This window comes from Actinomadura kijaniata, assembly GCF_014138665.1.
Classification (GTDB): domain Bacteria; phylum Actinomycetota; class Actinomycetes; order Streptosporangiales; family Streptosporangiaceae; genus Spirillospora; species Spirillospora kijaniata.
Window position 1 is genome coordinate 56,265 of record NZ_JACJIA010000003.1, and the last position, 54,790, is coordinate 111,054.

Here is a 54,790-nt window from a genome sequence, read left to right on the forward strand (position 1 = left end):
TCAGGTGGCGCAGGGTCCCGGTCAGCTCCAGCAGATGGTCCAGCCGGTCGGGCCGGTGGTCCAGGCGCAGGCCGACCGACGCGGCCGTGGCGCGGCGGCGGACCATCAGCAGCGCCGCCAGGCCCGCCGAGTCGCACAGCCCGAGGCCGGCGCAGTCCAGCTCCAGGACGGCCAGGCCCGCCTCGTCCTCCAGCGGCGGCAGGACCGTCGCGAGGAACCGGCCGGACGTCAGGTAGTCCAGGTCGCCGTCCAGCCGGACGCGCAGCGTGCGCGGGTCGCGGCGGGTGAGGGTCAGGTTCAGCGGCGGGGGCGGGGCCTCGCTCACGCGCGCCCGCCCGGCAGGTCCGCGGTGACCGGGCTCCGCCCGAGGGACCGGTCCAGGGCGCGGTGCGCGCCGGTCAGCAGGGTGTGGGCGCGCGGGAAGTCCCCGAGCTGGTCGGCGAGCAGTTCCAGGCCCGGCAGCAGGCCGCGGGCCGGGACGCCGCGCGCGGTCAGGATCCCGGCGGTCCAGGTCAGGAACACGTCGAACAGGCCGGGGTCGTCCAGGTACAGCGCGGTGCCCAGGAACTCCACGATGTGGGCGACGTCCTCGGCCGTGTGCCGCAGCTGCTGGTCGGTGTAGCCGGCCATGGCCGGGAGGCGTGCGGGCAGTCCGGTCATCACGGCCCGCACCAGCAGCGCCGCCGACCGGGTGACGTGCGTGTACTCCTGGTCGGCCAGGTGCGGCAGGTCGTCGATGGCCTGGCGCGCCGGGCGCGGGGCGGGCGGCGGGTCGGTGGCGAGCAGGGCGGCGGCGGCCCGGGCGTCGGGGGCCCAGGCGTCGGCGCCCAGGCGGCGCGCGTACCGGCCGTCGGACCCGAACGCGGCCCCGCCCACCAGCACGGGGGTACCGGTGGCCTGGCAGGCGGTGATGGCGGTGTGCGCGGCCGGCAGGCGGGTGGCGACCGACGAGGACAGCGCGACCACGTCGGGTCCGCCGCGGTGCAGGTGCGCGACCAGGTGCGGGGTGGGGACGTGCGCGCCCAGGTAGTCGACCTTCCAGCCGCGCAGGCGCAGCACCTCGGCCAGCAGCCGGGCGGGCATCCCGTGCCACTCGCCGTCGATGCAGGCGACCACGGCGTGCCCGGCGTGCCCGGTCGGGCGGGCGCGGAGGTCCGGGTGGTGGGCGAGCGCGCCGATGACGCGCTCGTTGACGGCGGTGGCGGTGTGCTCCTGGGCGACGCCGATCCGGTTGGCGGCCCACTCGCGGCCGACCCGTTCCTGGACCGGCGCGACGACCTCCAGCAGCAGCGTCTCGGCGTCCAGCCCGGCCCGCACCGCGTCCAGCGCGACGTCGGCGGCGGCGTACTCGTCGCCCGCCACCGCGGCGTGCCACAGCGGCCCGGTCCAGGATGCCGGGTCGGCGCCCGCCCCGGTGCCGCTCGTCGCGCCCGTCATGTGGTGAACCTTCCCGGCCCGTGCCCGTCGACGGCGCTCAGGTGGTGGCGCCGGGGAGCGGTGATGGCGATCACGGCCATGTCGTCGTGGGGTCCGTCGCCGCCCCACCGGGAGGCCAGCATGTGGACGCGTTCGGCCAGCGCCTCGGGCGGCATCCCGGCGCACCGGGCGAGCTCCTCGCGCAGGCGGTCGTGGCCGAACTGCTCGTCGCCCAGCGGGCCGCCGGTGGACTCGGTGATGCCGTCGGTGTAGAGCAGGCAGGTGTCGCCGGGCTCCAGCACCGCGGTCCGGGTGGTGGCGACGACCTCGTCCAGCACGCCGATCAGCGAGCCGCGCGTCTCGACGGTCTCCACCCGCCCGTCGCCGCGCACGATGTACGGCGGGACGTGCCCGGCGCTGGTGAGCCGGATCTCCAACCGCGGGCCGACGGGGCGTACCGACGCCAGGACCAGGGTGACGAACCGGGTGGAGTCGTCGCGCAGCATCACCCGGTTGAGCATGCCCAGCATGCGCTGGTGGTCTCCGGCCATCGGCAGCAGCGCCTGGAGGGCGTGCCGGACCTTGCCGGTGAGCACGGCGGCCTCCAGGCCCTTGCCGCACACGTCGCCCAGCACCACCAGCGGCTCGGCGTCGGGGTCGCCGTCGGCGGCCGGGTACAGGTCGTAGAAGTCACCGCCGACGCGTTCGGTCACGCCGGAGGGCTGGTAGCGGGCGGCCAGCTCCGCCCCGTCCAGATGGTGGGCGCGGGGCGGCAGCAGCTCGCGCATCAGCGTGTCGGTGATGGCGGCCTGCTCGGCGTACAGGCGCGCCGACGACATCGCCGCCCCGGCGCGCGCCGCGAACAGCCGGGCGAACACCTCCTCGTCCTCGCCGAAGGTCTCGCGGCCGCCGCCGCGCAGCAGGATCAGCGCCCCGGCCGGGACGCCGTGGCCGGGCAGCGCCGTCACCACCATGGCGCCCGGTTCGCCCAGGTCCTCGCGGTGCGCCCAGGCGGGCGCGCCGCCGGGGTCGATCCAGCGGGACGGAACGGGCGGGAAGCCCTGCAGCGCCTCGGCCAGGCCGGGCATCTCGGCCGGGTCCAGGGCGAGGGTCTCGCGGCGGGGAAGGCCGTCGGGGCCGCAGTAGGCGACCGGGTGGCCCCGGTCCGAGCGCGGCAGGACCAGCAGCGCGGCGTCGGCCAGGTGCCGCGCGGCCAGGCGCACGGTCACCTCCATGCAGCGTTGCAGGTTCAGCGAGGACAGCAGCTCGTTGGACGCCTCGACCAGGAACGCGGTCCGCTCCCGTTCCCGCGACAGCGTCCGGGTCAGCCGCTCGTGCTCGGTGACGTCGAGAAGCCACCACACCGCGCCGCCGTCGTCCCGCCGCTCGGCGTGGGCGTCCACGGTCCGGTCGCCCAGCGGGCCCCGTACCGGCGCGGGGGCCGTGGCCGGGGCGGGCGGGGCGGCGACGAACGCCGCGTGGGCGCGGGCCAGCCAGCCGGGGACCGCGTCGACGAGCGGGGTCCCGTCGACGGCGCCCAGCAGGGCGTGCGCCGCGTCGTTGAGCCGGGTGACCAGGTCCGATGGATCGACCGTCATCGCCGCGTAGGGCGCCCGCTGCCAGGTCGGCACGGACATCTGATCCTGCGGGCCTTCCGGCCCCTGTGTCACCGTCATCTCTGTGGCCCCTGGCGCGGAACCTCCCCCTCACGTCTTTCCGATACGAGTTCCTCGACCGTAACAGCACCGAACAGTTGTCGCCAGGCAACCAAGGCTACGCCTGTGATCCTTCGCTCGTCTAACGAAGGAAGAACGGGCAGGCGGGCAGGGTTGGAAAGGTTCATGACCGTTCCCTTCTCCGTGCTCGACCTCGCGCCCGTCGCCAGCGGGTCCACCTCCGCGCAGGCGCTCCGCAACACCCTCGACCTGGCCCGGCACACCGAGCGGCTCGGCTACCACCGCTACTGGCTGGCCGAGCACCACACGATGCCGGGCATCGCCTCGGCCGCGACGTCCGTGCTGATCGGGCAGGTCGCGGCGGTCACCGAGCGGATGCGGATCGGATCGGGCGGGATCATGCTGCCCAACCACGCGCCGATGGTGGTCGCCGAGCAGTTCGGGACGCTGGAGGCCCTGTACCCGGGGCGGATCGACCTGGGACTGGGCCGCGCGCCGGGCACCGACCAGAGGACGGCGCTGGCGCTGCGCCGCTCCCCCGAGGCCCTGTCGGTGGACGACTTCCCCGAGCAGGTCCACGAGCTGCGCGGCTACTTCGAGCCGCACAGCGACGTCACCCCGGCGGCGGGCAACCGGCCGCCGGTGTGGCTGCTGGGGTCCAGCGGCTACAGCGCGCGGCTGGCGGGGCTGCTGGGACTGCCGTTCGCGTTCGCGCACCACTTCAGCGCCGAGAACACGCTTCCGGCGCTGGAGGTGTACCGCGAGTCGTTCCGGCCCTCGGCCGACCTGGACAGGCCCTACGCGATGATCGCCGTGTCGGTGACGGCGGCCGACGAGGACGACCGGGCGCGTGAGCTGGCGCAGCCGCAGGCGCTGTCGTTCCTGCGGCTGCGCCAGGGGCGGCCGGGCCCGCTGCCGACGCCGGAGGAGGCCGCGAACCACCCGTACACGCCGCTGGAGCGCGACATCATCGAGTCGCGGATCGCCGCGCAGGTGGTGGGCGGCCCGGAGGCGGTGCGGCAGCAGATGGACCTGCTGGTCAAGCGCACGGCGGCCGACGAGGTCATGGTGACCACGATGGTCTTCGACCACGCCGACCGCCTCCGCTCCTACGAGATCCTCGCCGGCCTCTACGGCCTGGGCCGCACCTCGTAGCCGAACGGGATCGTGCCCGGATCCGGCAGGACCGTGCCGCCGTCCACCGTCAGCACCGCGCCGTTGACGTAGGAGGCGTGCGGGCCGAGCAGCCACAGCACGGCGGCGGCGGCCTCCTCCGGCGTTCCGGGGCGGCCCTGCGGGACGAGCTGGGTGACCTCGGCGTACGCCTCGTCGACGTCCAGGTCGAGGGGGTCGCCGAACGCGCGCATCTCCGCGTCGGCCATCTCGGTGCGGATCCAGCCGGGGCACACGACGTTGGCGCGCACGCCCTGCCCGCCGTAGTCGACGGCGATGCTGCGGGTGAGCGTCGTCAGGCCCGCCTTGGAGGCGGCGTAGGCCGCCGCGCCGGCCGAGGCGCGCAGCGCGGCGATCGAGGAGACCGCCACGAACGCGCCCCGCGCCGCGACCAGGTGCGGCAGCGCGGCCCTGGCCAGGTGGAACACCGAGGTCAGATTGGTGTCCAGGCTGGCCTGCCAGTCCTGCGCGGTCAGGTCGAGGACGGCCCCGGGCCGCATGGTCCCGGCGTTGGCGACCACGCCGTCCAGCCGCCCGTGGGCGTCCACGACCTCGGTGACCAGGGCGGCCACCGCCTCCGGCGAGGTCACGTCGGCGACGCGGGCGTCGGCCCCGGACGCGGCGGCGACCCGCTCCAGGGCGTCCCGGCGGCGGCCGCAGATCACGGCGCGGGCCCCGGCGGCGCGGGCGCCGTGCGCGACGGCCGCGCCGATCCCGCTGCCGCCGCCGGTGATCAGGTAGACGCGTTCCTCCATGTCAGGGCTCCTCCGTGGGGTCTCGCCAAGGTGGGCGGCGGGCAGGCGTCCGGGCGAGGCGCGCGGCGGCCGCCACCAAGCGGTGGAACTCGCCGCCCATAAGTTCCTCACTCGCGGGGGTCAGAGGGTGGAGTGGACGACGCGGCCGTCGAAGACGGTGAGGGCGACCGGGACGTCGGGCAGGTCGTGCGGGTCGAGTTCGGTGAGGGTGCCGTCGAGGACGGTGACGTCGGCGGCCTTGCCGGGTTCGAGGGAGCCCTTCCACTCCTCGGCGAAGTCCTGCCAGGCGGCGTGGACGGTGTAGGCGCGGACGGCGTCGGCGAGCCCGACGCGTTCCTCGGGGCCGTAGGGGCGGCCGCTGGCCTTGCCCTCGCGCAGGATCATCGCGGCGACGCCCTGCCGCCAGTTGGGGTGGGTGACGGGGGCGTCGGAGCTGCTGGTGACCGGGATCCCGGCGTCCAGGGCGGACCGGACGGGCCACTGGTAGGCGGCGCGCTCCGGGCCGAGCAGCTCGGCCATGGCGTCGGCGATCGTCCACTTGATCGCGGGGTTCATGTTCGCGCCGAAGCCGTGCGCGGCGAGCTTCTCCAGGCTCTGCGGGCCGACGAGGTCGGCGTGGATGACGTAGTGGCGGGGGTCGTCGCGGGGGTGCTCGGCCTGCGCCGCCTCGAACGCGTCCACCACCGCGTCGATCGCGCGGTCGCCGGTGACGTGCACGCCGAGCTGGTGCCCGGCCTCGTGGGCGAGGCGGACCATCTCGGTCAGCTCGCGGACGCGCAGCGCGTCGGCCTCGCCGTGCACGCACAGGCGGCCGAAGCCGCCGCCGGGGTACTCCTCGCGGACCCAGGCGGTCCTGTTGGGCGGGATGCCGTCGGCGAACAGCTTCACGCCGAGGACGTTGAGGACGCGCGGGTCGACGTCGTCGGGGATCTCCGCCTCGGCGAGGCCCCTGGCGATGTCGGCGGCCGAGCCGCTCATGCCGGTGAGCAGCAGCAGGACGCTGACGCGGGCCTCAAGCCGACCGGCGCGGGCCAGGTCGGCGTAGACGTCCAGGGTGAGTCGGCCGGACGCGCCGCCGAACAGGTCGGTCCCGCCGGGGCCGAGGCCGGGTTCGGTGTAGCTGGTGATGCCCTCCCGGTGGAGGGCGGCGACGGCGTTGCGGACGCCCCGCTCGATCTCGTCGCGGGTGTGGGCGGGCAGGTGGCGTTGCAGGAGCCCCTGCGCGCCCTCGGCGAGCAGGCCGCTCGGGGCGCCGGTGCCGTCGGTGTGGATCACGCCGCCCTCGGGGACGGGGGTGCCGGCGGTGATCCCGGCGAGTTCCAGGCCCCTGGTGTTGGTCAACGTCAGGTGGCCGGTGAAGTCCTGGAGGTAGACGGGGTGACCGGGGGCGACGGCGTCCAGGTCGTGGCGGGTGGGCGCGCGGCCGTCGGTGAGGTAGGCGGCGTCCCAGCCGTTGCCGCGGATCCACCGGCCCGCGGGGGTGCGGCCGGCGGCCTCCCGGACGGCGGCCAGGATGTCGGCGATGGACCGGACGGCGGGGTGGCCGAGGTCGAGCGCGAGCGGCGGCCGGGACAGGCCGAACGCGCAGCCGTGCAGGTGGGAGTCGTTGATGCCGGGCAGCGCGGTGCGCCCGCGCAGGTCGATCACCTCGGTGCGCGGTCCGGCCAGGGCGGCGATCTCGTCGGTGGTCCCGACGGCGGTGACGGCGCCGCCGGTGAGCGCCACGGCGCGGGCGGTGGTGAAGGCGGGATCGGCGGTGAGGATCTCACCGTTGAGCAGGACCAGGTCCGGGGAAACGGTCATGTCCGCACCACTCCTGGGAATTTTGGGCCCAAACGTCGTTGCCCAGAGAACGTACGGAACCAAACGAGATCAGGTCAACCACTGATCCGTAACGGAGCGGCCCGATGCGCCGCCGAACCCATGACCGGAAAAGGCGGCGAAGGGTCGCCGACGGCCCTGGCGGGCGGCCGGCGACCCTTCGCCGCCTGACTCCTGCGGCGCGGGGGCTAGGCGGCGAACGCCTCCTCAAGGATGGTCAGGCCCTCGTCGAGGAGATGCTCGGGGATCACCAGCGGGGGCAGGAAGCGCAGCACGTTGCCGTAGGTGCCCGCGGTGAGGACCAGCAGGCCCGCGGCGTGGCAGCGGCGCGCGATCTCGGCGGTGAGCGCCGGGTCGGGCTCCTTGGTGCCGGGCCTGACCAGCTCGATCGCGATCATCGCGCCGCGCCCGCGCACGTCCCCGACGGCCGGGTGCCTCTCGGCCATCGCCCGCAGCCGGGGCAGCATGATCTCGCCGATGCGGCGGGCCCGGCCGGTCAGGTCGTCCCGCTCGATCTCCTCCAGCACCGCGAGGGCGGCCTCGCAGGCGAGGGGGTTGCCGCCGTAGGTGCCGCCGAGGCCGCCGCCGTGCACCCGGTCCATGATCTCGGCGCGGCCGGTGACGCCCGCCAGCGGCAGGCCGCCCGCGATGCCCTTGGCCGTGGTCACGATGTCGGGGACGACCCCCTCGTGCTCGCAGGCGAACAGGTCCCCGGTGCGCGCGAAGCCGGTCTGCACCTCGTCGGCGATGAAGACGATCCCGTTCGCCTCGCAGAACTCCGCGATCGCGGGCAGGAACCCGGGCGCGGGCTCGATGAAGCCGCCCTCGCCCGCGATCGGCTCGATCACGACGGCGGCGACGTTGTCCGCCCCGATCTGCTTGGTGATCTGGTCGACGGCCTGCGCCGCCGCCTCGGGCCCGGCGTTCTCCGGCCCGGTCGGCCAGCGGAACGGATAGGCCAGCGGCATCCGGTAGACCTCGGGCGCGTAGGGGCCGAACCCCTGCTTGTAGGGCATGTTCTTGGCGGTCAGCGTCATCGTCAGCAGGGTGCGGCCGTGGTAGCCGTGGTCGAAGACGACGACCGCCTGCCGCCCGGTGGCGTACCGGGCGATCTTGACGGCGTTCTCGACGGCCTCGGCGCCGCTGTTGACCAGGAACGAGCGCTTCTCGTGGTCGCCGGGGGTGAGCCGGTTCAGCGCCTCGCACACCGCGACGTAGGACTCGTACGGGGTGACCATGAAACAGGTGTGGGTGAAGCGCCCGGCCTGGTCGCGCACGCGCTCGACGACGCGGGGGTTGGCGTTGCCGACGTTGGTGACGGCGATGCCGGACCCGAAGTCGATCAGCGAGTTGCCGTCGGCGTCCACGACCACGCCGCCCCCGGCGTCGGTGACGTACACCGGCAGCACGCTGCCCACCCCGGGCGGCACGGCCGCCGCGCGCCGGGCCTGGAGCTCCCGGGAGCGGGGGCCGGGGATCTCGGTGACGACGCGGCGCTCCTGGGGAAGGCGCGCGGCGTTCCCGGAGGTGGGGACATCGGTGATGGGGACGCTGGTCATGGCGCGAAGGTAAGCTCGCGACCCACCGCTGTGCACCGTACGGAACGGCGAATCCCCGCCGTTCACCCTTCCACCGTGGACATCGAAAGCGAGACCGCCGTGCCGCCTGCCCTCGCCACCGTGACCGGGTTGCCGTCGCTCGGGCTGCGGGCGCTGACCGACGTGCCGGACGCGCGGGTGCGGTGGGTGGCGGTGAGCGAGCTGGAGGATCCGACGCCGTTCCTGGAGGGCGGGGAGCTGGTCCTGACCACGGGGATGCGGCTGACCTCCGGCAACGCCGCCGCCTACGTGGCGCGGCTGGTGGCGCGGGGGGTGGTCGGCCTCGGCTTCGGCGTCGGGCTGACGCACGGGACGGTCCCGGCGGGCCTGCTGGAGGCGGCCCGCGCGCAGGGGCTGCCGCTGCTGGAGGTGCCGCGCGCGACGCCGTTCATCGCGGTGGGCAAGGCGGTGTCGCGGATGCTGGCGGCCGAGCGGTACGAGGATGTGACCAGGGCGTTCCAGGCGCAGCGGGAGCTGACCCGCGCGGCGTCGAAGGGGCCGGGGCCGCTGGTCGCCCGCCTGGCCCGGGAGCTCGGCGGCTGGGCGCTGCTGCTGTCCCCCTCCGGCGAGGTGCGCCACGCCGAGCCCGCCCCGGCCCGCGACCGCGCCGCCGCCCTGCTGCCGGAGCTGGAACGCCTGCGCAAGGCGCCGTCCAGCGCCGCGTTCTCCGGCCCGCACGACCACGTCACCGTGCAGAGCATCGGGGTGAGCGGCCGTCCGGCGGGCTTCCTCGCGGTCGGGACGCCCGACCCGCTCCCCCACCCGGCCCACACGATCGTCGGCGCGGCGGTGGCGCTGCTGACCCTCCAGTCGGAGACCCCGCGCACCGACCGGGACCTGCGCGCGACGCTGGCCGCGCTGCTCCTCGGCCTCCCGCACGGCCCGGCGCTGCCGCCCGCGCCGCTCCGGGTGCTGGCGTGCGCGGGCGGGACGGCGGTGCTGGACGCGCTGCACGCCGACCCGGCCGGGACCCGCTGCCTGGCGGTCCCGCTGGCGGACGCCTGCGCGGTGATCACGCCCGAGCCCCTGGCCGACCACGTCGCCGCCCTGGCCGCCGACCACGGCCCGGTGGGCGTCAGCCCGCCCGCCGAACGCGCGGAGCCCGGCGGGCTGCGCGCGGCGCTCGGGCGGGCCGAACGGGCGCTGGCGGCGGCGCGGCGGGGCCGGGGCGTCGTCCGGTACGAGGACCTGCCCGGCCAGGGGGTGCTGGGGCTCCTGGACCCCGGCCTGGCGCGGGCGTTCGCGGACACGCTGCTGGCCCCGCTCCGGGCCGAGGGCCTGGTGCCGTCGCTGCGCGCGTACATCACGGCCAACGGGCAGGGCGAGGCGGCGGCCCGCGCGCTGGGGATCCACCGCCACACCCTGCGGACCCGCGTGCGCCGGGCCGCCGAGCTCCTGGGCCGCGACCTGGAGGACCCGGCCGTCCGCGCGGAACTGTGGATCGCCCTGGCCGTCACCGCCGGCGACGACGCGGCGGACTGATCAGCGGTCGATGTTGGTCAGGTAGTTCCGGTCGCCCTGGGGCCCGGCCACGGCGTCGCGGGGGATGCGCGCTTCGAGCTCCTCGAAGACGGCGGCGGGCAGGTCCAGGTCGGCGGCCGCGGCGTTGGCCCTGGCTTTGGCGGCGCGGCGGGTGCCGGGGATGGGGAACGCGCCCTTGCGCAGCAGCCACGCCAGGGCGAGCTGGGCGGCGGTGACGTCCTGCCCGGCGGCGAGGGTGGCGAGGGTGTCGGCGAGGGTGACGTTGCGGGTCAGGTTGTCGCCCTGGAAGCGCGGGTTGCCGCGCCGCCAGTCGCCGCCGCCCATGTCCTCGCGCGAGCGGACGGCGCCGCCGAGCAGGCCGCGGCCGAGGGGGCTGTAGGCGACGAAACCGACGCCGAGTTCCGCGCAGGCGGCCAGGACGCCGTCCTCGGGGTCGCGTGTGAGCAGGGAGTACTCGCTCTGCACGGCCGTGATCGGGTGCACGGCGTGGGCGCGGCGGAGGGTGGCCGCCGACACCTCCGACAGGCCGATGTGGCCGATCTTCCCCGCGGCGACCTGCTCGGCGAGCGCGCCGACGGTGTCCTCGACGGGGGTAGTCGGGTCGAGGCGGTGCAGGTAGTACAGGTCGACGTGGTCGGTGCCGAGACGGGTCAGGCTCGCCTCCAGGGCGCGCCGGACGTACCCGGGGCGGCCCAGGCCGCGGACGAGGCGGCCCTCCTCGTCGTGGTCGCCGCCGAACTTGGTGGCCAGGACGATCCCGTCGCGGCGCGGCCCCAGCACGCGGCCGACGAGGCGTTCGCTGGCGCCGGGCCCGTAGATGTCGGCGGTGTCGACGAACGTGACGCCGGCGTCCACGGCCGCGCGCAGGGCCTCGGCGGCCTCGTCCTCGGCGACGTCGGCGTAGATGCCGGTGGCGAGGGTCATCGCGCCGAATCCGATGACCGAGACTTCCGGGCCCCGCCGGCCCAGGGTGCGGTAGCGCACGCCGGAAACACCTCTTCTCATGATCGGGAGCGCTTCCAGCCTCGGGGACGCGGGGAAGGGCTGCCAGTGCCCGCCGGAGGCTGGTAACGGCGGTACTAGTAGGCACACTGGAGGGCATGCGAGAGATGGCCGACTTCCTCCGGTCGCGGCGCGACCGGCTCCGGCCCGAGGCCGTGGGGCTGCCCGCGTACGGGCGGCGGCGCGTGCCGGGGCTGCGGCGCGCCGAGGTCGCGCAGCTCGCGGGGATCAGTCCCGACTACTACATGCGGCTCGAACAGGGCCACCCTGTCCGGCCGTCGCCCTCGGTGCTGGACGCGCTGGCGCGGGCGCTGCGGCTGGACGCCGACGAGCGCGACCACCTCTACCGCCTGGCGCGCGCCGAGCCCGCGCCCCTGCGGCGCCGCGCGGACGAGGAGGTGGTGCCGGGCGTGCACCGGCTGCTGGAGCGGTTGGACACCGTCCCGGCGTACGTGCTCAACGGCCGTCTCGACGTGCTGGCCTGGAACGCGATGGCGGCGGCGCTGGTCACCGACTTCGCCGCGATGCCCCGCCGCAACCTGGTCTGGTACGCCTTCTGCGACCCGCGGGCACGCTCGTTCTACGTCGACTGGGAGACGATGGCGCGGCAGGGCGTCGCGCACCTGCGCGCCGCCACCGGCCGCGACCCCGGCGACCCGGCCACCCGGGAGCTGATCGAGGAGCTGACCGGGCGGAGCGAGGAGTTCCGCACGTGGTGGACGTGGCAGGACGTCAAGGGACCCGGCGCGGGACGCAAGGAGTTCCGGCATCCGGAGGTGGGCAGGCTGACGCTGGACTATGTCGCCATGCTGCTGCCGGGCACCCTCGACCAGCAGCTGGTCACCTACACCGCCCCGGCCGGAACCCCCTCCCAGGCCGCCCTGGACCGGCTCGCGGTCCTCGCGGCCGGACGTTCCGAAGCCCCCTGACGGAACGGGGCGGCGCCTCGTAGCCCGAGAACGCGACCGTCCAGGCGACTGGCCGCGGCTTCCTTCCGGCAGATCGGGTCCAGGGCGTCGTGTCGGCACGGGGTCTTTCACCATCGGTGCTGACCCGGACCAGGCCGGTGAGCGCCACGGCCGACCGTCTTCCGTGCATCAATCCCGGAAGGTCCCGCCCAGCCGAGTCATGCGCCCCTACAGGGTGGAGGGGCCGTGGTCGGCGACCACACGTGCCAGGGCGTGGACCGCGTCGGACCCGGTGTCGTTGCGCCAGATGAGCGCCCAATGAGCCAGCGGCGCGTCCTCGATGGGCACATACGTGATGTCGGGTCTGGCGAAGTAGCGCGCGGTCTGGGCGTGTACGGGCGTCACCATCTGGCCGGAGGCCACCGCCGCGATCACTTCGAGGATCTCGCCGGCCTTGGGGCCCGTCCTGATCGGCTTGCCGCTCGGCGTGTGGGTGGGGATGAGCGCCTCGCTCCAGTACCTGGGCATCGGGGTGTCGACGACGACCTGGTCGGCGAGGTCCTCGTAGGAGACCAGCGCCCTGCCCGCGAACGGATGGTCGGCGGGGACCATCAGGACGATGGACTCGGTGAAGAGCACCGGTCCGACCGTCAGGTCGGACTCCCTGACGGGCAGCCAGAGGACCGCGACATCGACGTCACCGTCGCGCAGCGGCCCGAACGGGTCGCCAAAGGTCACGCTGCGGATCTGGAGTTCGACGTCGGGGTTCCGCTCGGCGAACGCCTCCAGGAGGGGCTTGAGGTCGCGGGCGTTGCCGCCACCGATCATGCCGATCCGCAGGATCTCGGTCTTCGCCCGGGCGGCGAGCGCGGCCCGCGCCATGCTCTCCTTCAGCCCCCGGTAGTGCGGCGCGAGGTCGTCTTTGAGCTGGTGGCCGACCGGCGTCAGCCGGACGGTCCTGCTGGTGCGCTCGAACAGCGCGGCGCCGACGGCGCGCTCCTGCTTCTTGATCGCCTGACTGACCCGCGCGACCGACAGGTGGAGCCGGTCGGCGGTGCGGCCGAAGTGCAGCTCCTCGGCCAGGGTCAGGAAGATCTCGATCTCGCGCAGGTCCAACGCCCACTCCACCATCAATCGCCAGTAAACGGATCGTTGCGGCATATGCCGTTGTTCCACCTCGGGCGCAAGGGCACGCTTGACGACATCGCCGAATTCCTCGCCGTAATGATCCTAAAGGAGCACGAACGATATGAACGTCGTCTCCACCAGCGTGGCGGTGCCGGTGGCGGACCTGGCCGCCTCGCGGCGGTTCCTCACCACCCACCTCGGCTTCCGGGAGGAGCTGGTGACCGACGGGCTCGTCTGGCTCACCCGTGACGACGGGGCCGCCGACATCATGCTGCGGCAGCGCCTGCCCGCCGAGCCACCGCACCTCCCGACGGTCGTGACCTTCACCGTCACCGGCGTCCTCGCCGAGCACGCCCGGCTGCGCCGGGAGGGCGCGGCCATGGCCGCACCGCTGCGGCGGTCGCCGTGGGGCGAGTGGTCGCTGCGGATCGTCGACCCCAACGGCCTGGAGATCGAACTCGTGGAGTGGGTCGCGCCCGCGGGCGCCTGACCTCCCATCCCCGGCGACCGTCCCCCGCACCGCCACGCCCACCGCCGACTACTCACCGTGCCCAAGAGGTCACCTGCAATCACCGTGTTCACCGACGCGAACGCGCGGCGCAGGGCCATGGCCGTCCGGCGCGCCGTTCATCGGCGCCATCCACTGATAACCCGAGGAGACATCATCATGACCGACACCCTGACGTGGGACTCGACCGGCAACTGGGAGGCCGGGGGCGCGTGGGGCGTCCGCGACTCCGCCGGACGCGGCTTCGACCGCGATCGCTGGCAGGCCCGGCTGGACGAGCTGCGCGCGACGCACAAGGTCCCCGGCGTGACGTTGGCGATCTGGGCCGACGGGCGGCTGCACGAGATGGCCAGCGGTCTGCTGCACCTGGGGACCGGCGTCGAGGCCACCCCGGACTCGGTCTTCCAACTGGGGTCCGTCGCCAAGCTCTACACCGCGACCCTGGTCATGAAGCTGGCCGAGGACGGCAGGCTGGACCTGGACGCCCCCGTCACCGCCGTGCTGCCGGAGTTCGCCGTCGCCGACCCGGCGGCGACCGAGCAGATCACCATCCGCCGGATGCTCTCCCACACCAGCGGCCTGACCTGCGACTTCACCGCCGATACCGGGCGCGGCGACGACTGCCTGGCCAGATATGCCGACGCCGCCCGGGGTGTCGCCCTGGACTGCGCGCCCGGCACCGGCACCTCCTACTCCAGCGTCGGCTACAACATCCTGGGTCGTGTCATCGAGGTCGTCACCGGCCTGACCTGGGACCAGGCCCTCAGGGACCTGCTGCTGACGCCGCTCGGCGCCACCCACACCATGACGCTGCCCGAGCAGGCCCTGGCCTTCCGCACCGCGATGGGCCACCTCAACGAGCCCGGCGCCGACCCCGCCCCCGCCCCGGTCTGGGACATGATGCCGCGCTCAGCCGGACCCTACGGGCGCGTCCTGGCCACCGCGGGCGACGTCGTGCGACTGGCCCGGATGCATCTGGACGGCGGGCTGGCCGCCGACGGCACGCGCATCCTGGCCCCCGGGACCGTCGCGCTCATGCAACGCCGCGTGGTCGACTCGCCCGACAAGTGGACCGTGTTCGCCGACGGATGGGGGCTCGGCTGGTCGCTGTACGACTGGAACGGCGTCCCCGGCTACGGCCACGACGGCGCCTCCATCGGCCAGTACGCCTACCTGCGCGTCGCCCCGCACGCCCGGGTGGCGATCGCGTTGTGCACCAACGGCGGCGCCGCTCGCCCGCTGTACTCCGCGCTGATGGAGGAACTGCTGGCCGAGCTCGCGGGCGTCACCATGCCGCCGGCGTTCGCGCCGCCCGAGTCCCCGGTCGACGTCGACTTCACGCCGTTCGTCGGGACCTACAGGCGCGAGGGCGTTTTGATCACCGCTTCGCTGCGGGAGGGACGCCCACACCTGGTGTACGAGTTCGTCGACGGGATGAAGGACTTCTCCCCGCCGCTCGACATCGACCTGATCCCGGTCTCGGCCACCGTGTTCGCGGGGACCGGCGTCGGCGCGGCGTTCAGCGACGACTACATGCCCGTCGTCTTCGCAACGCTCGCCGGGGGCGTCCCGGCGGTCTACATCGGCATGCGCGCCGCGCCCAAGGTCTCCTGAACGCCGGGCCGAGGGGCTCGCGGCATCCCGAGCCGCGAGCCCCTCGGCCCGCGCGCGCAACGCCGCATCGTCACGTACCCAGCATCCCCGAGGGAGATCGAGCGCAGGAGCGTCCGGTCAGGGAGGGATGTCCGGGGCGGCGAACGCGGCGGGCCCGATTGGACACCCTGGAGGAGTGCCGGGGCGGGGCGCGGGGATAGCGTGAGGGCGTCGGTTAACGAGAGGAGAAGGCCCCGCCCCCCGGCATAAAGATCAGGGGTTCGGTGCTGATGTGGACATGAACGTGACTCCATTCTGGCTGGCCGGCCGAGCCGCGACCGGTGACGAAGAGCTGACCGTGACCCACCCGTACGACGGTCGTGTCGTGGGGACCGTCGCCGTCCCGACGCCGCAGCAGGTGGAGGAGGCGATCGCCAAGGCGCACGCGGTGCGCAGGGACGCCGCCGCGCTTCCCGTGCACGTGCGGGCCGAGGCGCTCATGCACGTCTCGCGGCGCCTGGAGGAGCGCGCCGAGGAGATCGCCAAGCTGATCACGGCGGAGAACGGCAAGCCGCTGATGTGGGCGCGCGTGGAGGTCAAGCGCGCGGTGTCGGTGTTCCGGTTCGCCGCCGAGGAGACCCGCCGGTGGAACCCCACGATGCAGCGGCTCGACACCGACCAGGGCGGCGAGGGCCGCCTGGTCTACGTCTCGCGGGTGCCCAAGGGGCCGGTGCTGGGCATCTCGCCGTTCAACTTCCCGCTGAACCTCACCGCCCACAAGGTCGCCCCGGCCATCGCGGTCGGCGCGCCGATCGTGGTGAAGCCCGCCCCGGCCACGCCGCTGTCGGCGCTGGTGCTGGGTGAGATCCTCGCCGAGACCGACCTGCCCGAGGGCATGTTCTCGGTGCTGCCGGTCCCCAACGAGCGGGCCTCGGACCTGGTCGAGGACGAGCGGCTGCCGATCGTCTCGTTCACGGGTTCCGTCCCCGTGGGGTGGTCCATCAACGAGCGGGTGCCGCGCAAGCACGTCACCCTGGAACTGGGCGGCAACGGCGCGGCGGTCGTGCTGCCCGACTCCGACCTGGACTGGGCCGCGCAGCGCATCGGCCTGTTCTCCAACTACCAGGCCGGGCAGAGCTGCATCGCCGTGCAGCGGGTCTACGTGGACCGCTCGGTGTACGAGGAGTTCCTGCCGAAGCTCGCCGAGGTGGTGGGCGGCCTGGTCACCGGCGACCCGTCGGACGAGAAGGTCCAGGTCGGGCCGCTGGTCAGCGAGGACGCCGCCCGGCGCGTGGAGTCCTGGGTGGACGAGGCCGTCGCGGCGGGCGCGAAGGTCGTGACGGGCGGCGCCCGCGAGGGCGCGACCTACGCCCCCACGGTCCTGTCCGACGTGCCCGCCGACGCCAGGGTGCTGCGCGAGGAGGTCTTCGGGCCGGTGCTGGCGGTCCAGCCGGTGGACGGGGTGGACGAGGCGTTCGCGCTGGTCAACGACTCGGCGTTCGGTCTCCAGGCGGGCGTGTTCACGCGCAGCCTGGACGTGGCGTTCCGCGCCCAGCGCGAGCTGGAGGTCGGCGGCGTGATCATCGGTGACGTGCCGTCCTACCGCGCCGACCAGATGCCCTACGGCGGCGTGAAGGACTCCGGCGTGGGCCGCGAGGGCCTGCGGTCGGCCATGGACGACTACACCGAAGAGAAGATCATGGTGTTGACGGGGCTGCCGCTCTGACGACGCCCGGGGAAGGGGCCGTCCCGGTCCGGGGCGGCCCCTTCCGCCGTCAGCGGGCGGACCAGGCGTTCGCGAACATCTCGTGCAGCGGGACGGGCGGCAGCAGGACCAGGTGCGGGCCCTCGACCTCCTTCTTGGCGTTGACGCGGGCGAGGTGGGTGCGCAGCTTGGAGGTCTCCACCGGCAGGCTGGGGGCCTTCAGGTCCGTCCACTGGCCCGGGACGAACGCCGTGCGGCCCGCGCGGGACCGCTTGCCCTGGTCGATCAGGCCGACCTCCGCCAGCTCGGCCTGGGCCTTCTTGTGCTTGGCGGGGCTCCAGCCGTTCCATTTGCGGACGTTGCGGTCGGTGGGGCGGGCCAGGGTCAGCAGCTGGAGGTAGAGGGCGGCGGCGTCCTCCGACGTTCCGGTCTCCTCGGCGACCTCGGCCACCAGGTCGGGGACGCTGAGGCGCGGGTTCGCCTCGTAGTGACCGGTCGGAACGGGGCTGTCGGCCATGCGCGCCACCATGCGGGACAGGCCGGAGTCGTAGAGGGTCTCCACCGCGCGGACCGCGTCGGCCAGGGTGTCCAGGCCGTGGTCGGCGCAGGTCCGCAGCACCCGGTCGAACGCCTCGGGGTCGGCGAACCCGCTGGTCCGCACGTAGGGCTTCCAGAGGGAGAGGTTCCCGGCCTCAACGACCAGCAGGCCGTCGTCGTGGACGGCGCAGTCCTTGCTCTGCGCGGTGACCTTCGGCACGGGGTGGGTGCCGGGCCCGAACCGGGCGACCAGTTCCTCCGCGTTACGGGCCAGGGCGTGGTAGCCGAGCGGGACGTACATGTTCGGGGAGTCGAGCATCGCTCGCAGGTGGGCGTGCATCGACGGCACTCCGGCCAGGGCCGGGGTGCCGACGGGGCGTTCGGTCAGCGCCCACAGCAGCACCGACACCAGGTTTTCGTAGGGGTCGTCGAAGTACTGCTGGCCCGGTTCGCCATGGTCGTCCTTCCGGTAGAGGCCCATGCCGTACTTGCCCGCGGCCAGCATGAGGCCCGGGTCGGTGGGCTCGCCGGTCCGCGGCTCGGCGAGCCGCCTCGCCCAGTGCTCGCTCATCCCGCTGCTGAGGCCGAGCTCCTTCTCCAGCCCTTCGAGGACGGCCTCGTCGAGCGGGACGGTGACGCCGACGCGATCGGCCCAGACCTTCGCCATGCGCTCGGCGGCGGCGCGGTCGCCTCCCGGGGCCCACAGCTCGGCGGGGTCGTCGGGGATCCCGGCGGCCAGCAGCTCCAGGCGGCCGGGCAGCGTCAGCTCTTTCGTCAGCGACTCGTACTCGCTCCCCAGCGACTTGGAGCCCTTGTAGGGCTTGGCGCGGAGCATCCGGTCGTGCGCCTCGAAGTTGGTGGTGAAGTCGGAGCCGAGGTGGCGCCGCCAGGGCAGGCCGTCCAGGGCGAGCAGCGCGAACACCCGCCGCACGCCGGTCGCGGCGGCGAACGCGTCGACGGCGTCGTCGCCCGGCCGGACGGACCCGTGCTCCTCGTACAGCTCCAGCAGGCGGCGCAGGCGGGCGGCGTCGTCGCGTTCGACGGTGACGACCTCGACCCCGGTGGCGTCCGCCGGTTCCGGGGCGTCCACCGGCTGGACGAACGCGTAGGTCCCGGTCGGGGACGTGATCGGGCCGAGGACGCCGGTGCGGGCCAGGCCGGTGAGGGCGGAGCCGCGGGCCTTGCCGGTCCGCCACGTCCCGGGCCGGGCGAACGGCGTGCCGGTCCAGGCGCGCAGCAGCTCGGCGAGGGCGGGGCGCTCCTCGTCGCGGGTCGCGGCGGACACCAGCCGCCACGCCACGGCGTCGATGCGGCCCAGCAGCGGCAGCCAGTCGCGGGGCAGGCCGGTCCGGCTCATCTCCCGCGTCGTCTCGTCGATCTCGCCCGCCAGGTAGCCCCCCTCGGCGAGGATCGAGGTGAGGATGTCGGGCCGGGAGGTGACCTTGACGTCGGTGCCGAGCAGGACGCGCAGCGCCGCCGTCAGCTCGGTGTCGGGGACCGGGACCGGCGGCCGGACGAGGGCGCCGGAGCGGACGCGCGCGACGCGGTCGGAGACGGTCTCGCGCAGGCGCAGCACCCGCGCGGCCCGCGCCACGGCCTCCGCGACGCCCGCGGCGATCGCCGGGTGGGTGACCTCGGGCAGCACGCGGGCGACGGCGGCGGCCTCCCCGCCGGGCTCGGCGCGCAGCAGCTCCCGGACGGCGTCGTCGGTGACGTTCCGCAGGGCCTTGGAGGAGGCGGGGTCGCGCGGGGTGAGGAAGTGCCAGAACGCCGGCGGCGGGAACACCGGCCGGTTCCGCGGATCCTCGCGCGGGTCCTCCTGCGGGTTGGGGAACGCGCGGACCTCCCACATCGCGGTGTCGGTGCCGTCGGCGGCGTGGGCGCGCATCAGCCCGAAGTAGTTCAGGGAGTGCTGGGTGACGACCATGTCCGCGCCGCCCTCGGGCATCCGCACGATCCCCCACGGGTCGCCCATGCGGGGCCCGCCCGCGAAGGTGGCGCGGCGGCCGTCGACGCCCTCGATCTCGTAGCCGGTCTCCTTGACCCCGAACTCCTTGGTCCGGCACATGATCCGGAAGCCGACCACGCCGTTCGCCTGGCCGAGCGGGGAGGTCACGCCGTCGGGCAGCGGCGCGTAGGACAGGTCGTCCCACGACCACTGCTTGCCCTCGGGCGGGGTGACCTCGGTGAAGAACGCGGGCAGCGATCCGGCCCGGACGCGTTCGCCGGTGGCGGGATCGACCTCGGCCCAGTCGGAGGCGTCGTCGATGCGGCTGTCGGCGCTCCACACGCGGGTGCCGTCGCTGAGCTGGCGTTCGTGGCGGCCGATGCCGTGGCGGTCGCCGGGCCGCAGGACGCGCTCGCCGTCGTGGCGGCCGTCGGCGGTGGCGAACTGGAAGCCGAACGCGCCGGTCAGCGGGTTGTGGCAGGGGTTCATGCCCCACGGGTCCTCGGGGATGAACCGGTCCTCGGGGCTGCTCGCCCAGAACGCCAGCTCGGGGCGCTCATGGTGCGAGCTGGTCCGCTCGGTGGTGCGGACGCCGACCAGGAAGTCGCCGCCCGCGTAGTGGACGGTGAGCACGCGCGCGCCCTCGGGCAGGGGGAAGGAGCATTCACCGCGCCGCCCCGCGTGGTCGACGGCGATGGCGCGGTCCGTCCCGTAGACGGTGAGGACCGGCCAGGTGGCGGTGACGCCGGCGACCTCGCCGAGCTCCTCGACCGCCGCGTCCAGCGCGGGCCAGCCCAGCTCGGCGGGGATGCCGTCGCGCAGCGCGCGGCCGAGCGGACCGACCAGGTCGAGCCCGGCCAGCGGGTCCTCGATGTCCTTCAGGGCGTCGATGGTGGGCAGGTCCAGCAGGCCGTCCAGCTCGGTCATCGCGTCGTCGGCGGCGTGCAGTCCGCCGCCCTCGACCTGGCGGATCAGCCGCACCAGGCGCTCCTGGACGCTCTTTTCGAGGCCGGGGAGGTTCGACAGCACGGACAGGGCCGTCCCGCCGGCCGCCCGGCGCATGAACGTGTCGGTGCGGCTCGCGTGGACGGTGCCCTCCAGGCGCTTGCCGAGCACCGGGTCGGCGGCCAGGGCCTTCAGGTCGCGGCGGGACGCCTCGCCCCAGAAGTGCACCTGGTGGTTCTCGGTGTCGGCGATCGGGATGCCCGCCGCCAGCAGCGCGTCGGCCAGGTCGGCGTCGACGTGCCCGTGGCGGTAGCGCGTCTGGTGGATCCTCACCGGGACGCCCGCCGCGCGCACGCGGGGCGCGAGGCGTTCGATCACGCCGAACAGCTCCTCGGCCATGGGCTGCGTGGTGACGCCGCCGTAGGTGACCCGCTCGTAGCCGTACTGGTAGGGGAACCTGCCGAGCCACGCCGCGAGGCCGCCGGTCGGCTCGACCTCCCCGGCGGCCATCGCGTCGATGAGCCCGGCGGCGTCGAGCATCCGCAGCAGCGCGCCGCCGTCGGTGTCGTTGTCGGGGAGGAGGTCGACCAGCCCCTGGCGGGCCCCGTCGCCCGGCCTGGCCTTGGCGAAGACCTTGGCGGCCCCGTCCAGCAGCCCGTCGGGCAGGCTCGCGGTCCGCGCGCCCGCCAGCACCTCGCCGAGCACCCTGGCGTCCTCGTCGAGGCCGAGCCCTGCGGCCTTGGCCGTGGCGCGCAGCCGCCGGGGGAGGTCGGCGGCCAGCGGCCCGCCGCCCCGGCCCCACTCCAGCGCGAACCGCACGAACTCCCGGTGCGCGTCCTCGGCGGGGAACGTCTCGGTGAGCCACCGCTGATGGGTGGCGAGCTCCTTGCCGGGCAGCGTGCCGTGCCGCGCGAACAGCAGCGCGTTCTCCACGGCGTAGGCGGTGTCGATGGGCAGGCCGTACTCGCGTTCGGCCTCCCGGGCCCGCGTGTAGCAGGAGGCGGCGGCCTTCTGCATCCGCGACGCCCGCCAGGAGCCGCCGACGGCGGCGCTCATCCGGTGCCCGACGGTGTCCCAGAACCACGGCCGGTGGTGGGCGGGCAGCGCGCCCGCCTCACGCCGGAGGTCGTCCACGGCCCGGCCGGGCTTCTCGTAGCCGCGCCGCAGCCGCTCGGCGACGCGTCCGACCAGTTCCTCGGCGTGGCCCACCTGGTCGGGCGCGACGGCGCGCGCCCATTCCACGTAGACGATCGACGCGTACGGTTCAGCGGGGAGCGCAACAGACATGCCGGCGATTATGGCAACCCCCGCCGACACTCGGTGAACTGACGAACACCGCCGATCTCACCAAGAGGCGATCTTCGCTTCAAAACAGACAAGCATGGACATGGCGCCGAACGGGTAGCCTGTGTCATACAACGCGCACACGATGTATGACGTGATGACAACGTGAAGTTCGAGCTCCCGCTCGACTGGGACGAGGCGAACGTCTGGCACTCGGGAGGTCATGGCGTCAGTCGCGCCGAGGTCGAGCAGGCGGCCCGGAACGAACACAAGATCTTTTCTCTGCCCGACAGCGCCCCGGGGGAAGACCGTTACCTCCTGCGGGGTGTCACCGACGGAGGACGCGGGATTGTCGTGGTCTTCGCCTATCCGGTGTTCGTCCGGAGGGAGTGGGGAGTGCAGGAGCTGGACATGGCACGGCCGATCACCGCATACGACGACCCCGGAAAGGGGTGAGCGCCATGGTGGACAAACCCGAGATCACACCGTTCCGAGGGATGACACCGGCCGAGGAGGCCGAGTATCACCGGGCCAACGCCGAGCGGTACGCCGAGCACATGGACTCCGCCGCCCCCGTCCAGCTCGATCGTGTCGTCTCGACGCGCTTCGCCGCCGAGGAGCTACAACAGGTCAAGGAGTTCGCCACCGAGGCCGGGATCAGCGTGTCCGAACTGATCCGCCGCGCCACCGTCGCCTACATCACCGCCGCGACCGAAGAGACGGCCACCGCCGAACCCTCCGTTCCCGCCCACGCGGTCCTCCAACTACTTCACGACTACGGCGTGGAGGTCAACGAGGTCGAGCTGAGGCAGCAACGCCGGTTGCAGAGAAAACTCTCCGACCTGCGTCGCTGGGCCGAAGAGCAGCACGTCAGCCTCCATGTCCTTCACACCGGCGAAACCGCGGGCGTCTGGAGGTTCACTCACGAGGAGACCGCCGAGCCCTGAGCGCCCCCGGCGGCACGCTCATCCCGGGGTGGGCGGGAGGGCGGACGGGTCTTCGGGGAGGAGGCAGCCGCGGTCCTGGAGGGGCTTCGGGTCGCTTAGGACGATCTTGGTGATCTCTCCGGCGGGGGATATTCCGTAGGGCTGTTTGGGGCGCGTTCTCCTGGGGGGTGCGCCGCGTCCTGCGCTCGGGAACGGTCGGGGTGGGCCGAGGCGTCCGTCGCGGTCCAGGAACGCGTGCACGGCGTCGTACACGTCCGTCACGGCCTGCTCCGCCTCGCTCGCCGAGACCTCCGGGTGGGCCTGCCGGTACGCCCGCCGGGCGGCGGCGAGGAAGCGCTCCGGGTCGGTGACCACGACGTCGTGGCGGGTGCGGACGCTGATCGTCATGCCCGGTTCGGGGCGCACGGGCGCGTCCTCGCTGATCTCCATGGCGGCTAGGGCCTCGGGTCGCCGTGCCAGCGCCATTCGGTCGGGCGGGGGCGGCCGGGCAGGTCGGCGCGGCCCGTCGCCCACAGCAGGGCGGGCCAGGGCGGGGCGTCGGCCGGGGCGTCCGGGAACAGGCGGTTGAGGGCCCGCGCGCACAGCTCGGACGGGGGCCGCCAGGCGACGCCCAGGGTCTCGGCCAGGTCGTGGGTGTGGACCAGGGTCTCCACCAGGCCCATCGCGGCGAAGCCCTCGGGGTCGGCGTGGCCCCAGGTGTGCCAGGAACGCACGTGCGGCGGGGTGGTGCGGACCATCGCCACCAGCAGCGATCCGCACGACTCCAGCACCCGCAGCAGGCCCGCGGGGCCCGCGCCGGGGTCGGCGTACACGCCGTTCCGCGGGCCGCCGGGGCGGCGCGCCTCCCAGCGGAACGGCACGTAGCCGTCCTCGGGCGGGGTGCGGAGGCCCAGTTGGACGGCATAGCCGAAAAGGTCGTCGGCCAGGTGCTCGGCCGTCTCCCAGCAGGTCCAGTCGAGGGACCCGGCCTTGGCGTCCCACTCCGCGGCGGGGGCCGCGACCAGCGTGTCCACGGCCAGGCGCACCGCCTGTTCGAGGTCGTCGGCGGTCACCGGCGCACGGCCGTTGTCTCCTGGCAAGCGCATGTCCGGAACGTACCCTGTCGGCCGGGTCCCGGTCAGGCGGTTATCGGCGGTCGTGCTCCGTCATGGAAAGGATCATGGCGGGTAGGGGGTGCCGGGTGAGATCGGAACGTTCCCGACGAACGGAGCCCCGGCCGTGCCCCCCGCCTGCCAGACCCCTGTCCGCTCCCCCGCCACCGCGCCCAGCCGCAGGCACGCCTGGGGGTTCTGGGTCGTCGCGGTGGCGTTCGCGACGCTGATGGCGTTCGGGACGCTGCCCACGCCGCTGTGGCCGATGTTCGCCGCCCGCGACCACTTCGGCGCGACGATGGTGACGGTCGCGTTCGCGGTGATGGTCCTCGGCATCTCGGTGGGGTTCCTGTCGCTGGGGCACCTGTCGGACCGGGTGGGGCGGCGGGTCGTGCTCGTTCCGGCGCTGCTGACCTCGGCGACCGCCGCGCTGCTGCTGACGGTGTGGCACGGGCTGGCGGGGCTGCTCGTCGCGCGGGTGGTGACGGGGCTGGGGGCCGGGCTGATGGCCTCGACCGCGACGGCCTACCTGGACGACCTGTACGCCCGCGCCCATCCGGACCGGCCCGGGTCGGCGACGCCGGGCCTGGTCGCCGCCGTCGTCAACCTGGGCGGCCTGGCGATCGGGCCGCTGCTGGCCGGGGTGCTGGGCCAGTGGGGCCCGGCCCCGCTGACCACGCCGTTCGTGCTGGCGGGAACGGCGCTGGCGGTGCTGGCCGCGCTGGCGGCGACCGCGCCGGAGACGGTGGACCGGCGGGCGCTGCGGGACAGGCCCCGGCGGTTCGGGCTGCGGGGCGGCGCGCGGGCCGCGTTCGCCGGGGCCGCCGGGACGGGGTTCCTGGCGTTCGCGGTGATGGGGTTCTTCGCGGCGCTGGGCGCGGTGATGATCCGGGACGTGCTGGGGATGTCGTCGGTGTTCGTGGCGGGGATGGCGCCGTTCGCGCTGTTCGCGGCCTCGGCGGTGGCGCAGCTCGCGCTGGGGCGGCTGCCCGCCCGGCGGCTGGTGGCGGTCGGGCTGGCGCTGTACCCGGTCGGGCTGGCGCTGACCGCGGTCGCGCTGTTCCGGCCGGTGCTGGCGGTCTTCCTGGCCGGGGCGGCGGTCACCGGCGCGGGCGCGGGGCTGCTGTTCAAGGCGGCGGTCGGCGAGAGCGTGGAGGCCGCCCGCCCCGAGTCGCGGGCGGGCGTGCTCGCGGTGTTCTTCGTCATCAGCTACGTCGGGACGGGGCTGGTGCCCGTCGCGTTCAGCCTCGCCTCGCACGCGTGGGGACCGCGCCCCACGGTGGTGGCGTTCGCCGTGGCGCTGTCGGCGGGCGCGGTCCTGACCACGCGGCTCAGGCGAGGGTGACGGTCACGGGCATCTGCTTGACGCCGTTGACGAAGTTGGAGCGGACCCGGCGCGCCTCGCCCGCCGGGCGGATGTCGGCCAGCCGGGGCAGCAACTCCTCGAACATGATCCGCATCTCCAGGCGGGCCAGCGCGTTGCCCAGGCAGAAGTGCGGGCTGCCCTTGCCGAACGTGATGTGGTCGTTCGGCGCGCGCGTCACGTCGAAGCGGTAGGGATCCTCGAAGACGGCCTCGTCGCGGTTGCCCGAGGCGAACCACAGCACGACCTTGGGGCGAGGACGCCCGGCAGGACGCCCTCGCGGCCCAGGGAGAGGAAGTAGCGCGCGACCGCGTTGTGGAACGACAGCAGCGCCGCGAACAGGCTCGTCACCAGGAACAGCTGCGCCAGGTCCGCGAACGCCTTCCCGACGTGCTCCTCGGCCAGCACGAACACCAGCGCCGGGCCGTCCTGCCGCGACCGCTCCGCGATCCGCTCCGGGCCGGTGCCGACCGTCATCGCCCAGGCGGTGAACGCGTAGAACGCGCCGACCAGCGCGACCGAGACGTAGGTGGCGCGGCTGACGGTGCGGCGCGGGTCGCGGCACTCCTCGCCGTAGATCGCGCCGGACTCGAAGCCCATGAAGCTCGCCATCGCGAAGCAGAACGCCGCGCCGACCGCGCCGGTCGTGGCCGCCCCCGGGGTGAGGCCGTGCGCCGACACCCCCGAGGGCGCGCCCGCGAACTGCGCGACGTCGAAGACCAGCACGGTCAGGAACTCCACGGCCAGCAGCACGCCGAGGACCCGGGCGTTCAGGTCGACGCGGCGGAAGCCGAGCACCGCCACGAGCGCGACGCCCGCGAGCGCGACGGCCCACCACGGGACGGCCACGCCGAGCCTGGATCCGAGCAGGTCGGCGGTGGTGAAGCCGAACAGCCCGTACAGGCCGATCTGCATGGTGTTGTAGGAGACGAGCGCGACGGACGCCGCGCCGACCCCGGCCGTGCGGCCGAGCCCGTGGGTGACGTAGGCGTAGAACGCGCCCGCGTTGGAGACCGACCGGCTCATCGCCGCGTACCCGCCGGTGAACACGGTCAGCAGCACCGCCAGCACCACGTACAGCAGCGGGATGCCCGCGTTGCCGGTGACGGCGAACGAGGTGGGCAGGCCGCCCGCCGCGACGGTCAGCGGGGCCGAGGCGGCGACGACGAAGAACACGATCTCCGGCACGCCGATGCGGCGGCGCGCGGTCGCGGCGGAGGGGGGAGGGGCCGGGTCGAGGGTCGCCATGGGGCAGCTCCAGGGGTCGGTACGGCCCCCGGGAGCGATCGTTTGGGACCGTACGAGATGGCGGAATGCGCAGATCGTACGGACTCGAAAGACCGGTGACAAGGAGTAGATTCGGCCCTGTCCACGGGGACGGCCCCCGCGGCGCGCTCTGCGGGAAGAGGAAGCACGTGACGGGGCACCACACACTGCAGGAGACCGAGCAGGCCATCGCGCGGCGGCTCGGCGACGTTCCGCTGCGCCACGACGCGATGATGGCGGTCTCCAACATCTACCGGGCCGCCGCCGCCATCCGGCAGCACTTCGAGGGCTCGGTGCTGCGCCCGACGGACCTGACCTGGACCGCGTTCGTGGTGCTGTGGGTGGTGTGGATCTGGGACGGGATGGAGACCCGGCACGTCGCCGAGGAGGCGGGGATCTCCAAGGGCACCCTGACCGGCGTCGCCAAGACCCTGGAGGGGCGCGGCCTGGTCGAGCGGGCCCCGCACGCCACCGACGGCCGCCTGGTCGTGCTGCGGCTCACCGACAAGGGCGAGGAGCTGATGCGGGAGCTGTTCCCGCGCTTCAACGCCGAGGAGGCGTTCGTGGTGGAGCGGCTGTCGGGGGCCGACAACGAGCGGCTGGCCGGGACGCTGCGCTCGGTGATCGAGCATCTGGAGGAGCGCGGCGAGGAGCGCCGGGCCGCGCTGCACGCCGACTCTCCCCCGCCGCCGCGCCGCTCGGGACGGCGCCCCCGCCCCTGACCCCTGGCGTCTTGTCGTTTGACCCCATACGATCTGTGGCATGACGCCGCGCCTCGTCCTCGTGCTCAGCGAGAACTGGACCATGACCACCGGCCGCGACCTGCCCGCGCTCGTGCGCTGGGCGCGGGAGGCCGAGGACGCCGGGTTCGACGCGGTGATGGTCAGCGAGCACGTCGTGCTCGGACCGGACGCCGGGGCCGGCGGCGTGATGGGCAACCCGCGCGAGTACGCGCTGCCGGGCAACCAGGACCCGTTCACGCCGTGGCCGTCGTCGCTCGCGCTGCTCAGCGCCATCGCGGCGGTGACGAGCACGCTGCGGCTGGCGGCGGCGGCCGTGCTCGCGCCGCTGCGGCACCCGCTGGCGCTCGCCCGCGACCTGGGAACCCTCGACCTGCTGTCGGAGGGCCGCCTGGTCGTGCAGCCGACGGTGAGCTGGAGCCGGGACGAGTACGCGGCGCTGGGCGTCCCGTTCGACCGGCGCGGCGAGATCCTGGACGAGCAGCTGGAGATCTGGAAGCTGCTGTGGAAGGGCTCGCCCGTCTCCTACCGGGGCGAGCACTTCTCGTTCGGGGACGTCCACTTCGAACCCCGCGCCTACCGCGAGGACGGGCCGCGCATGTGGTTCGGCGGGCAGCGCCTGCACGCGCGGCTGCTGGACCGGCTGGTGCGGTACGGGCACGGCTTCCACCCGCTGGGCCGCCCCGCGCCCGAGGAGCTGGACCGGCTGCGGGCGACGCTGGCCGCCGCCGGCCGGGACGCCGGCACGCTGGAGATGGTCGGCGGAACGCGGCCCACGTTCCCCGACGACCGCTCGTGCGCGCCCCTCGCGCCCGCGCTGGAGTCGATCCCCGAGCAGATGGAGCAGGGGTTCACGACGTTCTGCATCAAACCGTCGCAGTTCACCGACGACCCGGACGGGGTGGGCGCGTTCTGCCGCGAGGTGATCCGCCGCACCGGGGCGCTGCTGGGCTGACCGCCGGCGGGCTCAGCCCTTCCCCTCCTCCCCGTCGTCGGCGTGCGCCAGCGTCAGGACCATGCGCGCGGCCTCGGTCCAGCGTTCGATCGAGGCCGTGGACAGCCGCCCGCCGATCGGCGGCAGCCAGGCCACGAGCCCGGCGACCGCCGGGTCCAGCTCCTTGCCCGCGATCCGGAGCGGCTGCTGCTGCGGCGGCGCCGGAACGTGCTGTTCCTCCACGTGCGTCGCGTACCGCCCGGCGACGCGAGGCTGCATCTGGGCCATGTCATGGGGCGTGTTGTTCGACATGCCCGGCACGCTAGCCCCGGCTCCGACGCCCGCAACAGGCGATCTCCGCCGCCTTTGCCGTCGCCCGGGCCAACCATCACCGCCCCCGCACCGCGCCGTTGCCGGGCCTCTCACCGGGCCCGGCGAACCCGGCGAAAACCCCTCAGGCGCTCGCCGCGTACAGCACGTCGCGGAGGCCTGGGACGTCCTCCCGGTCGCCGCGCCACACCAGCCGCAGGCTCAGGTCCGGGGCCGCCAGCGGAAGGCGCGCGAGCGTTCCGGCCGCCAGCGCCGGCGCCACCGCGAACTCCGGCAGCAGCGCCACGCCGAGGCCCCGCTCGGCCCAGGCGCGCATCACCGGGACACCGGCGGCGCGCACGCGTTCGGGGCCGGGGCCGGGGCCAAGGAGCCGGTCGGCGGCCATCCGGAACGAGCAGGCGGGCACGTCCGCCAGCAGGCGTTCGCCGGCCAGGTCGGCGGGCGCGAGGGCGGGGCGCCCGGCCGGCGGGTGGCCGGGGGCCGCGACCAGGACCAGCGGGACCGGCTCCACGTCCAGGAACGTCAGCGGCGCGGGCGGCGGCGCGGACCCCAGCCCGTCGCGTCCGGTGCCCGCCCGGACCTCGACGCGCAGGCCGGGACGGCGTTCGGCGAGCCGGTCCAGCACGCGCGGCACGAGCGCGGCGGCGATGGTCGGCAACGCGCCGAGCCGGACGCTCCGGTCTTGCCCGGCGACCTCGGCGCGGGCCTGCCCGGCCTGGTCGAGCAGGCGGCGCGCCCACACCAGCAGGCGGTCGCCCGCGCCGGTGGTGCGCATGCCCGGGCCGTCCGCTCGAACAGGGTCGTGCCGAGGGAGCGCTCCAGGGCGCGGATCTGGGCGGAGACGCTGGAGGGGGCCAGGTCCAGGGCGTGGGCGGCGTCGGTCACGGTGCGGTGCCGCACGACGGCCTCCAACGTGCGCAGCTGGCGGAGCTCCATGATCTCGGCAACGGGCGGGGAGCGTTCGGAATTTCCGAACGGCGCGTGCGGACGCGGCGGTGGAGGCGTTCCGGCCCGGCGCGGAGGGTGGGGGCCATGACGGTTCTGATCTCTTCGGGACGCCCGATGGCGCGGCGGACGGCGCCGCTGGGCGTCCCGCTCGGATATCTCATGGTGCTGCTGGACATGACGGTGCCGGCGGTCGCCGAACCGGACCTGGCGGCGTCGCTGCGCACGTCGGTGGCCGGGCTGCAATGGGCGACGACGGGATACACGGTGGCGTTCGGGGCGCTGCTGCTGTCGGCGGGGGCGGTGGCCGACCGGTACGGGGCGCAGCGGGTGTTCCGGTGCGGGGTCGCGGCGTTCGGGGCGGTGTCGGCGGTGTCGGCGTTCGCCCCGGCGCTGGAGGCGCTGGTCGCGCGGCCGTACCCGGGCCCGGCCGAACGGGCGCGGGCGGTGGCGGTGTGGGCCGCCGTCAGCGGGGCGGCGGTGGCGGCCGGGCCGGCCGCCGGGGGCCTGCTGGTGGAGGCGGCCGGATGGCGCTCGGTGTTCCTGGTGAACGTGCCGCTGGCGCTGCTGGTGCTGGGGGCCACCGGCGGGCGCGGCCCGCGCGGGGACCGGCGGATCGACTGGGCGGCGCAGGCCGCGGCATGCGGGGCGTGCGCGGCGGCCGGGGCGTGGTTCGCGGCGGTTGACCTCAAGCGAGGTTGAGTTTCTAACGTGCCGTACGACCGACTCTTCAAGGAGGGCAGTGGCATGACCGAAGTGACCGTGATCGGGCTGGGCGAGATGGGGGCCGCGCTGGCGGCGGCGTTCCTGGACGGGGGCCACGCGGTCACCGTGTGGAACCGGACCCCGGAGAAGGCCGACCCCCTCGTCGCCAAGGGGGCGCGGCGGGCGGACGACGTGCGCGGCGCGGTGGCGGCCTCGGAGCTGGTGGTCGTCAGCGTCAAGGGCAACGACAGCGCCCTCGCCCTGCTGGAGTCGGCCGACCTCGACGGCCGGACCGTGCTGAACATGACCGACGGGACGTCCGCCGAGGCCCGGCGGGTCGCCGCGGAGGTGACGGCGCGGGGGGCCGCCTACCTGCACGGGCAGATCATGACGATCGCGCCGGGCGTCGGGCACCCCGACGCGGTGGTCTTCTTCGGCGGCCGGGCCGAGGTGTACGAGCGGCACGCCCCGGTGCTGGCGCTGCTGGGCGGCCGGGGCACGCTGGTGTCGGACGACCCGGGCGTGCCGACGCTGTACGGGATGGCCGTGCACGGCACGATGTGGGGCACGCTGAACGGCTTCCTGCACGCGGCGGCGCTGCTGACCGACGCGGGCCTTGAGGTGGAGCGCTTCCTGGAGCACGCCGACGCGTCGATGTCGGCGCTGGTGTCGTTCCTGCCGTCGCTGGCGCAGGAGGTGGACCGGGGCGAGTACGCGGTCCCGTTCGGCGCGCTCCAGCACCACCTGCCGTCGGTGGAGGACCTGGTCCGGGAGAGCGGCGACCGGGGCGTCGACACGGAGTTCCCGACCTCCACCCTGGACCTGGTCCGCCGGGCCGTCGCCGAGGGTCACGCGACCGACAGCTACTCGCGGCTGGTGGAGCACTTCCGGGGCCGCTGAGCTACCGCCGGTCGGTGTTCACCTGCCGGGCGACCTGGTGGACGGCCCGTCCGGGCCGCACCCGCGCGGGCTCGCCGGCCGGCCGCTCGATCCGCAGGTCCACGGTGGTGGACCGCACCACACGGGTGGCGGGCACGGCGGCGTCGGTGACCGAGGGGACGAACCCCACGATCATCGCCGCCGCTCCGCCCGCCATCAGGGCCGCCACCAGAAGGTGCCTCATAACCCTGGACTCCACCAGAGCAGGGGGCACCCCGGCCATCCGGGAAACCACGGGCTTTTCCCCCGGGTCCCCGATCCACCGGTAGGCGGATCACTGACAGGGCCGTGGTCAGGCGGGATTCGCGCGCAGCCAGTCGAGGACCTGCCCGGCGTGCCGGTCCGGCGGGAAGACCGGGTAGAAGACGTGTTCGATCCGCCCGTCCCTGATCACCATGGTCAGCCGCTTGTACAGCCGCATGCCGCCCGCCTCGAAGGTGGGCAGCCGCAGCGCGTCGGCCAGCCGGAACCCGGCGTCCGACAGCATCCCGAACGGCAGGTGGAGGCGTTCCACGACCTCCGCCTGGTAGTCCACGTCCTGGCTGGACAGCCCGAACACGTGCGGCGCCCCGGCGGCGGCCAGCTCCGCGTAGTGATCGCGGAAGCTGCACGACTCGGGCGTGCAGCCGCGCGCCCCGGGGATGCTGTCCCAGCCCTCCGGCAGGTCGACGTCGGGCGTCCCGATCAGCGGGAAGCAGTAGACGATCACGCGTCCGCCGCCGAGCGCGTCGAGCCGGACCGCCTCCCCGGAGGTCTCCGGGAGTTCGAGGGAGGGCACCTCCAGACCCGGCAGGTGGTCGGCGGCCCCGTCGTCCTCGGGGACGGGCAGGTTCGGCGGAAGCTCGTACAGGTTGGTGCTCATGGCGATCCTCGCAGGCTGGACGCGGCTGTTGCGGTGGGCGGCCTGGCGCAGATGCCGGACGAGGAGGTCGCGCCGCTCGGTCAGCGCCTCGATCCGCGCGTCCAGCTCCGCGATGGCGTCGCGGTACCCGGCGAGCGCGGCCGGACAGTCGTCGGCGTGCTCGTGCCCGCCGGCCAGACAGTCCAGGAACGGCTTGGTGCGTTCCACGGGGATCCCGAGACCGCTCAGCGCCCGCGCCTCGTGCACGAGCCGGAGATCGTGCTCGGTGTACTCGCGGTACCCGTTGGACAGCCGGGCGGGCGTGACGATCCCGACCGACTCGTAGTACCGGACGGTCTTGACGGTCACCCCGGCGAGCCGCGCGACCTCACTGATCCTCATCTGGGCCAGGCCTTTCATGCCGAGGACGGTAAACCCTGCCCCCATGGTCAACCTCAACCCCGGACGCCCGGCCACCGGGGGTCAGGAACGGGCCCCGGGCCAGTGGTGCTCGGTGAACAGGCGGGCGACCAGTTCTCCCCGGCTGGACGCTCCCGTCTTCTGGAAGATCGTTTTGAGGTGGTCGCGGACGGTGTGCGGGGAGATGAACAGCCGGGCGGCGATCTCGGCGGTGGGCAGGCCGCGCGCGACGTGCTGGGTGATCTCCAGTTCGCGCGGGGTCAGCTCGTAGGACTCGGCGATGATCACCGCCAGGTCGGCGGCGGACGCCGGTTCGATCACCAGGGCCACCGGGCCGGGGCTGCCGCCCGGGCCGGTCAGGCCGGAGGCGTGGCAGACCAGCCACCGGCCCGCGGCGGTCCTGATGCGCACGCGCGCCCCGCCGTGGTCGCGTCCCCGGGCGATGGCCCGGGCCTGGAGGGCGGTGCCGATGATCCAGATGGGCAGCCGCACGCCGAGCGCGGTGGGCACCGACGGCCCGGGAGGCAGGCTCGCCAGGTGTTCGCGGGCCTCGTCGTTGAGGGAGGTGGCCGCGCCGGACGGGTCGAACAGCACCAGTCCCGGGCCGGGGGCGTCCGGCAGGGGGCTCGGTTCGGCGGGGCGGGCGAGGCGTCGCAGCCGGGTGGCCATGGGGGTCGAGAGACCGGCCACGAGCTCCACCTCGTCGTGGGTGAACGGGCCGCCCCCCGTGCGGAACAGGCTGACCACGCCCCAGGAACGGTCCCCCGCGCGGAACACCGCGCGCAGCTCGTCGCGGACGCCCTGCCCCTCCAGCAGCCTGCGGAACCGCGCGCTGCGGGCGGGCAGGTCCCCGGTCGCGGCGCGCAGTCCGGCCGCGGGGACGGCCGCGCGGGCCAGGTCCCGGAAGGGGACGACGTTCTCCTCAAGGAGCTCGCTCTCCCAGTAGTCCGCGCAGCGTTCACGTTCGCCCAGGCCCTCGACCAGCATCGGGGCCGTGACGAGACCGGTCTCGGGGTCCGCGGCCGCCCACACCGCCGCGTCGAACGGCACCGCCCGCCGCAGCCGCGCCGAGGCCCGGCCGAACAGATCCCCGGCGTCGGCCGCCCGGTCGATGCCGGTCAGCGCCTCACCGCGCCGTCGTCCCCCCATGGGCTCCCCTCCGTGGTCCGCGCTCCAGCCTGCGCGATCTCCGTACCTGCGCCAACCCCCCGGATGAGGGGGTTGTTCCGGGATGATCGCCCCCGGGGAGGGGATGGGGAACGGACGCGCCGGTGCCGAGGCTGAGGGGCATGGATATCGCGATCATCGGCGGCGGCGCGGCCGCCGTCGGACTGCTGGACGCGCTGACCGGGGCCGACGGAGGGGGGACGGTCACGGTGTTCGAGCCGTCCGCCGCCCTCTGGCGCGGTCGGCCGTACGGGCCGGACCTGGACTCGGTGCTGGTCAACGCCCCGCCCGCCATCATGTCGATCCGCCACGGCGACCCCGGCCACTACGCCGCCTGGCTCGGCGCCCGGGGCGACGCCCACCTGGACGAACGGCTCGGGCAGCCGCTCGTCCCGCGCGCCCTCTACGGCGAGTACCTGGAGCACACGGCGGAGAAGGCGGTGGCCGAACTGCGCGAGCGTGGCTGGCGGGTGGAGGTCGTCGCCGCGCCGGTGGTCGGCGTGGCGCGGTCCGGCCGCCTGACGCTGCGCACCGGGGACGGCCGGGAGCACGTCGCCGACCAGGTCGTTCTGTGCGTGGGCGGTGGGCGTCCCCACGACCACTACGGGCTGGGGGGCGCGCCGGGGTTCGTGGGTGACCCCTACCCGCTGGCGCGGACGCTGGAGGACGTGCCGCCGGAGAGCGAGGTGGTCGTGATCGGCAGTGGCCTGACGGCCGTCGACGTGGTCGTCTCGCTCGCCGCGCGAGGGCACACCGGACGCATCGGCATGGTGTCGCGGACCGGCGTGCTCCCCTACGTCTGGCAGCGGCCGGGCCCCCATCGTCCGCGGCATGTCACCGTCGAGCGGGTGAAGGCCCTGCTGGACGCGCGCGGCGAGGTCACCCTCGACGGGCTGGCCGGGCTGCTGCGCGCCGAACTGGCCGACGCCGGGGAAGACCTCGACGTCCTGCTCGCCGACCTGCGCGCCGCGTGGACCGAGGACCCCGTGCGGCGGCTGCGGCGCCAGATCGCCGCGATCGACGCACCGGAGATCGGCCGCCGTGTCCTTCAGGAGACCGCGCACACCGTGGGGCCGTACGCCTGGCGGCTGCTCCCCGAACACGACAGGGACATGCTGCGCGGCTGGTTCCGCGTCGCCAGCGGCGTCGCGTCGCCGATGGTGCCGGTGAACGCCGCGCGGCTGCTGGAGCTGTTCGACTCCGGTCAGCTCCGCGTCGTCCACGGGGTGACCGGGATCGAGCGCGTGAACGGAGGGTTCCGCGTGGACGCCGACCGGGTGGAGACCGCCGGCCTGGTCGTCAACGCCGTCAACCCGCCGCCGCACTCCGTGCCCCAGGCCGCCGCCGCGCTGGTCTCCTCGCTGGTCGACGAGGGCCTGGCGGCGGCGCACCCCACCGGCGGGGTGGTCCCGGCCGATCCGCGCCTGCACGTCGTGGGCGACCTGGCCGGGGACGGCCCGTTCATCACCTCCGGCATCCCGGGCGTGGCCGCCCAGGGGGCGATGGCCTCCCGGGCGGTCCTCGCGCCGGTCGGGTGAGGGCCGGGGCGTCGTCCAGCAGCCGCCCGCGGTAGTGCGCCATCCGCCTCGCCATGCCCAGCATCACCACGCCCACCAGGCGGCCGTCGCGGTGATAGCCGACCACCGCCTCGGTCTCCAGGTCGCCTTCCAGGACCCGGACGTCCCCGCCCAGGGCCGGGGCGCCGAAGGACTGGAGGCGCAGGTCGTACTGGTCGCTCCAGAAGGAGGGCAGGGGCAGGAACGGGCCGCCGTCCTCGCCCAGGAGGGTCCGGGCCGCCCTCTTCGCCGTGTCGGTGGGGATGCTCCAGTGCTCCACGCGGCGGGGCACGTCGTCGTAGCGCGGGTTCGGGAAGCGGGCGACGTCCCCGACCGCCACCACGTCCGGACGGCCCTCGACGCGCAGGGCCCCGTCGCACAGGACACCGTCGGACAGGTCCAGGCCGTTGCCCTCCAGCCATCCGGTGCAGGGCGTCGAGCCGACCGCCTCGACGACGACGTCGGCGGCGAGGTCCGCCCCGGAGGACAGCGTCACGCCGGTGCCGGTGAACGCCCTGACGGTCGTGCCCAGGTGGAACGTCACCCCGCGGGCCTCGTGGCGGGCGCGCAGGGCCGCTCCCGGTTCCGGGCCGAGAGGGCGCAGCATCGGTTCGGTCTCCGGCGCGACGACCGTCACCTCCGCGCCGAGCGTGCGGGCCGTCGCGGCGACCTCGCAGCCGACGAAGCCCGCGCCGACCACCACGACGCGGGCCCCGGGCGTCAGGCACGGGCGGAGGCGGGCCGCGTCGTCAGCGTGCGGACCACGTGGCGCCGGTCCTCCCCGCCCGGCAGCGGCAGGCGGCGGGGGCGCAGGCCCGTGGCCACCACCAGCCCGTCGTAGGCGACGGTCGTCCCGTCCGCCAGCGTCAGTTCCCCGGCGTCCAGGTCCGCCACCGCCACCGGCGTGCCCAGCCGCCAGGTCACGTCCGCGACGCCGGCGCGCAGGCGGAACGCCACGGCGTCGTGCGTCACCTCCGCCGCCAGGGCCTCCTTGGACAGCGGGGGGCGGTTGTAGGGCAGGTGCGGCTCGTCGCCGATCGCGAGGAGTTCGCCCTCATAACCCGCCGCGCGGAGCTGTTCGGCGGCGCGCAGGCCCCCCATCGACGCGCCGACGATGACGACACGGTCCATGCGGCCGTTCACCCGACCGTGATGGCCTGGAGGGGGCAGACGTCCGCCGCCTCCTCGACCGCGTCGCGCAGCGACTCGTCGGGGTCCGTCTCGTAGACCAGGTGGCCCGCGTCGTCCAGCCGGAACACCTCGGGCGCCGAGAAGACGCACTGGCCGTGGTCCTGGCACTTCCCCATGTCGACGATGACCTTCATCACCACCTCCTGGGGGCTCGGACGCCGCGGAATTCCCAGTCACCGCCGAACGCGGTGGAGAGGACCTCCTCGGACTCGGTGGGCTGCGCGCCGCAGTCGTCGCGGACGGGGGCGGGCCCGGCGACGATGTGGTTGCGGAGGCGGCCGAGGCCCTCGGCCTCCACCTCGACCACGTCGCCGGGCTGGACGGGGCGTGAGTTGGCCGGGGTGCCCGACAGCAGGACGTCGCCGGGGTACAGGGTGATGGTGCGGGCGATGTCGGCGACGAGGTAGTGCATGTCCCACTCCATCTCGTCGGTGGAGCCGTCCTGCGCCAGCTCGCCGTTGACGTAGGTGCGCAGGTACCTGCCGCGGAAGTCCCAGTCGGTGACCAGGCCGGGCCCCAGCGGGCAGAGGGTGTCGGAGCCCTTCACGCGCAGCATCGAGCCCGCGTCGGTGTCGCGGAAGTCGTGCAGGCCGTAGTCGTTGGCGACGGTGTAGCCCGCGATGTGGTCGGCGGCCTGCGCCGGGGAGATGTTGCGGGCCGTGCGGCCGATGACGATCGCGATCTCGCCCTCGTAGTTGAGGTATTTGCAGCGTTCGGGGCGGACGACCGCGCCGCCGTGGGCGTTCAGGGCCGAGGTCGGCTTGTGGAAGTAGGTCGGCGCGGGCGGCAGTCTCGTCTGGAACTCCGCCACGCGGCTGCGGTGGTTGAGGTGCACCGCGATGATCTTGGTGGGGACGGTCGGGGGCAGGTGCACGGCCTCCGCGGCCCGCACCCGGCGGCCGTCGGCGGAGACCAGGTCGTCGCCCTCGCGGACCACCTGGGTGGCGGCGCCGTCGAGGAGGACGCGGCGGTATTCGGGCATCAGGCGGTCCATCCGTTGCCGGGCCGGTCGAACCAGAGGTGCACCTGGCCCGTTCCGACGGAGTTCTCGTACGCGCTGTAGAGGCGGCCGGGGGCGGTGCAGGCCCTCTCCCCCAGCGCGCCGATCATCATCAGGTAGTGGCCGAAGCGCGCCTCGGGCCGGTGGGCGAGGAACTCCGGCATCGTGTCCAGGACGCGGGCGTGGTCGCCGCTCCGCAGCCAGCCGATGCGCTCCTCGTCGGCCGCGCGCGCCCCGGGGGTGAAGATGTGCGAGGGGTCGGCGGCCTCGTGGTCGCGGATCCGGCGCAGCGGCCAGAACGTGTGCGACATCGCGCCCGAGGCGACCAGCAGCACGCGCCGGTCGGTCGCCTCGATCGCGGCCCCGAGCGCGCGCCCCAGGCGCAGGAAGTCCTCGGTGTCGGCGGTCTGGCACACGCCGATCGACATCCAGCGTCTGCCGGGCAGGTCGAGGTACGGGTCGTCGCGCACGCCCAGGTACGTCCACAGGTTCACGGTGGCGTAGTGGATCGGCAGGTACGGGTCGTCGACCGGGGTGATCCACGTTCCGTGGGCGTCGGCCCGCGCGGCGACGGCGCGGGCCAGTTCCGGGTCGCCGGGGAAGTCGTAGGGCATCCGGCACATGCCGCGCGGCAGCTCGTCGGAGGTGTACAGGCCCGCGCGGCGGCCGTGGGCGGTCACGACGAACTCGACCGTGGTCGCCCAGTGCGAGTCCAGCACCACGACCGTGTCGTAGTCGTCGCGGTCGAAGACCTCGGCGCGGAGCCTGCGCAGGCCCGCGACGAGGGTGGAGTCCTCGCCGCCGTTGAGCTCGCGCCGGGTCACCTCGGGCAGGACGATGGTGGGGACGTGGGCCAGCAGGCCCGCGCCGACTACTTCTCCCATGGGGCGGTCACCGTGTTCTTCAGGTCGCAGTAGAAGTCGAAGCTCCAGTCGCCGCCCTCCCGGCCGACCCCGGACTGGCGGGAGCCGCCGAACGGGGCCCGCAGGTCGCGGACGAAGAAGCAGTTCACCCAGACGGTCCCCGCGACCAGGCGCGCCGAGACGCGGGCGGCGCGTCCGGGGTCGCCGGTGGCCAGGGTGGCGGCCAGGCCGAACCGGGTGTCGTTGGCCATCTCGACGGCCTGGTCCTCGGTGTCGAACGTCTGGAGCGTCAGCACCGGGCCGAAGACCTCCTCGGTGAGGATCTCCGCGCCGGGGGCGGCGCCGGTCAGGAGGGTCGGGCGGTAGTAGAGGCCGCCGAGGTCGTCGTTGGGGCCGCCGCCGAGGAGCGCGCGGGCCCCGTTCTCCCTGGCGCGGCGGACGAAGCCGTCCACGCGTTCCAGGTGGCGGCGGTGGATCTGCGGGCCGAGGTCGGTGGCCTCGTTGCGCGGGTCGCCCTGGCGGAGTCGCGCGGCCTTCGCCAGGAAGCGCTCGGTGAACGCGTCGGCGACCGGGGACTCCACCAGCAGGCGGGTCGCGGCCAGGCAGACCTGGCCCGCGTTGTCGTACTGCTCGACGGCCAGGTCGGCGGCCAGGTCCAGGTCGGCGTCGGCGAAGACCAGCAGCGGGGACTTGCCGCCCAGCTCCAGCGACAGCGGGGTCAGGTTCGGGGCGGCGCTCGCGGCGATCGCGCGGGCGGTGGGGACCGAGCCGGTGAAGCTGATCCGCCGCACGTCCGGGTGGGCGGTGAGCGGGCCGCCGACCTCCGCGCCGTAGCCCTGCACGACGTTGAGCACGCCGTCCGGCAGGCCCGCCTCGGCGGCGATGTCGGCCAGCAGCGACGCGGTCAGCGGGGTCCACTCGGCGGGCTTGAGGACGACGGTGTCCCCGGCGGCGAGCGCGGGGGCGACCTTCCAGGTGGCCAGCATCAGCGGCGCGTTCCACGGGGTGATCAGCGCGCAGACCCCGGCCGGGTCCCAGGAGACGTGGTTGGTGTGGCCGCGCGTGTCGAGGTCGTCGTGGCCGAGGTCCAGCAGCCGGTCGGCGAAGAAGCGGAAGTTGTGGGCGACGCGGGGCATCACGCCGCGCCGGTGGGAGCGGATCAGCGCGCCGTTGTCGTGCGTCTCGACCCGCGCCAGCTCCTCCAGCCGCTTGTCCACGCCGTCGGCGACGGCGTGCAGCAGCCGGGCGCGCTCCTCCCGGGTGGTCCGGGACCAGGCCGGGAACGCCTTCGCGGCGGCGGCGACGGCGGCCTCGGCCTCCCGGGCCCCGCCGCGCGCGATCTCGGCGAGGGGCCGTTCGTCGATCGGCGAGACGTCGGTGAACGCCTCCCCCGAGCCGACGCGTTCGCCACCGATCCAGTGCCCGGTGTCGACGGTCACGCCCGCGATGGTCGCCATCGTGGTGCACCTCCAGATTGTTTGATCCCAAACAATCTAGGAAGCCGGGGTGGTGCCGGTCAACCCGCCTCCCATAATGTTTGGCTTCAAACGAAAACACCAGCGCGAGGGAGGGGCCGTGACCGGCGTCCCGTACCAGGAGTGGCGTTCCCGCGCGGAACGGCTCGACCCGCACACCGGGCACCACATCGACGGCGCGTTCACCGGCGGCGGCGGGACGCTGCCCGTGGTGTCCCCGCGCGACGGCCGGGTCCTCGCCGAGGTCGGGGACGCCGACGCCGCGACCGTGGACCGGGCCGTGGCCGCCGCGCGCCGCGCGTTCGACGAGGGGCCATGGCCCCGGCTGCCCCCCGCCGACCGCAGAGCCGCGCTGCTGCGCTGGGCCGACCTGGTCGAACGCGACCGCGACGCCCTCGCGCTGCTGGTCAGCGCCGCGCCGAGGGCATGCGGGTCGGCGACCCGCTCGACCCGGCGACCGAGATGGGGCCGCTGGTGTCGGCGCGGCACCGCGACCGGGTGCTGGCGTACGTGGACGCGGGACATGCCGACGGGGCACGGCTGCGGGCCGGAGGCCCGGTGCCCGGGGGGTGCTACCTGCGGCCCACGGTGTTCGACCGGGTGACGCCCGCGATGCGGATCGCCCGCGAGGAGATCTTCGGGCCGGTGCTGGCGGTGCTGGAGTTCGACGACCTGGACGAGGCGGTGCGGCTGGCCAACGACACCGGCTACGGCCTGGCCGCCGCCGTGTGGACCGCGGACCTGGCGGCCGCGCACCGCGTCTCGCGCGCGCTGCGGGCCGGGACCGTGTGGGTCAACTGCTACGAGGAGGGCGACATGAGCGTCCCGTTCGGCGGGATGAAGCGGTCGGGCCACGGGCGCGACAAGTCGCTGCACGCCCTCGACAAGTACACCGACCTCAAGACGACCTGGATCCGGCTGTGAGACCGCTGATCGCGGTTCCGGCCCGGTTCTCCGCGGGCGCGACGGCGCTGCGGTACGCCGCCGAGGTGACGGCGCGGGCGCTGGTGGAGGCCGTGTGGCGGGGCGGCGGCGAGCCGTTCCCGATGCACCCGGCCGCGCCGGACGGCGTCGCCGGGCGCCTGGCGCGCTGCGACGGCGTCCTGCTGCCGGGCGGCGGCGACCTGCACCCCCGGCACTACGGCGCCGCCACCGCGCACGAGACGCTGTACGACGTGGACGAGGCGCAGGACGCGTTCGACCTGGCGGTCGCCGCGTACGCGCTGGAGGCGGGGCTGCCGCTGCTGGCGGTCTGCCGGGGGCTCCAGGTCGTCAACGCCGTGCGCGGCGGCACGCTGCACCAGCACCTGGACCCCGACCACCGGCACGTCGTCCACGAGGTCGTCCCGGAGGCCGGGACGCTGCCGGCCAAGGTCACCGGCGCGGACGCGCTGCGGGTGTCGTGCTACCACCACCAGGGGGTGGCGGTCCTGGGCGAGGGGCTGGCGGTGACCGCGCGGGCCGGTGACGGGACCGTGGAGGCGGTCGAGGCGCCGGGGGCGGCGGGCTGGTTCCTGGGGGTGCAGTGGCATCCGGAGGACACCGCGGCCGTCGGCCCGGCCCAGCAGGCGATCGTCACGGCGCTGGTGGACGCGGCCCGCCCCTGAGCCGGCCGGTGAGCTCGCCGTCGGCGCCGAACAGGCGTTCCTTCCACTCCGCGACCAGGGCGGTGTTGTCGAAGTCGTCGGGATGGAAGCCGGGCCGGTTGTAGGCGGCGATGCGGCGGGCGACCTCGCGGGTCAGCCACGGCGAGTGCCGCAGCCTGCGCAGGCTGGGCACCAGCACGCGCGGGTTGTAGGTGGCCGGGTCGTGCAGCATCGAGTAGACGGTGGCGACGACCGTCGCGGCGAGGAACCCGATCGTGGTGAGCCGCATCGCCCAGATGCGGCGCAGCTCGTTGCCGACCCCGACGCGGTAGACGTCGAACGCGACCGACTTGTGCTCGCTCTCCTCCAGCGCGTGCCACTCCAGCAGCGAGCGGACCTCGTCCACGTCGAACATCGCGCGGGCCCGCTCCTCGGTCAGCAGCACCTCGGCGAGGGTGGCGGTGTAGTGCTCCAGCGCGGCGGTGACCGCCAGACGGCTGCTCCTCGGCATGACCCGCTCGTCGAACCGCAGGCCGAGACCGGTGAGGCGGTCGATGGCGCGGGTCGGATAGCCGAGGCGGGCCAGCCGGTCGTTGAGGTGCCGGTGCTCGCGGCTGTGCGTGACCTCCTGCCCGACGAACCCGGCGACCTGCCGCTTCAGTTCGGGATCGGTGACCCGGTCCCGGTAGTTGCGCACCGAGCGGATGAAGTAGTCCTCGCCCTCGGGGAAGAACGACGACAGCACCGCGACCACGTGGCTCATCACCAGGTCACCGCCGACGAAGTGGCGCGGGAGGCGCTCGGGCGGATAGTCGAAGCCGATCCGGCGGGTCTTCACCGTGCGGGGCGTGATCGCGATCCCGCGCCGGGCCGCGGCTCTGCTCATGGGCCCTCCTGGGAGGTCCGGGCGCCGGGCCGGGGCCCTCGGACGGCCTCCGGCACAGCTCGACGTTAGGAAGCCTTGAAGGTCCCATCAACCCTGCTGTATGTCGCGTGGGTCACAATCGGGTGCTGTGTCCAGTTGCCACCCGGACGCCGGATCGCACCCGCGATCGGCGTCCGCGTCGCGACTGGCCACCATTCCGGCGACTCGCCGGATCCGGGTGGACCGTCCCGGTCCCACCCGTGACAAAGGGGGGCATATGAAGAAGATTCTCGCGACGGGCGCCGCGGTGGTCGGCGTGCTGGGGCTGGCCGCCGTTCCGGCGGAGGCGGGGTCGGCGGCGGCGCCGGGGGTGCAGATCCGCCGCGTCCAGTACGACTCGCCCGGTCCCGACAGGGGCACCAACCGCAGCCTCAACGCCGAGTGGGTGGAGATCCACAACTACTCGCGCCACACCCGGCAGCTCCGGGGCTACACGCTGCGCGACCGGACGGGCTACACCTACACGTTCCGGTGGTTCCGCCTGCGGCCGCACCGCTCGGTGTTCGTGCACACCGGGCGCGGGCACGACGACAGGCGGCACGTCTACTGGGACCGGCGGTGGTACGTGTGGAACAACGACTCGGACACCGCCACCCTGCGTAACCGCAGAGGCGGTCTCGTCGACCGGTGCTCCTGGCACGACCGGCACCACCCGCAGCACCAAGGCGGCTGGATCTGGTGCTAGCGCGTCGCGATGAGGGCGCGGTGCGCGGCGAGCCAGGCGTTCGGCGCGCACCTGCGTTCCACCTCCTCCGGCGGGAACCAGCCGGCGCGGGTGCACTCGCTGCCGGGGGCCGGGGCGGTCGGCGGGCCCTCGCCGGGGACGCGCGCGGCGAAGACCACCATGTAGGTCAGCGGGGCGTAGCGGTACCCGTCCGGGACCGGGCCCGTCAGGCGGATGCGGAGCCAGGCGAACACCTCCAGGTCGGCGGGGCGCAGCCGCAGCCCGGTCTCCTCGGCCAGCTCGCGCAGCGCGGTGGCCGCGGCCGCCTCGCCGGGGTCGCGGTGGCCGCCGGGCATCTCCCAGCCCCGGTCCGGCCGGTCCACGTACGTCAGCAGGGTGCGCCGCGCCCCGTCCACGGCCAGCACGAACGCCGTGGTGGTCTGCTCGGTCGGGGGCAGGTGACCGGCGCGGACGACGTCGAGACGGTGCTCGGCGGGGATCCAGGGGACGGTCTCAGAGGCGAGGATCTCGGCGGTCACTGATCTCCTTCGGTGACGACGACCTCGGCGCCGCCGAGGAAGGGCAGGAGGCGCTCGGCCTCGGCGCGGACGGCCGCGGCGTCGCCGCCGGGGAGCGGGTCCAGCGGGGTGACCGCGAGGGTCGTCCCCCGGACCGACCACACGCCCCGCACGAAGCCGTCCACCAGGAACATCGGCACGCCGCCGGACGCGACACGGGCGAACCTCCCGCGGTGCTCGTCGCGGATGATCCGGGTGCGGTCGCGGTGCCCGAGCAGGGCGTTGTCGAACGCGGGCAGGAACCGCACCGGCGCGGGGGCGTCGCCGTCGAGCAGCGGCGCGTCCGGCAGGTCGAACAGCTCGCGGCCGCGTTCGTCCTCCAGCACCCGCAGGTGGGGGCGGAGCCTGTCGAACACGGTCCTGAGCCTGGTGACCCCCGACCACGCCTGCGCGTCCATGACGGTGGCCGGGCCGAACGCCGCCAGGTAGCGCCGCACCATCCGGTCGGGATCGGGCCCGGCCATCGGCGCGTCGGGCAGCGTGACGCCGATCCCGGAACGGTTGCCCCAGCCGCCCCAGGCGCCGACCTCGGGCGTGTGGACCAGCGGTTCGACGACCTCGACGGTGTCGGCCAGCCGCGCGGGGAGGCGGCCGGGGAAGCGTTCGGCGAGCCGCAGGCCCAGCTCCTTGCGGGTCAGGGGCCCGGCCGCCAGCAGGGCGCGCCCCGCCGCGCCGACCTCGTCGGGGTCCAGGCCCTCGATCTCCCTGGCGAAGTAGGCGGAGGTGAGGGCGGAGCGCACGACGCCGCGCGCGGTCGGCCGCAGCCAGCGGAAGTCGTCGGCGGCGGCCAGGTGCATGGTCCGCCGCACCATGGTGGAGCGGACGATCCGGCGCTCCCGCAGCAGCGCCTCCAGGTCCTCGCGCCGGAACCCCTCGATCCGCGACCACAGCCCCACGTAGGGCCAGTTGGGCTCCTGCCCCTGCATCGCCACCAGATGGGCGATGACCTCGTAGGGGGAGCGACCGGTGCGTTCCAGGAGGAACTGGCGGTGCAGGAACGTCCGGTTGAGGTCCCGGAGGGAGAGCGGCGGCATGTCCGCCATTATTGGGGATGTGATCGACGATGCCGTGACCCGCGAAGTCCCCGCCCTGCTGACCGACGCCGGAGAGCTGGCGTTGCGGTGGTTCCGCGCCGACCCCGCGACGCTGGGCGAGCTGGACAAGGGCGGGCCCGGCGGCTACGACCCGGTGACCGAGGCGGACCGGGCCGTGGAGCACCTGCTGCGCACCGGGCTGGCGCGGCTGTTCCCCGAGGACCGGATCGTCGGGGAGGAGGCGGGCGCCACGGGCCCGGGGACCAGCGGGCGGACCTGGATGATCGACCCGATCGACGGGACGAAGGCGTTCGTGAGCGGGATGCCGCTGTGGGGCACGCTGCTCGGGCTGTTCGAGGGGGACGAGCCGGTCGCGGGATGGCTGCACCAGCCCTACCTGCGCGAGACGTTCGGCGCGGTGAACGGCGAGGGCTGGCTGGACGGCCCGCGCGGCCGCGCGCGGCTGCGCACGCGGCCCACCACGTCGCTGGCCGACGCGGTCATGTACTCGACCCACCCGAGCATGTTCGCGGCGGGCGAGGAGGCGGCGGCGTTCGCCCGGATCTCGGGGAGGGTGCGGCTCCAGCGCTTCGGCGGGGACTGCTACTCCTACGGGATGCTGGCGCTCGGCCAGGTGGACCTGGTGGTGGAGTCGGCCCTCCAGCCCTACGACATCGCGGCGCTGATCCCGATCGTCCGCGCGGCGGGCGGCGTCGTGACCGACCGGCGGGGCGCGACCCCGTCCGGGGGCGGCTTCGTGATCGCCGCGGCGACCCCGGAACTCCACGCGCGGGCGCTGGAGAGCATCAACGCGTCCGGGTGACGCGCCCGCGCGATGAGTTTCGCGGCCGTGGCCGGTCCCTATCGACGTATCCGTCATCGATCCGTCGGGGGGAAGCAGAACATGAGCACGCGCGTCAGAACCGAGATCACCGGCATCCGGACCGTGGGGGTGCCCGTCACCGACCAGGACCGGGCGCTGGACTTCTACGTCGGGGTGCTGGGGCTGGAGAAGCGCCTGGACGCGCCCGTGGCGCAGCTCGGCGGGCGGTGGATCGAGGTCGCGCCGCGGGGGGCGGCGACCTCGATCGCGCTGGTGCCCGGCGGGGGCGGGGCCGAGACGGGGATCCGGCTCACCGCCGCCGACGCGGCGGCGCTGCACGGGGAGCTGGCCGCGCGCGGGATCGACGTGGACGAGCTGCTGCGCTGGCCGGGCGTCCCGCCCATGTTCGCGCTGCGCGACCCGGACGGCAACGGGCTGGAGATCGTCGAATGAGCGAGGGGATCATGGAGCTGGACAGGGAGTTCACCGCCACGCTGGTGACCAGCCCGGACGAGGGCGGCTGGACCTATGTGGTCATGCCCGGGTCGGCCGAGTTCTCCGGGGCCTGGTCAAGGTGCGCGGCACGATCGACGGGCGGCCGTTCCGCAGCTCGTTCATGGCGCTCGGCGACGGCACCCACAAGCTTCCCGTCCGGGCCGGCCTCCGTGCGGAGATCGGCAAGGGCACCGGCGACACCGTCGTCGTCCGCCTGCTGGAACGCCTCAGCTGACCGCCCGCAGCTTGTCGGGGTTGCGGACGAGGTACAGGCCGTGGACGCGACCGTCGCGGACGTCGACCGACAGCGTCTGGACCTCGCCGCCCGTGACCACGACGACCGTCGGCTCGCCGTTGAGGTCGGCCACCCACAGGTCGTCGACCGGGTAGCGGGCGGTCAGGCCCGTGGCGAACGCGATCACCCGGTCGCGGCCCAGGACCGGGCGGCGCGCCGCGGTGACCCTGCCGCCGCCGTCGGACCAGGCGACCACGTCGGCGCTGAGCAGGTCCGTCAGCGCCGCCAGGTCCCCGCCGGCCGCCGCCTCCAGGAACCGTTCCAGCAGCCGCCGGTGCTCCTCGCGGGTCGGGCTCAGGCGGTCCCGGCGCGCCGCCAGGTGCCGGGCGGCGCGCCGGTAGGTCTGGCGGCAGGTCGCGGCGGAGGCGCCGACGACCTCGGCGATCCGGTCGTAGGGCATCTCGAACGCGTCGCGCAGCACCAGCACGGCGCGTTCGGGCGGGGTCAGGCGCTCCATCATGTGCAGCGTCGCGAACGACACCGTGTCGCGCCGCTCGGCCGTGTCGAGCGGGCCGAGCGCGTCGGTCGCGACCGGCTCGGGCAGCCACGGCCCCGGGTACGCCTCGCGGGTGACGCGGGCCGAGCGGAGCTGGTCCAGGGCGAGCCGGGACACGATCGTCGCCAGGAACGACCGGACCTCCCGGACCTCGGACCGGTCGGCGCCCATCCACCGCACGTACGCCTCCTGGACGACGTCCTCGGCGTCCCACATGCTGCCGAGCATGCGGTAGGCGAGGCCCAGCAGGAGCGGGCGGTGCTCCTCGAACTCCTCGGTCACCTGTCCCCCAGTTCCGCGGCGAAGCCCTCGCGCCAGGAGGTGTGGCGGGGCCGCCAGTTCAACCGCATGCGGGCGCGGGCGTTGTCGGCGCCCCGCAGCCGGGTCATGTAGGCGACACCCCAGCCGCCCGCGACCAGCCGCGCGACCGGCGCAGGAACGGTCCTCGGCCGCGGCGCGCCCAGCAGCCGCGCCAGCTCCGGCAGCCACTCGCGGACCTCGGCCGGCTCGTCGTCGACGATGTTCAGGGCCCCGGTGACGGGCCGGGTCAGCGCCGACACGATCGCGGTCGCGGCGTCGTGGGTGTGCAGGAACGAGAACGTCGCCCCGCCCCCGTCCACGATCGGCATCCGCCGCCCGCGGATCTGCCCGGTCGTCCAGCCGTCGCGGGCGAACGCCGTTCCGGGCCCGTACAGGTGGCCGAAGCGCAGGACCAGGCCGTCCGCGTCGGCGGTCAGCTTCTCCAGGGTGCGCAGGGCCGCGAGGGAGGTGGCCCACTGCCGCGGCGGGTCGCTCCAGAACGGGGTGTCCTCGTTGGCGGGGGTCTCGCCGGGCTCGTAGGCGAACGCCAGGCCCTGCGTGATGATCCGGGTCGCGCCCGCCTCGCGGGCGGCGTCGAGGAGGTTGCGGGTGCCCTCGGTGCGGAGCCGGTCGGTGAGCGCGAAGTCCCGTTCCATCCGGCGCGGGTTCAGCCTGGCGGGGATCGCGGTGAGCAGGTGCACGACGGCGTCCGGGGCGGCCTCGCGGACGGCGGCGGCCAGCGCGGCCCGGTCCAGGGCGTCGGCCGCGACCGTCCGGGCGCCCTCGGCCGGGCGCGGGCGGCGCGACAGGGCGACGACCTCGTGCCCCGTGGCCGTCAGCAGTGGGACGAGCCGCCGTCCGACGACTCCGGTGGCTCCGGCGACGAGAACGCGCATCGGGATCACTCCTTCGGTCGGATGCTTCGGGGACAGGACGGGCGGCCGTCCCCGGATGTGACCGGCCGGGGAGTGATGCCCGTCACACGGCGACACGTTCCAGGAACGCGTCCACGAGCGCGCCGCAGCGGCCGATGGCGGCGGCCTCGTCCCGGCGCAGCGACTCCAGCATGGCGTCGGGGTCCCGGCCCGCCGCGCGCACCAGGTCCGCGCCGCCGTGGACGAGCCAGTTCTCCAGTTGCGGCACGTTGATCTCGGGGTGGAACTGCACGCCCATCGACCGGCCCACGGTGAACGCCTGCGAGCACACCCCGTTGCGGGCGATCTCCACCGCGCCGGGCGGCAGGATCCAGCGGTCGTAGTGGAACTGGAACCACGGTCCGGGGCCGACCAGCGCGGGGTCGTCGGTCTCGACGGTGACCCAGCCCAGCTCGGGGCGCGGGGAGCGTTCGACGCCGCCGCCCAGCGCGGCCGCCAGGGCCTGGCCGCCGAAGCAGACGCCCAGGACCGGGACGCCCGCCTCGTGCGCCTTGCGCAGCATCGCCAGCTCGGGCGTGACCCAGGTGCCGATGGCCGCCAGGTCGTCCACCGCCCACGGCGACCCCAGCGGGATGATCAGGTCCCAGTCGCGCGGGTCGGGGAAGTCGAACGCGACGTCCGGCGTCGCGTGGCGCTCGCCGGGCACCACGAGCCGCTGGGCGACGGCGTAGCCGCGCTCGGTCAGCCGGGCGACCAGCGGGTCGGCCGGGGACAGGTGGTCATGCATGATCAGCAGAGCGCGGCGCACGGGGGTCTCCTCTGTCATCCGGGGTCCTGCGCAATGGGTCATACGAACCCAAACGATGATAGGCGTCAGCGCCCGAGCCTTCGGTAGCGCTCCCGGCGGGCGGAGCGGCGGGCGGCGGGGTCGGTCGCGGTCAGGGCGCGCAGGGCGTGCTCGGCGGCGGCGGCCATCCGGAGGCAGAACGCCTCGGGCTCGTCGGCGGCGTCGGGGCGCTCGTCCACCAGCGCGTCCACGATGCCGTCGCGCAGCAGGTCGGCGGCCCGCACGCCCTGCGCCTCGGCCATCCGCGGCGCGTGGTCGGGGGTGCGGCGCATGATGATCGACGCGCCCTCCGGGGGCAGCGGCGACAGCCAGGCGTGCCGGGCGGCCAGCACCCGGTCGGCCGGGAGCAGTGCCAGCGCCGCGCCGCCGGTCCCCTCCCCCAGCAGCAGGCACAGCGTCGGCGCGGACAGCGTGATCATGTCGGCGAGGCAGCGGGCGATCTCCCCGGCGAGCCCGCCCTCCTCGGCCCGCGCCGACAGCAGGGCGCCCGGCGTGTCCACGACCGTGACCAGCGGCAACCGCAGCTCGGCGGCCAGCCGCATCCCGCGCCGCGCCGTCCGCAGCCCGGCCGGGCCGAGGGGGCCGCCGTTGCGCTGCCCGCGCCGGTCCTGCCCGACCACCACGCACGGCGCCGTCCCGAACCGCGCCAGCGCCAGCAGCAGCCCCGGCTCGGCCTCCCCCTGCCCGGTCCCCGACAGCGGCGTCACGTGCGTCGCGCCGTGTCGCAGCAGCTGCCGCGCGCCGGGCCGGTCGGACCGCCGGGACCGCTCGATCGACTCCCACGCCGACCCCCCGGCGGGCTCAGCGGGCTCCGGCGGCCCCGGTTCGGCCGCGGGCGGCCCGGGGCGCAGGACCTCCAGCGCGTCCGCCGCGACCCGCGCCAGGTCGCCGACCGCCACGACCGCGTCCACCAGGCCCCTGGCCGCCAGGTTCTCCGCGACCTGCACCCCGTCGGGGAACGGCTCCCCGTACAGCCCCTCGTACACGCGCGGCCCGAGGAACCCGATCAACGCGCCCGGCTCCGCCGCCGTCAGGTGCCCCAGCGACCCCCACGACGCGAACACCCCGCCCGTCGTCGGATGCCGCAGGTACACCAGGTACGGCAGCCCGGCCGCGCGGTGCTCGGCGACCGCCGCGGTGATCCGCGCCATCTGCGCGAACGCCGCCGTGCCCTCCTGCATCCGCGTCCCGCCCGACGACGGCGCCGCCAGCAGCGGCAGGCCCTCGGCGGTGGCGCGTTCGACGGCGGCGACGATCCGCTCGGCGGTGGCCAGCCCGATCGACCCGGCCAGGAACCGGAACTCCGAGGCGATGCAGGCGACCCGCCGTCCCCGCAGCAGCCCCTCCCCGGTGATGACGGCCTCGTCGCATCCGCTGCGCTCCCGCGCGGCGGCGAGTTCGGCGGCGTAGGCGGATCCGGGCTCGGCGACCCGGCGCGGCGCGGCGTCCCAGGGCCTCCAGGTCCCCTCGTCAAGCACGCGTTCCACCAGCTCACGCGCCCCGACCCGCTCCGCCATCCGCCGTTCCTCCCGTCGGTCGTCCCCGCCATCCTGGCAGCCCGTCCGGCAGGGCGGTCCCCCGGCCGCGCCGGTGCCGTTCGTGGCAGGGTGGTGGTTCCACGCTCGGGCGGGCATCGGGAGGTCGGCGGTTGGCATCCTCGGAGATCACCTTCATGTCGGCGCGGGAGCTGGTGCGGCTGCTGCGCACCGGGCAGGTGTCCGCGCGCGAGGTGCTGGCCGCCCACCTGGAGCGGATCGAACGCGCCAACCCGCGGGTCAACGCCATCGTCACGCTCGTCGCCGAGCAGGCCGCCGAGCAGGCCCGTGCCGCCGACGAGCGGCTGGCCTCCGGCGCGGACGTCGGGCCGCTGCACGGGCTCCCGGTCGCGCACAAGGACACCCACGAGACCGCCGGGATCCGCACCACCCACGGCTCCCCGATCTTCGCCGGGCACGTTCCCGACCGGGACGACCTGGTCGTGGAGCGGATGCGCGCCGCCGGGGTCGTCACGATCGGGAAGACGAACGTCCCCGAGTTCGCGTGCGGGTCGCACACCTTCAACCCGCTGTTCGGCGTCACCCGCAACCCCTACGACCCGTCGCGGTCGGCGGGCGGCAGCAGCGGGGGCGCGGCGGCGGCGCTGGCGTGCGGGATGCATCCGCTGGCCGACGGCAGCGACATGGGCGGGTCGCTGCGCAACCCCGCGTCGTTCTGCAACGTCGTCGGCCTGCGCCCCTCCCCCGGCCGGGTGCCGAGCTGGCCGGCCGAGGCGGCGTGGGCGACGATGGGCGTGCAGGGGCCGATGGGGCGCGAGGTGGCGGACGTGGCGCTGCTGCTGTCGGTGCTGGCGGGGCCCGATCCGCGCAGCCCGATCGCGCTGGAGACCCCGGGCGAGGTGTTCGCGCGGCCGCTGGACCGGGACCCGGCCGGGCTGCGGGTGGCGTGGTCGGCCGACCTGGGCGGGAGGGTGCCGGTGGACCGCGAGGTCGCGGCGGTCGTCGCGGGCGCGGCGAAGGTGTTCGCCGACCTCGGCTGCGAGGTAGAGGAGGCGTGCCCGGACCTGTCGGGCGCGGACGAGGTGTTCCGGACGCTGCGGGCCTGGCAGTTCGACCTGGCGCTGGGGCCGCTGCTGGACGCGCACCGCGACCTGATGAAGCCGTCGCTGGTCGCCAACGTCGAGGCGGGCCGCGCGCTGTCGGGCCGCGACGTCGCCGCCGCCGAACGCCTGCACGCCGCGCTGTTCCACCGGGTGCGGGAGTTCTTCCAGCGCCACGACGTGCTGGTGCTGCCGGTGAGCCAGGTGGTGCCGTTCGACGCCGGCCGGGAGTACCCCGACACGGTCGGCGGGCGGCCGATGCGCGACTACCTGGAGTGGATGGCCTCCTGCTACCTGGTGTCGGCCACGGGCTGCCCGGCGCTGTCGGTGCCCGGCGGGTTCACGGCGGGCGGGCTGCCGGTCGGGGTGCAGATCGTGGGGCCGCACCGCGCCGACTTCGAGGTGCTCCGGGTCGGGCACCTGTTCGAGCGGGCGACGGGACACGGTCGCCGCCGCCCGCCGTCGGTCGAGCAGGCCGGATAGCCGGGGGGCCGGGGATCAGCCCCGTTCCGCGCGTTCCCACATCCGCAGGTAGGCCTCCGCGCCCCGGGCCAGGTCGTCGGTGATCTCGCTGCCCGCGATGTTGCGCATGTCGGCGATCCAGTCGGGGACCAGCCCGTAGTGGGCGACGCCCTCGGTGTTGACGTCCCAGGTGCGCTGCCCGGTGGTCTGCCTGGTGAGCGTCACGCCCGGGTCGACCGGCGAACGGTAGGGGTACCTCAGCGGGTTCTTCCCCGCGTCCGCGCGCGGCGGGGGCAGCGGGCCCATGCCGTTGGCGTCCAGGCCGTACCCGAAGCCGAACAGGTACCTGCCGTCGCGGTCCTTCTTCGCCCTGCGCCACTGCGTCACGAACCCGTCGGCGGCGAAGCCGTAGGAGGTGAGCATCCCGCCCAGGCCGTAGACGCGCCTGGCGTAGTGCTCGTCGGACCAGCTGTGGGAGGAGATGACGCCGGAGTACCGCCGCTCCTCCAGGATGTCGAGGGCCCGGTCGGCGGCCTTGGCGCTCATGTGGTCCAGCTCGACCAGCATCCCCCGCGCGGCCAGCCCCCTGACCATGTGCTCGCCGAGCGGGGTCAGGCCGTTGACGTTGCAGTGCGGGGCCGACGGGTAGACCGGCACGGTGACGCCGAGCGGGCGCAGCGCCCGCAGCGGGCCCGCCAGCAGGTCGCCGATCCCGCCCGCCGGGGCGATCTCGTTGTCGTGCGGGCCGGTGGCCGCGCAGTGGTCGGCCTGCCAGAACCGGCCGGAGCCGACGAGGTTACCGAGGTTCATCACGACGCCGGTCGTGCCGGAGTCGAAGCGCACGCCGCACAGCGCGTTGTCGAACTTGTGGCACACGAACATCGACCGCACGCCGAGGCGGTGCATCTCGTCCAGCCCCTCGTCGATGTCCCTCGCGGTGCACCGCGGCGCGCCGAGGACCTGGCGGCAGCCGAACGGCTCGGACGTCTCGACGCCCAGCACGACCGCCATCCGGCCCGACTCGATGACCCGGCGGGCCTCCGCCGGGCTCGTCACGATCCGGAACCAGCCCCGGCCCGGCCCGCCGCTCTCGCGGTCGATGTGGTCCTGCAGCTCGCGGGTCCGCCGGGCCTGGAGGCGGATGACGTCCATCTCGTCGCAGGTGGTCCGCTTCAGCGGGTAGATCTCGCACAGGGTGCGGTTGGCGACCAGCTGGTTGACCAGGATGCGCTGGCCCGCGCGCCAGGACCGCTCCACCCACTTGTGGTAGGCCTGCTGGTGGGTGAGCGAGTCGTGGGCGGGCCAGTCCCGGAACGTCGGGTAGCCCCTCGGGTCGTGCCGTCCGAACGGGCTGCCTTGACGGGTGAAGTTCTCGAACCAGGCGAGGCCGCCGTCGGGATGGTGGTCGGGGCAGTCCTTCAGCGCCTCCCGGACGCCGTGCGGGTCGAACGGCCTGCCGCACATCAGCATGCCGCCGAACGCCTCGTAGGAGGTCAGGTGGCTGTGGGCGTCGACGTAACCGCGCACCTGCCCGTCGGGGGTGGTGCCGGTCATCGGCGTTCCGGTCGCTCCGGTGGCGGGTTCGGGGTCGCGGAACGGGGCGGAGGCCGCCGCGGGGGCGGGGCACAGCAGCGCGGCGGCGAGGACGCCGGCGCCGACCGCCGTCCTCGCGCGCGGGAGCCTGCGGGGGACGGGCATGGCACACCTCTGGGGGTCGTGGTAACACCGCGTGGCGGAGCGCTCCGGTCACGGAGAGCACCACCACGACCACCAGGAGACCATGGCCCGCCGCGTAAGTGAATGCTTTTCACGTTCAATGGTCGAGGTGTTTCTTGTCCGTTCCGGACAACGGGATCCGCAGCTCCAGCAGCGCGCCCCGCCATCCGGGGTCCGGCTCCCCCACCTCCAGGGTCCCGCCGTGCGCGACGGCGATGTCGCGGGAGATCGGCAGGCCGAGGCCCGTCCCGCCGCCGTCGCGCCGGCGCCCCTCGGGCAGCCGGTAGAAGCGCCGGAAGACCGCCTCCCGGTGGTCCGGGTCGATGCCGGTGCCGTCGTCGGCGACCCGCACCACCGCCTGCCCGCCCTCGGCCGACACCGTGAGCCGGGCCCGGGTGGCGGCGTGCCGGACGGCGTTGTCGAGCAGGTTCGTCAGGACGCGTTCGAGCTGGCCGGGGCTGCCCATGACCACCGCGCCGCCGGCGGCCTCCAGCTCGATCGGGACCCGGTCGCCGCGGCGGCGGGCGAGCTCGGCGCGGGCCAGCTCCGCCAGGTCCACCGGCTCGCGGTGCTGCGGCATGCCGGCCTCCAGCCGCGCCACGATCAGCAGGTCGCCGACGATGCGCTGGAGCCGGTCGGCCTCGTTCAGCGCGGCCCGCGCCACCTCCGGCCAGTCCTCGTCCTCGGGGCATTCGAGGGCGACCTCAAGCTGGGTGCGCAGGCCGGTCAGGGGGCTGCGCAGCTCGTGCGAGACGTCGCCGACGAAGGCGCGCTGGCGGTCCAGCACGTGTTCCAGGCGGCTGAGGGTGAGGTTGACCGACTCGGCGAGCCCGGCGACCTCGTCGGCGCTGTCGGGAACGGTCACCCGGCCCCCGGACCGTCCGCCGGTGATCGAGGCGAGTTCGGCGCGCATCACCCCGACCGGCCGCAGCGCCCGGCACACCGCCTGCCGCACCAGCAGCGCGGCCACCCCGGATCCCAGCACCGTCACCAGCACCAGGCCCAGCACGAACGCCGTGCCGAGGCGGCTGAGGTCGGTGAGCACGGTCCCGGCGTACAGGACGCGTTCGCCGTCGGGGGTGCTCACCCGCCGGGCGACCAGGTAGATCTGCTCGTCCGTGGCCGGCAGCGTGATGCGGGTCCGCAGCACGCCGCCGCCGGCGGGCGGGTCGATGCCGGTGATCGGGCCCCGGCCGCGCAGTTCGGGGGTGGCGGCGACCACCCGGCCGTCGGCCCCCATCACCTGGCGGAGCTGGAAGCCGTCCGCGCCGTAGGACAGCATGCCGGTGGCGCCGTTCTGGGTCTGCTGGGTCAGCTCGGCGATGGCGCGGTCGCCGCGGTCGCGCAGGCCCTGGTAGAGCAGTTCGCGGACCGTCAGGTAGAACGCCAGGCATCCGCTGACCATCAGGACCGCGACCACGGCGGTCGCCATGGCGGTGACGCGGGCACGCAGCGACCAGCGCGACGGGGGCCAGCGCAGCCCACGGCCCGACATGCCCGTCGCCTCCCCCGTCGTCCCGGCTCCACGCGGCACGGCGCCGCGTCCTAGTCGCCCGGGGGGAAACGATCTCGGTGGCCCTGGTTGTAACCCGGCCGCCACCGCGCGAAACCTCGCGGCCCGGCGGCGCCGCGACGGGGGAGGCCGCCGGAAGGGGGGCCGGTGGAGGAGGCGCCGGTGACCGGGACGGGCCGTGCCAACGCCGTCCCGGTCACCGCGCGTCCCCCGCCGTAAGAGCGCCCCGAACGGCGGGGGCCGGCCCGTCCGGTCCACTCCCCCAGCAACGGAGTCGGGCCGGTCGGGCTCGGACGCTGAGCGGCGACCGCGACCGCGCCCCACGGCCAGGCC

General features: G+C 74.7%; 53 protein-coding genes and 3 pseudogenes (1 of these 56 running past the window's edge). 22 read left to right on the forward strand and 34 right to left on the reverse strand.

Features of this window, described 5'->3' with window-relative positions:
* The 3 genes in view from HNR61_RS12325 to HNR61_RS12335 are tightly spaced (each overlapping or abutting the next) and all read right to left on the reverse strand, a layout consistent with a single transcriptional unit that may run on beyond the window.
* Nucleotides 1-325 carry the 5' portion of an STAS domain-containing protein gene (locus tag HNR61_RS12325; protein ID WP_182843283.1) on the reverse strand. 50 nt of this gene lie to the left of the window's left edge, so the window shows 325 of its 375 coding nt (coding positions 1-325); the start codon lies at nt 323-325; its stop codon lies off the left edge, out of view.
* Nucleotides 322-1,437, reverse strand: coding sequence for a cobalamin B12-binding domain-containing protein (locus HNR61_RS12330; protein WP_182843284.1), 1,116 nt, complete (start codon nt 1,435-1,437; stop codon nt 322-324). The genes HNR61_RS12325 and HNR61_RS12330 overlap by 4 nt, the downstream gene beginning before the upstream one ends.
* Nucleotides 1,434-3,053, reverse strand: a complete 1,620-nt coding sequence (locus HNR61_RS12335; protein ID WP_220509285.1) for a GAF domain-containing SpoIIE family protein phosphatase — start codon at nt 3,051-3,053, stop codon at nt 1,434-1,436. The genes HNR61_RS12330 and HNR61_RS12335 overlap by 4 nt, the downstream gene beginning before the upstream one ends.
* A gap of 204 nt (nt 3,054-3,257) precedes the next feature.
* Here HNR61_RS12335 and HNR61_RS12340 point away from each other — a divergent pair, with 204 nt between their 5' ends.
* Nucleotides 3,258-4,247, forward strand: a complete 990-nt coding sequence (locus HNR61_RS12340) for an LLM class flavin-dependent oxidoreductase (protein WP_182843286.1) — start codon at nt 3,258-3,260, stop codon at nt 4,245-4,247.
* Here the strand turns inward: HNR61_RS12340 and HNR61_RS12345 are convergent.
* The 3 genes from HNR61_RS12345 to gabT form a co-directional block, all read right to left on the reverse strand.
* On the reverse strand, nt 4,223-5,020 hold the full coding sequence (locus tag HNR61_RS12345) for an SDR family NAD(P)-dependent oxidoreductase (protein ID WP_182843287.1): 798 nt from the start codon (nt 5,018-5,020) through the stop codon (nt 4,223-4,225). The genes HNR61_RS12340 and HNR61_RS12345 overlap by 25 nt on opposite strands.
* A 120-nt stretch (nt 5,021-5,140) precedes the next feature.
* Entirely contained in the window at nt 5,141-6,823 is a 1,683-nt protein-coding gene (locus tag HNR61_RS12350) for an amidohydrolase (protein ID WP_182843288.1), read from the reverse strand.
* Between the two features lie 206 nt (nt 6,824-7,029).
* Nucleotides 7,030-8,400 carry a 4-aminobutyrate--2-oxoglutarate transaminase gene (gene gabT / locus HNR61_RS12355; protein ID WP_182843289.1) on the reverse strand — a complete coding sequence of 457 codons (1,371 nt, stop codon included), beginning with the start codon at nt 8,398-8,400 and terminating at the stop codon, nt 7,030-7,032.
* Between the two features lie 75 nt (nt 8,401-8,475).
* On the opposite strand from gabT, the gene HNR61_RS12360 reads away from it, so the two are divergent.
* Complete coding sequence (locus HNR61_RS12360) at nt 8,476-9,921, forward strand: PucR family transcriptional regulator (protein ID WP_312897872.1); 1,446 nt, start codon at nt 8,476-8,478, stop codon at nt 9,919-9,921.
* Here HNR61_RS12360 and HNR61_RS12365 read toward each other — a convergent pair whose 3' ends face one another.
* Complete coding sequence (locus tag HNR61_RS12365; RefSeq protein ID WP_182843290.1) at nt 9,922-10,905, reverse strand: aldo/keto reductase; 984 nt, start codon at nt 10,903-10,905, stop codon at nt 9,922-9,924.
* 116 nt (nt 10,906-11,021) lie between these two features.
* Here HNR61_RS12365 and HNR61_RS12370 point away from each other — a divergent pair, with 116 nt between their 5' ends.
* Nucleotides 11,022-11,852, forward strand: coding sequence for a helix-turn-helix domain-containing protein (locus tag HNR61_RS12370; protein ID WP_182843291.1), 831 nt, complete (start codon nt 11,022-11,024; stop codon nt 11,850-11,852).
* 207 nt (nt 11,853-12,059) lie between these two features.
* Here the strand turns inward: HNR61_RS12370 and HNR61_RS12375 are convergent, their stop codons facing one another.
* Nucleotides 12,060-12,962: a LysR family transcriptional regulator gene (locus tag HNR61_RS12375; RefSeq protein WP_246442636.1), complete on the reverse strand. Its 903-nt coding sequence runs from the start codon at nt 12,960-12,962 to the stop codon at nt 12,060-12,062.
* Between the two features lie 118 nt (nt 12,963-13,080).
* Between HNR61_RS12375 and HNR61_RS12380 the strand changes: the two genes are divergently transcribed.
* From HNR61_RS12380 to HNR61_RS12390, 3 genes are all read left to right on the forward strand, one after another.
* A complete protein-coding gene (locus HNR61_RS12380) occupies nt 13,081-13,449 on the forward strand; it encodes a VOC family protein (protein ID WP_182843293.1) in 369 nt (122 codons plus the stop codon).
* A 177-nt stretch (nt 13,450-13,626) separates the two neighbouring features.
* Nucleotides 13,627-15,081, forward strand: coding sequence for a serine hydrolase domain-containing protein (locus HNR61_RS12385; RefSeq protein WP_182843294.1), 1,455 nt, complete (start codon nt 13,627-13,629; stop codon nt 15,079-15,081).
* A gap of 277 nt (nt 15,082-15,358) precedes the next feature.
* Entirely contained in the window at nt 15,359-16,786 is a 1,428-nt protein-coding gene (locus HNR61_RS12390) for an aldehyde dehydrogenase family protein (RefSeq protein ID WP_182843295.1), read from the forward strand.
* Nucleotides 16,787-16,835: 49 nt separating this feature from the next.
* Here the strand turns inward: HNR61_RS12390 and HNR61_RS12395 are convergent, their stop codons facing one another.
* Complete coding sequence (locus tag HNR61_RS12395; RefSeq protein WP_182843296.1) at nt 16,836-21,482, reverse strand: hypothetical protein; 4,647 nt, start codon at nt 21,480-21,482, stop codon at nt 16,836-16,838.
* Between the two features lie 162 nt (nt 21,483-21,644).
* Here HNR61_RS12395 and HNR61_RS12400 point away from each other — a divergent pair, with 162 nt between their 5' ends.
* The gene (locus tag HNR61_RS12400; protein WP_182843297.1) at nt 21,645-21,935 is read left to right on the forward strand and encodes a BrnT family toxin; all 291 of its coding nucleotides are present in this window, start codon (nt 21,645-21,647) and stop codon (nt 21,933-21,935) included.
* Nucleotides 21,936-21,976: 41 nt separating this feature from the next.
* Nucleotides 21,977-22,426, forward strand: a complete 450-nt coding sequence (locus HNR61_RS12405; RefSeq protein ID WP_182843298.1) for a plasmid mobilization protein — start codon at nt 21,977-21,979, stop codon at nt 22,424-22,426.
* Nucleotides 22,427-22,444: 18 nt separating this feature from the next.
* Here the strand turns inward: HNR61_RS12405 and HNR61_RS12410 are convergent, their stop codons facing one another.
* Together HNR61_RS12410 and HNR61_RS12415 are read right to left on the reverse strand one after the other, a co-directional pair.
* The gene (locus HNR61_RS12410; RefSeq protein WP_182843299.1) at nt 22,445-22,855 is read right to left on the reverse strand and encodes a hypothetical protein; all 411 of its coding nucleotides are present in this window, start codon (nt 22,853-22,855) and stop codon (nt 22,445-22,447) included.
* A gap of 5 nt (nt 22,856-22,860) precedes the next feature.
* Nucleotides 22,861-23,511, reverse strand: coding sequence for a hypothetical protein (locus HNR61_RS12415; RefSeq protein ID WP_182843300.1), 651 nt, complete (start codon nt 23,509-23,511; stop codon nt 22,861-22,863).
* Nucleotides 23,512-23,644: 133 nt separating this feature from the next.
* Between HNR61_RS12415 and HNR61_RS12420 the strand changes: the two genes are divergently transcribed.
* Complete coding sequence (locus HNR61_RS12420) at nt 23,645-24,862, forward strand: MFS transporter (protein ID WP_220509287.1); 1,218 nt, start codon at nt 23,645-23,647, stop codon at nt 24,860-24,862.
* Here HNR61_RS12420 and HNR61_RS12425 read toward each other — a convergent pair.
* Nucleotides 24,849-25,124, reverse strand: coding sequence for a cytochrome P450 (locus HNR61_RS12425; protein ID WP_312897873.1), 276 nt, complete (start codon nt 25,122-25,124; stop codon nt 24,849-24,851). The two genes, HNR61_RS12420 and HNR61_RS12425, sit on opposite strands and share 14 nt — an antisense overlap.
* A complete protein-coding gene (locus HNR61_RS12430; protein WP_182843301.1) occupies nt 25,058-26,128 on the reverse strand; it encodes an APC family permease in 1,071 nt (356 codons plus the stop codon). The genes HNR61_RS12425 and HNR61_RS12430 overlap by 67 nt, the downstream gene beginning before the upstream one ends.
* Nucleotides 26,129-26,295: 167 nt before the next feature.
* On the opposite strand from HNR61_RS12430, the gene HNR61_RS12435 reads away from it, so the two are divergent.
* On the forward strand, nt 26,296-26,868 hold the full coding sequence (locus HNR61_RS12435) for a MarR family winged helix-turn-helix transcriptional regulator (RefSeq protein ID WP_312897874.1): 573 nt from the start codon (nt 26,296-26,298) through the stop codon (nt 26,866-26,868).
* Between the two features lie 40 nt (nt 26,869-26,908).
* Nucleotides 26,909-27,841, forward strand: coding sequence for a TIGR03619 family F420-dependent LLM class oxidoreductase (locus tag HNR61_RS12440; protein WP_182843303.1), 933 nt, complete (start codon nt 26,909-26,911; stop codon nt 27,839-27,841).
* Between the two features lie 12 nt (nt 27,842-27,853).
* Here HNR61_RS12440 and HNR61_RS12445 read toward each other — a convergent pair whose 3' ends face one another.
* From HNR61_RS12445 to HNR61_RS47590, 3 genes and pseudogenes are all read right to left on the reverse strand, one after another.
* The gene (locus HNR61_RS12445) at nt 27,854-28,132 is read right to left on the reverse strand and encodes a hypothetical protein (protein ID WP_182843304.1); all 279 of its coding nucleotides are present in this window, start codon (nt 28,130-28,132) and stop codon (nt 27,854-27,856) included.
* A 142-nt stretch (nt 28,133-28,274) separates the two neighbouring features.
* Entirely contained in the window at nt 28,275-28,925 is a 651-nt protein-coding gene (locus HNR61_RS12450; protein WP_246442638.1) for a LysR family transcriptional regulator substrate-binding protein, read from the reverse strand.
* A 56-nt stretch (nt 28,926-28,981) separates the two neighbouring features.
* Nucleotides 28,982-29,086, reverse strand: a pseudogene (locus tag HNR61_RS47590) (LysR family transcriptional regulator); the annotation flags it as partial.
* Between the two features lie 96 nt (nt 29,087-29,182).
* Here HNR61_RS47590 and HNR61_RS12455 point away from each other — a divergent pair.
* Together HNR61_RS12455 and HNR61_RS12460 are read left to right on the forward strand one after the other, a co-directional pair.
* Nucleotides 29,183-29,797, forward strand: a complete 615-nt coding sequence (locus HNR61_RS12455; protein WP_182843305.1) for an MFS transporter — start codon at nt 29,183-29,185, stop codon at nt 29,795-29,797.
* 45 nt (nt 29,798-29,842) lie between these two features.
* On the forward strand, nt 29,843-30,700 hold the full coding sequence (locus tag HNR61_RS12460) for an NAD(P)-dependent oxidoreductase (RefSeq protein WP_182843306.1): 858 nt from the start codon (nt 29,843-29,845) through the stop codon (nt 30,698-30,700).
* Between the two features lies 1 nt (nt 30,701).
* On the opposite strand, the gene HNR61_RS12465 is transcribed toward HNR61_RS12460, so the two are convergent.
* The 3 genes from HNR61_RS12465 to HNR61_RS12475 all read right to left on the reverse strand — a co-directional run bounded on the left by HNR61_RS12465 (nt 30,702) and on the right by HNR61_RS12475 (nt 33,149).
* The gene (locus HNR61_RS12465) at nt 30,702-30,923 is read right to left on the reverse strand and encodes a hypothetical protein (protein WP_182843307.1); all 222 of its coding nucleotides are present in this window, start codon (nt 30,921-30,923) and stop codon (nt 30,702-30,704) included.
* A gap of 108 nt (nt 30,924-31,031) precedes the next feature.
* The gene (locus HNR61_RS12470; RefSeq protein ID WP_220509288.1) at nt 31,032-32,000 is read right to left on the reverse strand and encodes a MerR family transcriptional regulator; all 969 of its coding nucleotides are present in this window, start codon (nt 31,998-32,000) and stop codon (nt 31,032-31,034) included.
* Between the two features lie 63 nt (nt 32,001-32,063).
* Nucleotides 32,064-33,149: a helix-turn-helix domain-containing protein gene (locus tag HNR61_RS12475; protein WP_182843308.1), complete on the reverse strand. Its 1,086-nt coding sequence runs from the start codon at nt 33,147-33,149 to the stop codon at nt 32,064-32,066.
* 140 nt (nt 33,150-33,289) lie between these two features.
* Here HNR61_RS12475 and HNR61_RS12480 point away from each other — a divergent pair, with 140 nt between their 5' ends.
* Nucleotides 33,290-34,705 (forward strand): FAD/NAD(P)-binding protein, encoded by a 1,416-nt coding sequence (locus HNR61_RS12480; RefSeq protein ID WP_182843309.1) that lies wholly within the window; start codon nt 33,290-33,292, stop codon nt 34,703-34,705.
* Here HNR61_RS12480 and HNR61_RS50450 read toward each other — a convergent pair.
* The 6 genes and pseudogenes from HNR61_RS50450 to HNR61_RS12505 form a co-directional block, all read right to left on the reverse strand.
* Nucleotides 34,632-35,066: an oxidoreductase C-terminal domain-containing protein gene (locus HNR61_RS50450; RefSeq protein ID WP_376770256.1), complete on the reverse strand. Its 435-nt coding sequence runs from the start codon at nt 35,064-35,066 to the stop codon at nt 34,632-34,634. The genes HNR61_RS12480 and HNR61_RS50450 overlap by 74 nt on opposite strands.
* A pseudogene (locus HNR61_RS50455) lies at nt 35,067-35,854 on the reverse strand (NAD(P)/FAD-dependent oxidoreductase); the annotation flags it as partial.
* Between the two features lie 8 nt (nt 35,855-35,862).
* The gene (locus HNR61_RS12490) at nt 35,863-36,048 is read right to left on the reverse strand and encodes a ferredoxin (protein WP_182843310.1); all 186 of its coding nucleotides are present in this window, start codon (nt 36,046-36,048) and stop codon (nt 35,863-35,865) included.
* A complete protein-coding gene (locus HNR61_RS12495) occupies nt 36,048-36,896 on the reverse strand; it encodes a fumarylacetoacetate hydrolase family protein (protein ID WP_182843311.1) in 849 nt (282 codons plus the stop codon). Before HNR61_RS12495 ends, HNR61_RS12490 begins: the two co-directional genes overlap by 1 nt.
* Nucleotides 36,896-37,798, reverse strand: a complete 903-nt coding sequence (locus HNR61_RS12500; RefSeq protein ID WP_182843312.1) for a DODA-type extradiol aromatic ring-opening family dioxygenase — start codon at nt 37,796-37,798, stop codon at nt 36,896-36,898. The genes HNR61_RS12495 and HNR61_RS12500 overlap by 1 nt, the downstream gene beginning before the upstream one ends.
* Nucleotides 37,786-39,234: an aldehyde dehydrogenase gene (locus HNR61_RS12505; protein ID WP_182843313.1), complete on the reverse strand. Its 1,449-nt coding sequence runs from the start codon at nt 39,232-39,234 to the stop codon at nt 37,786-37,788. The genes HNR61_RS12500 and HNR61_RS12505 overlap by 13 nt, the downstream gene beginning before the upstream one ends.
* 76 nt (nt 39,235-39,310) lie before the next feature.
* Between HNR61_RS12505 and HNR61_RS47600 the strand changes: the two are divergent.
* From HNR61_RS47600 to HNR61_RS12515, 3 genes and pseudogenes are all read left to right on the forward strand, one after another.
* A pseudogene (locus tag HNR61_RS47600) lies at nt 39,311-39,603 on the forward strand (aldehyde dehydrogenase family protein); the annotation flags it as partial.
* A 111-nt stretch (nt 39,604-39,714) separates the two neighbouring features.
* Complete coding sequence (locus HNR61_RS46785) at nt 39,715-40,176, forward strand: aldehyde dehydrogenase family protein (protein ID WP_246442642.1); 462 nt, start codon at nt 39,715-39,717, stop codon at nt 40,174-40,176.
* On the forward strand, nt 40,173-40,859 hold the full coding sequence (locus tag HNR61_RS12515) for a gamma-glutamyl-gamma-aminobutyrate hydrolase family protein (RefSeq protein WP_312897876.1): 687 nt from the start codon (nt 40,173-40,175) through the stop codon (nt 40,857-40,859). The genes HNR61_RS46785 and HNR61_RS12515 overlap by 4 nt, the downstream gene beginning before the upstream one ends.
* Here HNR61_RS12515 and HNR61_RS12520 read toward each other — a convergent pair.
* Entirely contained in the window at nt 40,828-41,724 is an 897-nt protein-coding gene (locus HNR61_RS12520; RefSeq protein ID WP_182843314.1) for a metal-dependent hydrolase, read from the reverse strand. The two genes, HNR61_RS12515 and HNR61_RS12520, sit on opposite strands and share 32 nt — an antisense overlap.
* A 256-nt stretch (nt 41,725-41,980) precedes the next feature.
* On the opposite strand from HNR61_RS12520, the gene HNR61_RS12525 reads away from it, so the two are divergent.
* Nucleotides 41,981-42,448, forward strand: coding sequence for a lamin tail domain-containing protein (locus HNR61_RS12525; RefSeq protein WP_182843315.1), 468 nt, complete (start codon nt 41,981-41,983; stop codon nt 42,446-42,448).
* Here HNR61_RS12525 and HNR61_RS12530 read toward each other — a convergent pair.
* Nucleotides 42,445-42,966: an NUDIX hydrolase gene (locus HNR61_RS12530; protein WP_182843316.1), complete on the reverse strand. Its 522-nt coding sequence runs from the start codon at nt 42,964-42,966 to the stop codon at nt 42,445-42,447. The two genes, HNR61_RS12525 and HNR61_RS12530, sit on opposite strands and share 4 nt — an antisense overlap.
* A complete protein-coding gene (locus HNR61_RS12535; RefSeq protein ID WP_182843317.1) occupies nt 42,963-44,039 on the reverse strand; it encodes a winged helix DNA-binding domain-containing protein in 1,077 nt (358 codons plus the stop codon). The genes HNR61_RS12530 and HNR61_RS12535 overlap by 4 nt, the downstream gene beginning before the upstream one ends.
* Nucleotides 44,040-44,058: 19 nt before the next feature.
* On the opposite strand from HNR61_RS12535, the gene HNR61_RS12540 reads away from it, so the two are divergent.
* From HNR61_RS12540 to HNR61_RS46790, 3 genes are all read left to right on the forward strand, one after another.
* Nucleotides 44,059-44,862 (forward strand): inositol monophosphatase family protein, encoded by an 804-nt coding sequence (locus HNR61_RS12540; protein WP_220509290.1) that lies wholly within the window; start codon nt 44,059-44,061, stop codon nt 44,860-44,862.
* Nucleotides 44,863-44,943: 81 nt separating this feature from the next.
* Nucleotides 44,944-45,315, forward strand: coding sequence for a VOC family protein (locus HNR61_RS12545; RefSeq protein ID WP_182843319.1), 372 nt, complete (start codon nt 44,944-44,946; stop codon nt 45,313-45,315).
* Between the two features lie 112 nt (nt 45,316-45,427).
* A complete protein-coding gene (locus tag HNR61_RS46790; protein WP_281400440.1) occupies nt 45,428-45,592 on the forward strand; it encodes a DUF1905 domain-containing protein in 165 nt (54 codons plus the stop codon).
* Here HNR61_RS46790 and HNR61_RS12555 read toward each other — a convergent pair.
* The 4 genes from HNR61_RS12555 to HNR61_RS12570 form a co-directional block, all read right to left on the reverse strand.
* Nucleotides 45,585-46,430 carry an RNA polymerase sigma-70 factor gene (locus tag HNR61_RS12555; protein ID WP_182843320.1) on the reverse strand — a complete coding sequence of 282 codons (846 nt, stop codon included), beginning with the start codon at nt 46,428-46,430 and terminating at the stop codon, nt 45,585-45,587. The genes HNR61_RS46790 and HNR61_RS12555 overlap by 8 nt on opposite strands.
* Nucleotides 46,427-47,344 (reverse strand): NAD-dependent epimerase/dehydratase family protein, encoded by a 918-nt coding sequence (locus HNR61_RS12560; RefSeq protein WP_182843321.1) that lies wholly within the window; start codon nt 47,342-47,344, stop codon nt 46,427-46,429. Before HNR61_RS12560 ends, HNR61_RS12555 begins: the two co-directional genes overlap by 4 nt.
* Nucleotides 47,345-47,426: 82 nt before the next feature.
* Entirely contained in the window at nt 47,427-48,131 is a 705-nt protein-coding gene (locus tag HNR61_RS12565; RefSeq protein WP_312897877.1) for a type 1 glutamine amidotransferase, read from the reverse strand.
* Between the two features lie 65 nt (nt 48,132-48,196).
* Complete coding sequence (locus tag HNR61_RS12570) at nt 48,197-49,687, reverse strand: carboxyl transferase domain-containing protein (RefSeq protein WP_182843323.1); 1,491 nt, start codon at nt 49,685-49,687, stop codon at nt 48,197-48,199.
* 131 nt (nt 49,688-49,818) lie between these two features.
* Between HNR61_RS12570 and HNR61_RS12575 the strand changes: the two genes are divergently transcribed.
* Complete coding sequence (locus HNR61_RS12575) at nt 49,819-51,249, forward strand: amidase (RefSeq protein WP_182843324.1); 1,431 nt, start codon at nt 49,819-49,821, stop codon at nt 51,247-51,249.
* A 15-nt stretch (nt 51,250-51,264) separates the two neighbouring features.
* On the opposite strand, the gene HNR61_RS12580 is transcribed toward HNR61_RS12575, so the two are convergent.
* Both HNR61_RS12580 and HNR61_RS12585 read right to left on the reverse strand, forming a co-directional pair.
* Nucleotides 51,265-52,926 (reverse strand): amidohydrolase family protein, encoded by a 1,662-nt coding sequence (locus HNR61_RS12580; protein ID WP_182843325.1) that lies wholly within the window; start codon nt 52,924-52,926, stop codon nt 51,265-51,267.
* A 115-nt stretch (nt 52,927-53,041) separates the two neighbouring features.
* Nucleotides 53,042-54,439 carry a sensor histidine kinase gene (locus tag HNR61_RS12585; RefSeq protein ID WP_182843326.1) on the reverse strand — a complete coding sequence of 466 codons (1,398 nt, stop codon included), beginning with the start codon at nt 54,437-54,439 and terminating at the stop codon, nt 53,042-53,044.
* Nucleotides 54,440-54,790: the final 351 nt, after the last annotated feature.

Coding starts and splice junctions, on each gene's coding strand:
- HNR61_RS12340 (WP_182843286.1), top strand. CDS start 3,258: ATGACCGTTCCCTTCTCCGTGCTCGACCTCGCGCCCGTCGCCAGCGGG.
- HNR61_RS12525 (WP_182843315.1), top strand. CDS start 41,981: ATGAAGAAGATTCTCGCGACGGGCGCCGCGGTGGTCGGCGTGCTGGGG.
- HNR61_RS12430 (WP_182843301.1), bottom strand. CDS start 26,128: ATGGCGACCCTCGACCCGGCCCCTCCCCCCTCCGCCGCGACCGCGCGC.
- gabT (WP_182843289.1), bottom strand. CDS start 8,400: ATGACCAGCGTCCCCATCACCGATGTCCCCACCTCCGGGAACGCCGCG.
- HNR61_RS12455 (WP_182843305.1), top strand. CDS start 29,183: ATGACGGTTCTGATCTCTTCGGGACGCCCGATGGCGCGGCGGACGGCG.
- HNR61_RS12490 (WP_182843310.1), bottom strand. CDS start 36,048: ATGAAGGTCATCGTCGACATGGGGAAGTGCCAGGACCACGGCCAGTGC.
- HNR61_RS12460 (WP_182843306.1), top strand. CDS start 29,843: ATGACCGAAGTGACCGTGATCGGGCTGGGCGAGATGGGGGCCGCGCTG.
- HNR61_RS12370 (WP_182843291.1), top strand. CDS start 11,022: ATGCGAGAGATGGCCGACTTCCTCCGGTCGCGGCGCGACCGGCTCCGG.
- HNR61_RS12350 (WP_182843288.1), bottom strand. CDS start 6,823: ATGACCGTTTCCCCGGACCTGGTCCTGCTCAACGGTGAGATCCTCACC.
- HNR61_RS12375 (WP_246442636.1), bottom strand. CDS start 12,962: ATGGTGGAGTGGGCGTTGGACCTGCGCGAGATCGAGATCTTCCTGACC.
- HNR61_RS12470 (WP_220509288.1), bottom strand. CDS start 32,000: ATGAAAGGCCTGGCCCAGATGAGGATCAGTGAGGTCGCGCGGCTCGCC.
- HNR61_RS12520 (WP_182843314.1), bottom strand. CDS start 41,724: ATGAGCAGAGCCGCGGCCCGGCGCGGGATCGCGATCACGCCCCGCACG.
- HNR61_RS12395 (WP_182843296.1), bottom strand. CDS start 21,482: ATGTCTGTTGCGCTCCCCGCTGAACCGTACGCGTCGATCGTCTACGTG.
- HNR61_RS12535 (WP_182843317.1), bottom strand. CDS start 44,039: ATGCCGCCGCTCTCCCTCCGGGACCTCAACCGGACGTTCCTGCACCGC.
- HNR61_RS12505 (WP_182843313.1), bottom strand. CDS start 39,234: ATGGCGACCATCGCGGGCGTGACCGTCGACACCGGGCACTGGATCGGT.
- HNR61_RS46785 (WP_246442642.1), top strand. CDS start 39,715: ATGGGGCCGCTGGTGTCGGCGCGGCACCGCGACCGGGTGCTGGCGTAC.
- HNR61_RS12410 (WP_182843299.1), bottom strand. CDS start 22,855: ATGGAGATCAGCGAGGACGCGCCCGTGCGCCCCGAACCGGGCATGACG.
- HNR61_RS12465 (WP_182843307.1), bottom strand. CDS start 30,923: ATGAGGCACCTTCTGGTGGCGGCCCTGATGGCGGGCGGAGCGGCGGCG.
- HNR61_RS12415 (WP_182843300.1), bottom strand. CDS start 23,511: ATGCGCTTGCCAGGAGACAACGGCCGTGCGCCGGTGACCGCCGACGAC.
- HNR61_RS12585 (WP_182843326.1), bottom strand. CDS start 54,439: ATGTCGGGCCGTGGGCTGCGCTGGCCCCCGTCGCGCTGGTCGCTGCGT.
- HNR61_RS12445 (WP_182843304.1), bottom strand. CDS start 28,132: ATGTCGAACAACACGCCCCATGACATGGCCCAGATGCAGCCTCGCGTC.
- HNR61_RS12560 (WP_182843321.1), bottom strand. CDS start 47,344: ATGCGCGTTCTCGTCGCCGGAGCCACCGGAGTCGTCGGACGGCGGCTC.
- HNR61_RS12335 (WP_220509285.1), bottom strand. CDS start 3,053: ATGTCCGTGCCGACCTGGCAGCGGGCGCCCTACGCGGCGATGACGGTC.
- HNR61_RS12385 (WP_182843294.1), top strand. CDS start 13,627: ATGACCGACACCCTGACGTGGGACTCGACCGGCAACTGGGAGGCCGGG.
- HNR61_RS12480 (WP_182843309.1), top strand. CDS start 33,290: ATGGATATCGCGATCATCGGCGGCGGCGCGGCCGCCGTCGGACTGCTG.
- HNR61_RS12495 (WP_182843311.1), bottom strand. CDS start 36,896: ATGCCCGAATACCGCCGCGTCCTCCTCGACGGCGCCGCCACCCAGGTG.
- HNR61_RS12440 (WP_182843303.1), top strand. CDS start 26,909: ATGACGCCGCGCCTCGTCCTCGTGCTCAGCGAGAACTGGACCATGACC.
- HNR61_RS12545 (WP_182843319.1), top strand. CDS start 44,944: ATGAGCACGCGCGTCAGAACCGAGATCACCGGCATCCGGACCGTGGGG.
- HNR61_RS12405 (WP_182843298.1), top strand. CDS start 21,977: ATGACACCGGCCGAGGAGGCCGAGTATCACCGGGCCAACGCCGAGCGG.
- HNR61_RS12380 (WP_182843293.1), top strand. CDS start 13,081: ATGAACGTCGTCTCCACCAGCGTGGCGGTGCCGGTGGCGGACCTGGCC.
- HNR61_RS12450 (WP_246442638.1), bottom strand. CDS start 28,925: ATGCGCACCACCGGCGCGGGCGACCGCCTGCTGGTGTGGGCGCGCCGC.
- HNR61_RS12345 (WP_182843287.1), bottom strand. CDS start 5,020: ATGGAGGAACGCGTCTACCTGATCACCGGCGGCGGCAGCGGGATCGGC.
- HNR61_RS12330 (WP_182843284.1), bottom strand. CDS start 1,437: ATGACGGGCGCGACGAGCGGCACCGGGGCGGGCGCCGACCCGGCATCC.
- HNR61_RS12390 (WP_182843295.1), top strand. CDS start 15,359: ATGAACGTGACTCCATTCTGGCTGGCCGGCCGAGCCGCGACCGGTGAC.
- HNR61_RS12580 (WP_182843325.1), bottom strand. CDS start 52,926: ATGCCCGTCCCCCGCAGGCTCCCGCGCGCGAGGACGGCGGTCGGCGCC.
- HNR61_RS12500 (WP_182843312.1), bottom strand. CDS start 37,798: ATGGGAGAAGTAGTCGGCGCGGGCCTGCTGGCCCACGTCCCCACCATC.
- HNR61_RS12570 (WP_182843323.1), bottom strand. CDS start 49,687: ATGGCGGAGCGGGTCGGGGCGCGTGAGCTGGTGGAACGCGTGCTTGAC.
- HNR61_RS12475 (WP_182843308.1), bottom strand. CDS start 33,149: ATGGGGGGACGACGGCGCGGTGAGGCGCTGACCGGCATCGACCGGGCG.